The following is a 54,504-nucleotide window of genomic DNA, read 5'->3' as shown; positions in this document are numbered from 1 at the left end:
GGCCAGTGGTCCGATGCTGGTCGACCCGGAGACCGGCCGGCCCCGCAAGTTCGCCTATGCCCCCGGCCTGGTCGTCGTCGACGGCGGCGCGCCTCAAGTGGCGGCCGCGCAGCGGGCCCTGACCGAGCTCGGCATCAATGACATCCCGGTCGTCGGCCTGGCCAAGCGGCTGGAGGAGGTCTGGGTCCCCGACGAGGAGGACCCGGTGATCCTGCCGCGCAGCTCCGAGGGGCTCTACCTGCTGCAGCGGGTCCGTGACGAGGCGCACCGGTTCGCCATCACCCACCACCGCGGCCGCCGGTCGAAGTCCATGGTGGAGAGCTTGCTCGACGACGTACCCGGGCTCGGCGAGGTGCGTCGTCGGACGCTGATGAAGCACTTCGGCTCGCTCAAGAAGCTCAAGGCGGCGACCGTCGAGGAGATCGCCCAGGTGCCCGGCATCGGCCCCGGCACCGCGACAGCGATCAAGACCGCTGTGGAGCAGACGGCGAAGAATGGCAAGGTTAGCGCCATCAACGTCACCACCGGAGAGATCATCGAGGAGTAGGGCATGCACAAGGGGGAGGTCGTCGTCATCACCGGCATGACCGGTGCCGGGCGGAGCACCGCCGCCAAGGAGCTGGAGGACCTCGGCTACTACGTCGTCGACAACCTGCCGCCGAGCCTGCTCCCGCAGGTGGTCGAGCGGGTCGACGCGGCCCGCGGCCCGGAGCAGCCGGTGGCGGTCGTGACCGACGTACGTTCCGGGTCCTTCTTCGCCGAGCTCGAGGAGATCGTGGCGAAGGGAGCCACCGGGCGGCGTACGACCCTGGTCTTCCTCGACGCCGCCGACGACACGCTGGTACGCCGTCAGGAGGCCGCGCGGCGGCCCCACCCGATGCAGCGGGGCAACGAGCGGCTGCTGGACGCGCTCGAGCGGGAGCGGGTGGTGCTGGCCAACCTGCGTGGCGCTGCCGACCTGGTCATCGACACGACCCAGCTCAACGTGCACCAGCTCACCGCGAGGATCGCCGAGGCGTTCGGCACCCCGGAGCGGACCACCCTGAAGGTGTCGGTGGTCAGCTTCGGGTTCAAGTACGGGATCCCGGTCGACGCCGACTTCATGGCCGACATGCGTTTCCTGCCCAACCCGCACTGGGTGCCCGAGCTGAAGGACGGCAACGGACGTGACAACCCCGACGTCGCCGCCTACGTCTACTCACGCCCTGGTGCGGAGGAGTTCCTGAGCGGGTATGTTCCGGTGCTCATCGGAGTGACCAAGGGCTATCTCCACGAAGGAAAGAGGTTCATGCGCGTGGCAATCGGGTGCACGGGTGGCAAGCACCGCAGCGTGGCGATGGCGGAGGAGATCTCCAGGCGGCTGCGAGATGCCGGCCTGGATGCGAAGGCGATCCACCGAGACCTCGGGCGGGAGTGAGAGTGGCCGGGGCCGACCGACCTGGGGCAGATGCCCAGGCCGTCGTCGCCCTGGGGGGAGGGCACGGACTGCATGCGTCGTTGAGCGCGCTGCGGCTGCTCGTCGACGACCTGACCGTCGACCAGCTCACCGCGATCGTCACGGTCGCCGACAACGGCGGCTCCAGCGGCCGGCTCCGAAGGGAGTTCGGCGTGCTCCCGCCGGGCGACCTGCGGATGGCGCTCGCCGCCCTGTGCGGCGCGGACCGCTGGGACGACACCTGGGCGCAGGTGCTGCAGCACCGCTTCGCCGGCGAGGGCGAGATGCGCGGCCACAACCTCGGCAACCTGCTGATCGTGGGCCTGTGGGAGCAGCTCGGCGACCACGTCGAGGCCCTCGACTGGGTCGGGCGCCTGCTGGGCGCCAAGGGCCGGGTCCTGCCGATGGCGCTGGTGCCGATGGACATCGTCGCCGAGGTGAGTGGGCTCGTCCCCGACGACCCGGAGGCCAGGCTGGAAATCAGCGGGCAGGTCGAGGTCGCCACCACCGACGGCCGGATCGAGTCGATCCAGCTGGTCCCCGACAACCCGCCGGCCGCCCCCGACGCCGTCAAGGCGATCTGCGACGCCGAGTGGGTGTTCCTGGGCCCCGGCTCCTGGTTCACCTCGGTCCTTCCGCACCTGATGGTCCGCGCCCTTCGCGAGGCCCTGGTCGCGACCTCCGCGAAGATCGTCGTCGTGCTCAACCTCGGCGAGCAGCCGGGGGAGACGACCGGCTTCGGCCCCGCCGAGCACCTCTCGGTCCTCCTCGAGCACGCCCCCGACCTCCGCATCCACACCGTCCTCGTCGACTCCTCCCTCGACGGTCTCGACGACCTGTCGCGGGTGGCGGAGAAGTGCGGTGCGCAGGTCGAGGTCGCCGACGTCGCCGTCGGCGACGGGACCCCTCGCCACGACCCGGAGCGGCTGGCCGCGGCGTATGCGCGGGTGATCGGGGCGGGTTAGCGCCGGCTCTGACGTGGAACCGATTCGAGGGTCGTTGACAACAATGAAAGACTCTCCGACATGGCGATGACGGGACAGGTGAAGGCCGAGCTGGCCTCCACTCAGATCACCAAGACATGCTGCCGGAAGGCAGAGGTTGCCTCGACGTTGAGGTTCGCTGGGGGGATCCACATCGTGGCAGGCAGGATCGTGGTCGAGGCTGAGCTCGACACGGGTCTGGCCGCCAGGAGATTGAAGCGAGACATCGCCGACGTCTTCGGTCACGAGGCAGAGGTGGCTCTCATCCAGGCGAGCGGGCTTCGTAAGGGCAGCCGCTACATCGTGCGCGTGGTCAAGGACGGTGAGGCGCTGGCGCGCCAGACCGGCCTTCTCGACCAGCGTGGCCGGCCGGTGCGGGGTCTTCCGCCTGCCGTCGTCTCGGGCGGGGCCTGCGACGCCGTGGCGGCCTGGCGCGGTGCCTTCCTGGCCCACGGCTCGCTCACCGAGCCGGGCCGCTCCTCCTCGATGGAGGTGACCTGCCCGGGCTCGGAGTCTGCTCTTGCCCTCGTCGGCGTCGCCCGTCGCATCGGCATCTCGGCGAAGCCGAGGGAGGTACGCGGCGTGGACCGTGTCGTCATCCGCGACGGTGACGCGATCGGCCAACTGCTGACCCGCCTGGGCGCCCACGAGTCATTGATGGCCTGGGAGGAGCGCCGGATGCGCCGCGAGGTCCGCGCCACCGCCAACCGGCTCGCCAACTTCGACGACGCCAACCTGCGCCGTTCGGCCCGTGCGGCCGTCGCCGCCGGTGCCCGCGTCGAGCGCGCCTTGGAGATCCTCGGCGAGGACATCCCCGACCACCTGCGCCAGGCCGGCAAGCTCCGCCTGGAGCACAAGCAGGCCTCGCTCGAGGAGCTCGGACAGCTCCACGACCCGGTGCTGACCAAGGACGCCATCGCCGGCCGCATCCGCCGCCTGCTCGCCATGGCCGACAAGCGTGCCGAGGAGCTCGGCATCCCCGACACCGAGGCGTCACTGACCGCGGAGATGCTCGCCGAGGACGCCTGAGAGCAACATCCACGACCTGAAACCGGCCCGAGCCCCTCGACTGATCGAGGGGCTCGGGCCGTTTGCTACTCGTCCGTCTTTTGGAACGATCCAACCCACTCTCCCGCTGTTCAGAGGCGCTGGGTAGTGTCGGCGTCAGCGGGTGACCCCGCGCACAATCTTTTCGACGCGAACCAGGAGTCCACGTGACAGTTCGAGTAGGCATCAACGGATTCGGCCGGATCGGCCGCAACTTCTTCCGCGCGGTGCGCGCCTCCGACCTCGACATCGAGATCGTGGGGGTGAACGACCTCAGCGACAACGCAACCCTCGCGACACTGCTGAAGTTCGACTCGATCCTCGGCCCCCTCGACGCCGACGTGTCCGCCACCGAGGACGCGATCGTCGTCGACGGCAAGGAGATCAAGGCGTACGCAGAGCGCGACCCGGCCAACATCCCCTGGAAGGACCTCGACGTCGACGTCGTGATCGAGTCGACCGGCTTCTTCACCGACGCGACCAAGGCACGCGCCCACATCGACTCCGGCGGCGCGAAGAAGGTGATCATCTCCGCGCCGGCGAAGAACGAGGACGCCACCATCGTGATGGGCGTCAACGAGTCGATCTACGACCCCGAGGCCCACACGGTGATCTCCAACGCCTCGTGCACCACCAACTGCCTGGCGCCGCTGGCGAAGGCGCTCAACGACGGCGTCGGCATCAACCAGGGCCTGATGACGACCATTCACGCCTACACCGCCGACCAGAACCTTCAGGACAACATCCACAAGGACATGCGTCGCGCCCGCGCGGCCGCCCTCAACGTCGTGCCCACCTCGACCGGCGCCGCCAAGGCGATCGGTCTGGTGCTGCCGGAGCTGAAGGGCAAGCTCGACGGCTACGCCCTGCGGGTGCCAGTGCCGACCGGCTCGATCGTCGACCTCTCCTTCGAGGCCTCGCGCGAGACCTCGGTCGAGGAGATCAACTCGATCATGGAGAAGGCCGCCGACGGGAAGTACCTCGTCTACTCGACCGACCCGATCGTCTCCTCCGACATCGTCACCAACCCGGCGTCCTCGATCTTCGACGCTCCGCTGACCAAGGTGATCGGCAACCAGGTCAAGGTGGCGGCGTGGTACGACAACGAGTGGGGCTACTCCAACCGGCTCGGCGACCTGGTGGCGTACGTTGGCGCGAGCCTGTGACCCAGCGACCTGCCTCACAGGTTAGGGTCTAGCCCGTTATGTCTCTGAATCTCACGCAGCTCATCGAGCAGGGTGTCGCGGGCAAGCGAGTTCTCGTGCGCTCCGACCTCAATGTCCCGTTGGAAGGCACCACGATCACCGACGACGGTCGCATCCGTGCCTCGGTGCCCACGATCAAGACGCTGGCGGATGCCGGCGCCCGGGTCGTGGTGGTCGCCCACCTCGGTCGGCCGAAGGGGGAGCCGGACCCGGCCTACTCGCTGGCCCCTGTGGCGACCCGCCTCGGTGAGCTGCTCGGTGCCGAGGTCGCCTTCGCGACCGACACCGTCGGCGACTCCGCCAGCTCGGTCGTCGGCGGCCTCGCCGACGGCCAGGTCGCGCTGCTGGAGAACGTACGCTTCAACGCCGGTGAGACGAGCAAGGACGACATCGAGCGGGCGACCTTCGCCGCCGAGCTCGCCGCGCTCGTCGACGCCTTCGTCTCCGACGGCTTCGGTGTGGTTCACCGCAAGCAGGCCTCGGTCTACGACGTCGCCAAGCTGCTCCCGAGCGCGCAGGGCGACCTAGTGGCCACCGAGATCGACGTGCTCAAGCGGCTCACTGAGACCCCCGAGCGGCCCTATGTGGTCGTCCTCGGCGGGTCGAAGGTCTCCGACAAGCTCGGCGTGATCGACAACCTGCTCGGCAAGGCGGACAAGCTGCTCATCGGCGGCGGCATGGTCTTCACCTTCCTCAAGGCCCAGGGCTACGAGGTCGGCCAGTCGCTCCTCGAAGAGGACCAGATCCTCACCGTGCTCGGCTACCTCGAGCGCGCCGAGGAGATCGGCGTCGAGATCCTGCTGCCGACCGACGTCGTGGTCGCCGACTCCTTCGGCGACGAGGCATCCGCCCGCGTGGTCGCGGCCAACGCGATCCCGTCCGACTCGCTCGGGCTCGATATCGGTCCGGAGTCGGGCCAGACCTACGCCGCCGCGCTCGAGGGCGCCAAGACGGTCTTCTGGAACGGCCCCATGGGTGTCTTCGAGCAGGCCGCCTTCGCCGAGGGCACCCGCGCGGTCGCCCAGGCGCTCACCACGATCGACGGCCTCTCAGTCGTCGGCGGTGGCGACTCCGCCGCGGCAATCCGCCAGCTCGGGTTCGCCGATGACCAGTTCGGTCACATCTCGACCGGCGGCGGCGCCTCGCTCGAATACCTGGAGGGCAAGACGCTTCCGGGCATCGCCGTGCTGGACGAGGCGACCGTGGTCGGAGGACTGGGCTGATGGCGGCCAAGAAGCCGGCCGCGGGGCGCACCCCGCTCATCGCCGGCAACTGGAAGATGAACCTCAACCACCAAGAAGCGGTGGTCCTGGTCCAGAAGCTCGCCTGGACGCTCTCCGACAAGCGCCACGACTTCGCTGCCGTGGAGGTGGCGGTCTTCCCGCCGTTCACCGACATCCGTTCGGTGCAGACGCTGGTCGACGGCGACAAGATGCGCATCACCTACGGTGCTCAGAACGTCTCCACCCAGGAGTCCGGCGCCTACACCGGCGAGGTCTCGGCCGCGATGCTGGCCAAGCTCGGCTGCTCCTACGTGATCGTGGGTCACTCCGAGCGTCGTGAGCACTATGGCGAGACCGACGAGATCGTCGCGCTCAAGGCCAAGATCGCGCTCAAGCACAACATCGTCCCGATCGTCTGCGTCGGCGAGGGCCTCGAGGTCCGCCAGGCCGGCAATCACCTCGACCACTGCACCGCGCAGGTCGAGGGCTCGCTGGCCGGGCTCACCGACGCCGAGGTCGGCCAGATCGTGATCGCCTACGAGCCGGTCTGGGCGATCGGCACGGGGGAGACCGCCACCGCGCAGGACGCCCAAGAGGTCTGCGCCGGCATCCGTGACCAGCTCGAGAAGAGCTATGGCGCGGAGATCGCCGACGGCGTACGCATCCTCTACGGCGGCTCGGTGAAGCCCAACAACGTGGCCGCGCTGATGCAGGAAGCCGACGTCGACGGGGCGCTGGTCGGCGGGGCGAGCCTCTCGGTCGAGGACTTCGCGGCCATCTCGCGCTACTACGACCTGCCAGTTCTCTAGGCCAGTGCTGTAGGTTTCGGGCTCTCCAGATAGGATTTCAACGTGGAACTTCTCTTCACCATCATCCTGGTCATCGCGAGTGCGCTGATGATCCTGCTCGTGCTGCTTCACAAGGGCCGCGGTGGCGGACTCTCCGACATGTTCGGTGGCGGTGTCTCGAGCTCGCTGGGTGGATCCTCGGTCGTCGAGCGCAACCTCGACCGGCTCACCATCGGCATCGGTGTGATCTGGTTCGCCACTGTGATCGCGCTCGGCCTGCTGATGGCCTACTGAAACATTCCCCTTCAGCGCACGCGCGATAGCGTCTAAACTCATCGACGCTGGACGGAGATTTTGCCGTCCGATTCCCCCAAAGTGGCCTCTCGGGGCTGCGAACTTTAAGTTGAGAGAGGACACCGCAGCACCATGGCAGGTGGAGGGAACGCGATTCGGGGCTCCCGAGTCGGTGCTGGGCCGATGGGTGAGGCGGAGCGCGGCGAAGCCGCGCCACGGAAGGCCGTCACCTACTTCTGCACCAACGCACATCGCTCGGTCATCACCTTCGCCGTCGAGGCGACGCCGCCGGACTCCTGGGACTGCCCCAAGTGTGGTCTCCCGGCCGGTCTCGACGCGGAGAACGCGCCCCCGGCGCCGAAGATCGAGCCTTACAAGACCCACCTCGCCTACGTGAAGGAGCGCCGCTCCGACGCCGAGGCCGAGGACATCCTGGAGGAGGCAATCGCCCTCCTCCGCTCCCGCCGCAAGTCCGGCGAGATCATCTTCTGAAACACCCACCGAGTCGGCGCATCTGCTCCAAGCAGAGGCGCCGACTCGGCGCATTTGTCCCGCCTGAGGACGTTGAATCGACGCAACTGTCCCGGTGTCAGCTCGCGAGCCTTCGGCCGCGCCGCCGGAGCGCCTGATGGTGCAGTCGTCGGATGCGTACGTCCGCGTCTCCGGTTCGTGTGAAGAGGTCGCTCTTCGTGAACGCCTCGACCAGCCACCCCTCGCGGCATGCGTCCAGCCGCCTCTCCCGGTCATGTGCCTGTTGGGCAGGGGAGGAGTGCCACTCGGCCCCGTCGTACTCGACCGCGGCGAGCAGATCCTCGTTGGCCAGGTCGAGGCGTGCGACGAACTCCCCGGTCACTGTCGAGACCTCGACCTGGGGTGTCATCGGGAAACGGGCTTGGTGACAGTGCAGACCGAGCACCGCCTCTGGCGGTGACTCGAACCGGCCGTCGGCGAGCGGGCCGATCCCGCGGAGGGTGGTGACCCACCTGTGACCGCGGAACTGCTCGATTCCCGCGAGGAACTCCTCAGGCTCGTACGCTCCGAGTCGGTGCATCATCGAGACTCCGGCGATCGCCTCGTCGGGCCAACGGACGCGACCGAGGTCCCAGGCCGTACGTATCGGGGTGGTGACCCGCAGACCACCGATCTCGTCGGTCTCACTGTCCTTCACATCGCGTTCTCCGCTCCTGGCGATGTCGTTGCGCAGTCGGCCGTGGCCGGTTGGGCGGAAGAGTGAGAGCGGGCGAAGGCTGAGGTGCTCGCCGGGGGCGAGGATCATCTCGGCCCCGAGGAGCCACCCGGCATGTCGGTCGACAACGATGCAGTCTGCCGGTGCGACAAGCCTCAAGCAGGCCGCCCGTGTGGAGAGTGAGTCGCCGACTTCGGTGGCTAGGTAGACGCCTTTGATGGGCCGGCGCACGAGGCCTGTGTCTAGTAGCGCGCCGAGCCGCCTCCGTGAGATGCCCGCTTCACGGGCCATCTTGAAGGTGAACGGCTCGTTGATCGGCAATGGGAAGGCGCTACCGAGGCTTCCGTTGAACAGCATCTCGTACATGTCCATGCCGCGAGTCTGTGGGTCTTGGTCCGGTGTCGCCACCCGGATCCGGCGCGGCTGTGGGTAACCCTGTGGATTATCTGGGACTGACGCGCCGAGTCGGCGCATCTGCGCGAGACAGATGCGCCGACTCGGCGGTTAGCAGGTTGCGCCGAAGATGGACTCGGCGTACTCCGGGTGGTCGACGAAGGGGTTTCGGTTGCGCTGGTAGGTCGTGTAGACCGTGTTGTTGCGGGTGCGTTCGGCGGCGGTGACCGGGTCGGCGTTGTGCCAGCCGAGCAGTACGCAGACCTTGCCGAGGTAGTTGGTCGAGCCGTTGATGGAGTTGTTGACCTCCAGGTCGGCGAAGCCGTCGTCGCCGTTGTAGCGCACGGCCATGTAGAGGATGCCGCGGGCGAGGTCGCCCTTGACGCTGTCGCGCGGTTCGAAGGAGTCGGAGTCGGTCCAGCAGTCGCTGCACTCCGAGACCGCGGACCCGCCGAGGTCGAAGTCCTTGCTGCCGCGGGTGGAGTTGACCGTGACGTCCTCGGGCCGCAGGTGGTGTACGTCGGTGCCGGGCCCGTTGCTCGTGCCGAAGTCCCCGTGGCTCTGCGGCCAGGTGTGCTCGCGGTTCCAGTTGTTGGCGTCGCCGCCGTTGTTGGTCTTCGGTGTGGAGACTCCTGAGTAGAACTCGATCACGTTCGAGGAGTTGTTCGGGTCCTGGTCGAGGACCTTCAGCGCTTCCCAGACCGCGCTGTAGGACAGCGTGGTGTGGCCGTCGATGATGTTGTGCAGCGCCGACTTCAGCGACGAGCCGGACAGGCCGGCGGCCGAGTCGTAGTAGCCCGCCGGGATGTTCGGATCCGCGGTCGGGGTGGCCGTCGGAGTGGGAGTCGGAGTTGGGGTGGAGCCGGCGAACGCGAAGGCGGTGGCGTTCTTGTGGCCGGGGTGGGAGAAGTACGCCGTCAGGGTGCCGGTCACATCGATCTGACGCCCCTTGAGGCTCGGGTTGGACCGGAGGCCCCAGGCGCTGCGGAACGCGTCGGGGATCTGCACGTAGAGCATCTTGGACGTGCTGGTCTCCGAGGCCGAGTCAGCGATCGCGAGAGCGTAGTCGCTGGGGTAGTTGCTGGTCACGACCGTGCTGGTCGCTGTGGGCTGGCCGACGACGTAGCCGCGTACGGTGGCCGTCGAGCCGTTCTGGGTGGCGATCGCCGTGGTGACGTTGATCGTGGCCGCCTGGGCCGGGGAGGTCGTGATCACGACCGCCATGAAGCTCGCCAGAGCGAGGGCAACGAGGCTGGCCAGGGTGAGGCCGAGCCGCCGAGAGGGGCTGAGGGACATGCTCGGATGGTGGCAGGTCCGCAGGGGTGCGCGGCACCCGTAGTGGGAAAGATTTACCCGGCGTTAGCATGCTGGGTAACTGAGTTTCCGAGACATTCGCGCCGACTCGGCGCGCCTGAGCGGGACAGTCGCGCCGAGTCGGCGTGGTCAGAGCTTGGAGGCGGCGGCGCGATCCAGGAACCAGGTCGTCTCGGTGGTGCCAGTGACGCCGGTGGCCGGGATCTCGGCGACCGTGGCGCCGCCGTGGGCCTTGGCCACCGCTTCGGCCTTACCCTCGCCGCTGACCAGGAACCAGACGGTCGTGGACCGGCGCAGCGCCTCGAAGGTGAAGGTGATGCGCTCAGGCGGCGGCTTGGGGGAGTCGGTGACGCCGACGGCGATCGCGTCCTTCGCCTCGAGTTGCGGGTAGCCGGGGAAGAGGGAGGCGATGTGGCCGTCGGGGCCGACGCCGAGCATCAGGATGTCGAAGCCGCCGGAGCCGTGGCTGCGTACGTCCTCGGAGAACTGTGCCGCGGCGTCGTCGACGCTCAGTCCGGAGTCGGTGGCGGGCATCTCGTGGATGCGGTGGTCCGGGACGCCGACCTCGGTCAGGAAGGCGGCGCGGGCCTGGCCGGCGTTGCGGTCGGGGGAGTCGGCGGCGACGTAGCGCTCGTCGCCGAAGAAGAACTCGACCGCGCCCCAGTCGACACCCGACTCGGGTGCGAGGCGGGCGATCTCGCGATGGATCGCCTCGGCGATCGTCCCACCGGTGAGGCCGATGGTGGGGACGTCGCCGGCCGCCTGCAGGTCGGCAACGCGGCTGAGGAACTCCCCGGCGACCGCCGAGGCCAGGGCCTCAGCGGTGTCGTGGACCTCGATGAGTGACTCGGGATGACCGTCGCTGGTCACGTGCGCTTCTCTCTGTAGTAGGCGATGAGGGATTGGGTGGAGGCGTCCTGCTTCTTGGCGGTGTCCGCGTCACCGGAGACCGCCGGGCTGATCTGGACGGCGAGCTGCTTGCCGAGCTCGACGCCCCATTGGTCGAAGGAGTCGATGCCCCACACCACGCCCTGGGTGAAGGTGATGTGCTCGTAGAGGGCGATCAGCTGCCCCAGGACCCCTGGGGTCAGCGACGGCGCCATGATCGAGGTGGTCGGCCGGTTGCCGGAGAAGACCCGTGCGTTGACGATGTCCTCCGCGGTGCCCTCGGCGCGCACCTGCTCGGCAGTCTTGCCGAAGGCGAGCGCCTGGGTCTGGGCGAAGAAGTTGGCCAGGAACAGCTCGTGCACGTCGATGTTGCCGTCCGCGAGCGGATAGGCCGGGTTGGCGAACGCGATGAAGTCGGCCGGGATCACCCGGGTGCCCTGGTGGATCAGCTGGTAGAACGCGTGCTGCCCGTTGGTGCCGGGCTCGCCCCAGAACACCTCGCCGGTGTCGGTGGTGACCGCGGTGCCGTCCCAGCGCACCGACTTGCCGTTGGACTCCATGGTCAGCTGCTGAAGGTACGCAGGGAACCGATGCAGCAGCTGGGAGTAGGGCAGCACGGCGTGGGTCTGAGCGTCGAGGAAGTTGACGTACCAGACGTTCAGGAGGCCCATCAGGGCCGGCACGTTCTGCGCGAGCGGCGTCTTCGCGAAGTGCTCGTCGATGGCGTGGAAACCGCCGAGGAACTCGGCGAACCCCTCCGGTCCGATGGCGATCGCCAGGGAGGTGCCGATCGCGGAGTCGACGGAATAGCGGCCGCCGACCCAGTCCCAGAAGCCGAAGGCGTTCTCCGGGTCGATCCCGAAGTCGGCGACCCTGTCCAGCGCGGTGGAGACCGCGACAAAGTGCTTCTTCACAGCATCGGCGGAGTCGACCTCGTCACCAAGCGCGTCGAGCAACCAGGTGCGCGCCAGGCGGGCGTTGGTCAGCGTCTCCAGCGTCGAGAACGTCTTCGAGGAGACGACGAACAGGGTGGAGGCGGGGTCGAGGCCCTTCAGCTTCTGGCCGGCGTCGGTGGGATCGATGTTGGAGATGAACCGGCACTCGATCTCGGGGTGATGGAACGGCTCCAGCGCCTCGTAGGCCATCACCGGGCCCAGGTCGGAGCCGCCGATGCCGATGTTGACCACGGTGCGGATCCGCTCACCGGTGACGCCCTTCCACTCACCGGACCGGACCCGGTCGGCGAAGGCGTACATCTTCGCCAGGGTCTCGTGGACGGCGGGCACGACGTCGGTGCCGTCGGCCTCGAGGGAGGCGTCGGCGGGAAGACGCAGGGCGGTGTGGAGCACCGCGCGGTCCTCGGTGACGTTGATGTGCTCGCCGGCGAGCATCGCGTCCCGCCGCGCCTCCAGGCCGACCTGCTCGGCAAGCGCGAGCAAGGTGGCCAGGAGGTCGTCGGTGATGAGGTCCTTGGAGAGGTCGACGAAGAGGTCGGCCGCCTCGAAGGTGAAGCGTGAGGCCCGGCCGGGATCATCGGCGAACCACGAGCGCAGATCGGGCTCGAAGCCGGCCCGCAGCTCGGTGAGTGCCTTCCAAGCGTCCGTCGTCGTCGCGTCGACCGGGCCTTCGCTCACTGCTTGACCGCCTCGATCTGGGCGACGACGGTGTCGACGAGTTCGGTCCAGGAGACCTTGAACTTGTCCACGCCCTCGGTCTCCAGCACGAGGAAGACGTCGTCGAGGTCGACTCCGACAGAGCGGAGCGACTCGAAGACCGTAGCGGCCTCGGCGCCCTTGCCGGTGACGACATCGCCCTTGACCTCGCCGTGGTCGGCGAAGGCCTCCATGGTCTTCTCCGGCATGGTGTTGACCGTGTCGGCGACGACCAGGTCGGTGACGTAGAGGGTGTCGGGGTAGGCCGGGTTCTTGACCCCGGTCGAGGCCCACAACGGCCGCTGGGCGTTGGCGCCCTCACTGGCCAGCGCGGTCCAGCGCTCGCTGGCGTGGACCTCCTCGAAGGCGGCGTAGGCGGCGATGGCGTTGGCCACCGCGGCCTTGCCGAGCAGCGCGCTGGCCTCGGGGGTGCCGATCGCCTCGAGCCGCTTGTCGATCTCGCTGTCTACACGTGAGACGAAGAACGACGCCACGCTGCGGATCGTGGACAGGTCCTTGCCGGCCGCCTTGGCCTGCTCCAGACCGGTCAGGTAGGCGTCCATCACCGCGCGGTAGCGCTCGACCGAGAAGATCAGGGTCACGTTGACCGAGATGCCCTCGGCGATCGCGGCGGTGATCGCAGGGAGACCCTCGAGGGTCGCCGGGATCTTGATCAGCACGTTGGGACGGTCGACCGCGGCCCACAGCGCCTTCGCGGAGGCGATGGTCGCGTCGGTGTCGTTGGCCAGGGTGGGCTCGACCTCGATCGAGACCCGGCCGTCGTCCTTGGTGGACTCGGCGACCGGCGCGAAGATGTCGCAGGCGTTGCGTACGTCCCGGGTGGTCAGGCCGAAGATGACCTCGTCGACGTTCTTGCCCTCGGCCACCAGCGAGCGGAGCTGCTCGTCGTAGCGCTCGCCGTTGGCGATCGCGGCGGCGAAGATGGTCGGGTTGGTGGTCACCCCGACGACGGACTTCTCCTTGACGAGGTCGGCGAGGTTGCCGGTCTCGATCCGCTCGCGGGAGAGGTCGTCGAGCCAGATGGATACGCCGGCCTCGGCCAGCGCCTTGAGACGGTCAGACATATTTCATGCTCCCTTGTTGATGGCGGCGAGGCTCTCCTTGGCGGCCGTGACGACCGCCTCGGGGGTGAAGCCGTACTCCTTGAACAGCAGCGCTCCGGACGCCGAGGCGCCGAAGTGCTCGAGCGAGACGATCCGGCCGGCGTCGCCGACGTACTCCCGCCAGCCCTGCTTCACGCCGGCCTCGACGCTGACGCGCGCCTTGACGCTGGGCGGGATCACCGAGTCGCGGTAGTCCTGATCCTGGCCCTCGAACCACTCCAGGCACGGCAGCGAGACGACGCGGGCACCGATGCCCTCCTTCGCCAGCTCCTCGCGGGCGGCGACTGCGTACTGCACCTCGGAGCCGGTGCCGAGGAGCACGACGTCGACGGTCCCGGTGGGGGAGTCGAGGAGTACGTAGCCACCCTTCGCGACGCCGCTGGTGTCGGCGTAGCCGTCCTTCCCGCGGGGGAAGGTCGGCAGCGCCTGACGGGTCAGGATGAGCGCCGAGGGGCGGTCGTGGTGCTTGAGCACCTCGAGCCATGCGGCGGCGGTCTCGTTGGCGTCGGCGGGGCGGACCACGTCGAGGCCCGGGATGGCCCGGACCGCGGCGAGGTGCTCGACCGGCTGGTGGGTCGGGCCGTCCTCGCCCAGACCGACGGAGTCGTGGGTCCAGACGTGGATCACCGGCAGCTTGGACAGCGCCCCGACGCGTACGGCGCCTCGCATGTAGTCGGAGAACTGGAAGAACGTGCCGCCGAAAGCCTTGGTCGGCGAGTGGGCCACTATGCCGTTGAGGATCGCGCCCATGGCGTGCTCGCGGATGCCGAAGTGGAGCACGCGGCCGGCGTACGGGTCGCCCTTCCACTCGTGGGTGGAGCGGTCCTCGGGGACGAAGCTGGGCGCACCGGAGATGGTGGTGTTGTTGGAGCCGGCGAGGTCGGCCGAGCCACCCCACAGCTCGGGCAGCACCGGCGCCAGCGCGTTGATCACCTTGCCGGAGGCGGCACGGGTGGCGATGCCCTTGGCGTCGGCCTCGAAGAACGGCAGCGCGTCGGCGATGTCGGCGGGAAGCTCCCCGGCCTGCAGCCGCTCGAGCAGCTTGGCGCCCTCGGGGTTGGCCTCGGCCCAGGCGGCCTCCTCGGCGCGCCAGGCCTCCTCGGCCTTCTCGCCGCGCTCGATGAGCTGGCGGGTGTGGGCGAGCACCTCGGGGTCGACGTCGAAGGACTTGGCCGGGTCGAAGCCCAGGATCTCCTTGGTCGCCGCGACCTCCTCGGTGCCGAGCGCCGAACCGTGGGCGGCCTCGGTGTTCTGCGCGTTCGGGGCGGGCCAGGCGATGACGGTGCGCAGCACGATCAGCGACGGCTGGTCGGTGACCTCGCCGGCGGCGTTGATCGCGTCGAACAGCGCCGGGACGTCCTCCTGGTAGCCGGTGCCGTCGTGGGTCCAGTCGACCTCCTGGACGTGCCAGCCGTAGGCCCGGTAGCGAGCGGCGACGTCCTCGGTGAAGGCGACGTTGGTGTCACCCTCGATCGAGATCCGGTTGGCGTCGTAGATCATCGTGAGGTTGCCGAGCTTCTGCGTGCCGGCGATCGAGCTCGCCTCGCTGCTGACGCCCTCCTGCAGGTCGCCGTCGCCGGCCATGACGTACGTCTTGTGGTCGAACGGGCTCGGCTGGTCGACCGGGGTGTCCGGGTCGAGCAGGCCGCGCAGCCGGCGCTGGGCCATCGCGATGCCGACGGCGTTGGCGACACCCTGGCCGAGCGGGCCGGTGGTCACCTCCACGCCGCGGGTGTGGCCGCGCTCGGGGTGACCCGGGGTCAGCGAGCCCCAGGTGCGCAGGCTCTCCAGGTCGCCGAGCTCGAGGCCGAAGCCGCCGAGGTAGAGCTGGATGTAGAGGGTGACGCTGGAGTGGCCGACGGAGAGCACGAACCGGTCACGACCGAGCCAGTCGGTGTCGGCCGGGTTGTGCTTCATCACCTTCTGGAAGAGCAGATAAGCAGCCGGGGCCAGGCTCATCGCGGTGCCAGGGTGGCCGTTGCCGACCTTCTGCACGGAGTCCATGGCGAGTACGCGGACGGTGTCCACGGCCTTGCTGTCCAGATCGGTCCACTCGAGTACAGGTTTGGTGCTCACGAGGTGCCTTTTCAAATTCGTAGAGTCCACTTGGAAAGTTCTTGGGCTGGCCGTGGGGGCTGCCGAATCCGAGCCTACTCACGCCCCGGGTTAGACTGCGAGCCGCATGCTGTGAACTGCCTGTATGAGCCGCATGTGAAGCCTCAACCCGATCGAGAAGGATCTTCTCAGTGACGCACGTCGAACAGCCGGTCCCCGACCTCGACCAGCGTAGCGACCGCGCGTCAATGCGCGATGTCATCTCGGCGTACGTCTCTTTGACGAAGCCCCGCGTGATCGAGCTGCTGCTGCTCACCACCGTGCCGGTGATGTTCTTCGCCGCCCAGGGTGTCCCGGGCGTCGGCCTGGTCGCGGCCACGGTCGTCGGCGGGATCTTCTCGGCCGGCTCGGCCTCGGTCTTCAACTGCGTCTACGACCGCGACATCGACGAGCAGATGAGGCGTACGCGGCGCCGGGCTCTGCCCCGTCACGTGGTCACCCCGCGGGCGGCCCTGATCTTCGGGTCGGTGCTCGCCGTGCTGTCGGTGCTGGTGCTCGGGTTCTTCGTGAACTGGCTCTCCGCGGGCCTATCGCTGGCCGCCAACGCGTTCTACGTCTTCGTCTACACGATGCTGCTCAAGCGGCGCACCACGCAGAACATCGTCTGGGGCGGCATCGCGGGCTGCTTCCCGACCCTGATCGGCTGGACCGCGGTCACCAACTCGGTGAACTGGGAGCCGCTGATCCTGTTCATGGTCGTCTTCTTCTGGACCCCGCCGCACACCTGGGCCCTGGCGCTGCGCTACCGCGAGGACTACGCCCAGGTCGACGTGCCGATGCTGCCGGTGGTCAAGTCCGCCCGTCACGTGGGCGGTCAGATCGTGGCGTACTCCTGGGTCATGGTCGCCACCTCCCTGCTGCTGTGGCCCCTCGCCTCCACCGGCTGGCTCTACCCGGTCGCCGCCCTCGGCCTCGGCGCCGTCTTCCTCGTCCAGGCCCACCAGCTGCACGCTCGCGCCAAGGGCACCGAGGACCTCACCAAGATCCGCCCGATGCAGCTCTTCCACTCGAGCAACCTCTACCTGAGCCTGCTCTTCGTCGCCCTCGCGGTCGACCCGCTCATCGGCTGACCGCCTCAGCCGAGGCGTCAACTACGTCGGCCGAGAGGTCAGGTACGTCGTCCGAGGCGTCACTTCCGTCCGCCTAAGCGTCAGGTGCGTCGGCCGAGCCGGCAGCACACTGCCCACTCGACCGACGTACCTGACGTTTCGGCCTGCAGGAGTGACTTCTCGACCGACGCGCCTGACGCCTCGGCCAGCGGGAGCGACGCCTCGGACGAGCGGGGTGACGCGTCGGCGAGGGTGTGAGTCAGGCGGTGTGGGCGCGGGTGGAGACCAGGACGCGGGCGAGGCCGGCGGAGATGAGGGCGGCGCCGAGCATGTGGAAGCCGACGAGGAGGACGGGGAGGTCGGTGAGGTACTGGACCCAGCCGATCAGGCCCTGGGCGAGCTCGATGACCAGCAGGACGATGGTGACCCGGAGGACGTACGCGTTCTTGCGGCCGAGCCACAGCGTGACCAGGGTCGCGGCGATGAGCGCGTAGACGGCGTAGGCGTGGATGTGGGACATCAGGGCTGGGTCGAGGCCGGTGCGGCGGGACTCGAGGTCGCCGGAGTGGGGGCCGGAGCCGGTCACGACCGTGCCGAGCCAGAGCGTGAGCCAGCCGACGACGAAGGTGATCACCGAGGCGATGCGTACGTTGCGCGGCGCGGCCTCACGCACCGGCGAACGGATCTCGTCGAGGAGCCAGACGCACAGTCCGACCATCGCCATCGACAGCAGCAGGTGGAGGGCGACGACGTACGGGTTGAGGTCGGTGAGCACCGTGATTCCGCCGATGACGCCCTGGAACGGGACGCCGAGGGCGATGACGACCGCCAGGTTGCGTACGACTCCTCGGCGCCTCCACACCGCGATGACGACCGTGATCGCGATGGCGGCCAGGACGTAGGTCAGCAGCCGGTTGCCGAACTCGATGACGCCGTTGATCCCGAGGGCCTCGTGGGCCACGTAGGACTCCTCGGTGCACTTGGGCCAGGTCGGGCAGCCGAGGCCGGAACCCGTCAACCGGACCACTGCACCGGTCACCACGATCCCGATGTTGGCGATCAGGTTGGCGATGGCCAGACCGAACGCGTGGGCGCGGAGCCAGCCGAGGACCTTGTCCTTGGCCGAGGTAGCCGGGCCGGTGGCGGGTTCGGTGGACGTCATTCCCACTTGAAGGTCCTAGCTGTGAGGGTGGAGCCGAGAACGGCCCAGATCAGGAGTACGCCGAGGTCTCGCCAGGCCGGGACGCCGTCGAGGAACGCGGTGCGCACTGCCTCTCCCAAAGCGCCAGAGGGGAGCCAGCGGGCGACGTCGCCGTAGGCGCCGTAGGCCGTCAGCGGCAGCACCACGGCACCGCCGGCCAGGAGAAGCAGGTAGATGAGGTTGGCCGCGGCCAGGGTCGCCTCGGCGCGCAGCACGCCGGCGACGAAGAGCCCGAGCGAGGCGAAGGCCAGCGTGCCCATCGCGATGGCGAGGAAGAAGGCGAGGACGGTGCCGAACCCCGCGGCGGGGGTCCAGCCGAGGATCTGGCCGACGCCGCCGATGACGAAGAGCTGCACGAGCTGTACGCAGCCGAGCGCGAGCACCTTGCCGGCGAGCAGGCCGATCCGGGGGAGCGGTGAGGCGCCGAGGCGCTTGATGACGCCGTAGCGCCGCTCGAACCCGGTCGCGATCGCGAGGCTCGTGAATGATGTCGACATGATCGCCAGGGCGAGGACGCCCGGGGTGAGGAGGTCGACCAGGGGTTGTTCGGTGCCGAGGTCGAGGTCGATCGCGTTGCCCGCGGTGACGCCGCCGATCAGCACCATCACCGGGATGACGACGGCGAGGAGGAGCTGCTCGCCGTTGCGGAGCATCAGCTTGGCCTCCATCAGCGCCTGGGCGACCACCTGCCGGGTGATCGGTGCGCCGCCGGGCCGAGGGGTGAAGGTCCCCGTTGCAACCTCAGACATGCTCGACCCCTTCGCTGAGACGGAGCCCTCCGGTGAGGTCGAGGAAGACGTCCTCGAGGCTCCTGCGACCCAGGGTCAGCGACTCGGGGAGGACGTCGTTCTCCTCGCACCAGCGGCTCACCTTGGAGAGCGTGGTCGGGTCGGCCTTGCCGGTGACCCGCATCGAGCGCTCGTCGAGCAGGGTCACCTCGGTGTCCTCACCGAGCGCCTTGCGTAGGGACTCGCGGGCGCCGGGAGGGAACGGCTTGGTCACGACCAGCCTCACGGTGGCGGTCGCGCTCATCCCATTTCCTGGGCCGCGGGTGAGCTCGAGCGGACTGCCCGAGGCGATCATCCGGCCGCGGTCGATGATGTGCACCTGGTCGGCCAGCTCCTCGGCCTCCTCCAGGTAGTGCGTGGTCAGCACGACGGTGACGCCGTCGGCGCGCAGCTCGCGCAGCAGGTCCCAGGTCGTACGCCGCCCCTGCGGGTCCATCCCCGCCGTCGGCTCGTCCACGAACACCAGCTCCGGACGGCCCACGAGCGCCATCGCCAGGCCGAGCCGCTGCTGCTGCCCGCCCGAGAGCCGCCGGTAGGGGGTGCGACCGCACTCGCTCAGCCCCAGGCGCTCGGCGAGGTAGTCGACGTCGAGCGGATGCGCGTGCAACCGCGCGATGTGCTTGAGCATCTCCATGGCGCGTACGCCGCTCCAGGCGCCCTGGCCCTGCAGCATCACCCCGATCCGGGGGAGCAGCTGCTTGCGGTCGGCGATGGGATCGAGCCCGAGGACGCGTACCGTCCCCTGCTGGGGCTTGCGGTAGCCCTCGCAGGTCTCCAGCGTGGTCGTCTTGCCGGCACCGTTGGGCCCGAGCACGGCCGTGATCGAACCCTCCGCGACGCTCAGCGAGAGTCCGTCGACGGCCGTCTTGTCGCCATAGGTCATGCGCAGGTCGCGTACCTCGACAGCAGGCCTGGCGACGGAAGAGTCCACGGCGGCAGTCTAAGAAGGCGCACGCCACCGGCCCAATCGCGTAGGGGCGATCCTATGGATTCTTAGGTGCCTGTAAGGACGTTGGCCGCCCAACTCCCACCGAAGGACGGCCAACGCGGGGATGAGACGCGATGCCCCCAGGCCTATGACGCGGTGTCTCAGACACAATTTCTGCTCAGGAGATCAACAGGCAAGGCGGTCAGGAATCGAGAAGCCCCCAAGGCCCCCGGATTCCTAAGGTCAAGACATGTTCACTCTTCAGACCATCACCCTCGACGCAGCAGACCCCACGGACGCCCAGGCGTTCTACGAGAAGGCCTTCGGCCTGACCGACCAGATCTCCGTACGCCAGGGCCCAGGCACCGGCACCGGCCGGCCGTTCACGACCTCCCTGGTCGTCGGCCAGCCCTCGACCGTTGACAGCCTCGTCGACTCCGCACTCACGGCCGGCGCCACCTCCCTCAAGCCGGTCGAGAAGTCGTTCTGGGGCTACGGCGGCATCGTCCAAGCCCCCGACGGCTCGATCTGGAAGATCGCCACCTCGGCGAAGAAGGACAACGGCCCCGCCACCCGCGAGATCGACGACATCGTCCTGCTCCTCGGCGTCGCCGACGTCAAGGCGAGCAAGCGGTTCTACGCCGAGCGCGGGCTAGGCGTGAAGCGGAGCTTCGGCGGCAAGTACGCCGAGTTCGAGGCCGCTCCCGGTGCCGTTCAGCTCGCGATCTACCCCCTGCGCGCCCTGGAGAAGGAGACCGGTGTCGCGGTCGACCCGGCCGCTGCGTACGGAATCGTCCTGGGTGGCGGCAGCGAGGCCTTCACCGACCCGGACGGGTTCACCTGGCAGGCTGGGGACCATGGCACGCACGATCGCGACGAACACGACCGTTGATCTCGAGGGACTCCTGGAGTTCGTACGTCCCCGCCACCAGATGATCCTGGTGACCAGCCGAGCTGACGGGTCACCCCAGCTCTCGCCGGTCACCGGCGGCGTCGACGACGACGGGCGGATCGTGATCGCGACCTACCCCGAGCGGGCTAAGACCCGCAACGCCCGCAGCCGTCCGCAGGTGAGCGTCATGGTCCTCTCCGAGGAGTGGAACGGCGCCTGGGTCCAGGTCGACGGCGACGCGGAGGTCCTCGACGCGGCGAGCGGCGGGGCAGCGCTGGACGCGTTCGTCACCTACTTCCGCAACATCTCCGGCGAGCACTCCGACTGGGACGAGTACCGCCAGGCGATGGTCGACCAGGGCAAGTCCCTCCTCCGGATCACCCCCAAGCGCTGGGGCCCGGTCGCCACCGGCGGCTTCCCCTCCCGTTTGGCCTGAGACCGAGCGGCCGCTCGTATCTGCTGGCGGGTTCAGCGGCGCTGCCAGATCCCGAGGCGGTGGCTCCACGGCAGTCGCGGGTTCAGCCGGCGCGGCTCGGAGAGGTGGACCAGGTCGAAGTCGGGGCCGAGGACGCGGGTCATGTCCTCGGGGACGTACGTCCATGGCGGGCCCGGCTCCTCGCTCGGCCGGTCGATCGGGAAGACCCCCGACGCGACCCGCCCGCCGGGGCGTACGACCGCGCGGCCCAGGTCACCGACGCGGCCGCGCCAGGCGGGCGGCAGCGCGCAGAAGAAGGTGTGGTCCCACATCAGGTCGACCGGTCCGCCGGTCGCGGCCAGGACGACGTCGACGTCGAATGCGTCGCCGACCACGTAGGTGAGGTCCGGGTATTGCTCTCCTGCGTAGGCGGCCGCCGTGGGCGAGACGTCCACAACGGTCGTACGCCATCCGGCAGCCGCCAACCCCGCCGCATCGTGTCCCCGACCGGCGCCGGGGGCGAAGGCGGTGCCGGGCTCGCCGAACAGCGCCGCGTCCTCCTCGATGTAGGCCAGGGGAGCGCCTAGGTCCCAGGCGGTCGTGCCCCGGACGTACGCGGTTTCCCAGTCCGTGGGGTCATTGACGGTCATGGGCCACATTCTCTCGGACCGGCGCAGGGGAAGCAGGGCGCCCGAGCGAATCTGCGATTCCAGAGCGGTTCCGTGTGCCGTCGTCGACCGGTACGCTTTCGAACATGAGATCGACTGGCGGCGCGTCCCGGCGCGACGTACCGCTGCCGTTCGACATCGCTCCTGATGCGTTGCCCGCGCCCACCAAGCGATCATCGGCGCCTGCGCCCGAAGAGGGGGCGCAGGTCTACCGTCTTGTCGGCGCCCACCTCACCTCTCGCGGCCTCCCGCCGGGCTCCGACCTGATGATCAACCCCCGCCGACCCAAGCGCGGCGAGGTGGCGGTCGTACGCTTCGGCGGCCGCACCAGAGTCGGTGTCTTCGACCTCGAACGCGGTCGTGCGGTCCTGCGTTCAGACCGCGGCACCCGCTGGCTGCCGCCCGATGCCGTCTACATCGGCGTCGCCGCCCTCGCCTCCCCGACCCTTGACGGGATGCCGACAGGCTGACCAATGATTCGCTGCTGTGCGGGATGCGGTGGTGACGTACGACACGTTGTCGCTGCCCAATGAGCAAGTAAGGGTTGCCTTCGTTGAATCGCCTGGGGGAATAACGTCACAATGGTGTTGTGAAATTCGACGAGAGCACTCTGCAGCCCGCAGAGAACAGCGAGGAGAGCACCCGCCAGCGGGTCGCTCGCTCGCTGCTCGTCGACGGTCCGCAGACGGCTGCGACGCTGGCCAAGCGGCTCGATCTCACGCCGGCCGCGGTCAGGCGCCACCTGGACGCCCTGGCCGAGGAGGAGGCGGTGGAGCAGCGCGAGCCGCGCACCGCGTCCACGCGTGGGCGGGGCCGGCCGGCCAAGCTCTTCGCGCTCACCGACCAGGGTAGGGACGGCTTCGAGAAGAAGTACGACGACCTGGCGGTCGAGGCGCTGCGGTTCCTCTCCGAGGTGGCCGGCGAGGAGGCCGTGCGGGAATTCGCGGAGCGCCGCGCGGCGTTCATCAAGCAGGGACTGGACCGGATCGCCGCCAGCGAGACGGACCTCAGCCCCGCGCAGGTGCTCGCAAATGTGTTCACGGCCAACGGCTACGCGGCCTCCGTCAGGGAGCTGCCGCTGATCAACGGTCATGACGCAGGTGAGCAGCTGTGCCAGCAGCACTGCCCGGTCGCCCACGTCGCCCAGGAGTTCCCCGAGCTCTGCGAGGCGGAGACAGAGGCGATCGCAAAGCTGCTCGGCACCCACGTACAACGCTTGGCCACCATCGCCCACGGCGACGGAGTCTGCACGACGCACATCCCTCCTGGATCCTCCGGTCCCGGCGAAGTTTCGAAGAAGAAGGAGCAGGTCACGACATGACCTCCATCGAGGAGCTCAACCCCGAGCTGAAGGGCATCGGCAAGTACGAGTTCGGCTGGTCCGACTCGGACGTCGCCGGTGCCGCGGCACAGCGCGGTCTCAACGACGCCATCGTCCGCGACATCTCCGGCAAGAAGTCTGAGCCGCAGTGGATGCTCGACCTGCGCCTGAAGGGCCTCAAGCTCTTCGGCCGCAAGCCGATGCCCACCTGGGGCTCCGACCTCTCGGACATCGACTTCGACAACATCAAGTACTTCGTGCGTTCGTCGGAGAAGCAGGCCACCTCGTGGGAGGACCTGCCCGAGGACATCAAGAACACCTACGACCGGCTCGGCATCCCGGAGGCGGAGAAGCAGCGCCTGGTCGCCGGTGTCGCCGCGCAGTACGAGTCGGAGGTCGTCTACCACTCGATCCGCGAGGACCTCGAGGCCCAGGGCGTGCTCTTCCTCGACACCGACACCGCGCTCAAGGAGCACCCGGAGATCTTCCAGGAGTACTTCGGCACGGTGATCCCGGTCGGCGACAACAAGTTCGCCGCGCTGAACACCGCTGTGTGGTCGGGTGGCTCCTTCATCTACGTGCCCAAGGGTGTCCACGTCGACATCCCGCTGCAGGCCTACTTCCGGATCAACACCGAGAACATGGGCCAGTTCGAGCGCACCCTGATCATCGCCGACGAGGGCTCCTACGTTCACTACGTCGAGGGCTGCACCGCGCCGATCTACCAGTCCGACTCGCTGCACTCCGCGGTCGTCGAGATCATCGTGAAGAAGAACGCTCGCGTTCGTTACACGACCATCCAGAACTGGTCGAACAACGTCTACAACCTGGTCACCAAGCGCGCCGTCTGCGAAGAGGGCGCGACCATGGAGTGGGTCGACGGCAACATCGGCTCCAAGGTGACCATGAAGTACCCGGCGGTCTACCTGATGGGTGAGCACGCCAAGGGCGAGACGCTCTCCATCGCCTTCGCCGGCGAGGGCCAGCACCAGGACGCGGGCGCCAAGATGGTGCACGCCGCCCCGAACACCTCCTCGTCCATCCTGTCGAAGAGCGTGGCGCGTGGCGGTGGCCGTACGTCCTACCGTGGCCTGATCCAGATCAACGAGGGCGCCCACGGCTCCAAGTCCAACGTGCTGTGCGACGCGCTCCTGGTCGACCAGATCTCCCGCTCGGACACCTACCCCTACGTCGACATCCGTGAGGACGACGTCTCGATGGGTCACGAGGCCTCGGTCTCGAAGGTCTCCGACGACCAGCTGTTCTACCTGATGTCCCGCGGCATGGCCGAGGACGAGGCGATGGCGATGATCGTGCGCGGCTTCGTCGAGCCGATCGCCAAGGAGCTCCCGATGGAGTACGCCCTCGAGCTCAACCGCCTGATCGAACTGCAGATGGAAGGAGCGGTCGGCTGATGACCGCAGCTGTGCAGGAGGCTCTGGAGCTCGACAAGGTCGAGTCCCACCTCCACCCCGAAGGCTCTTTCGACGTCGAGGCGCACGAGGTGCCGAAGGGTCGCGAGGAGATCTGGCGGTTCACCCCGCTCAAGCGCCTCAAGGGCATCCACAACGACGCCCCCTTCGCCGATGGTGCGACCAAGGTGGAGGTCGAGGCGGCCTCCGGCGTGACCGTCGAGACCGTGGCGGCCGACGATGCCGTACGCGGCAGCTCGGGTCTGGTCCCGACAGACCGCGTCTCGGCGCGGGCCTGGGCGGCCAGCACCGGCGCGACCGTCGTGCGCATCCCGACCGACACCGTCGTCGAGGGCGCGACCGTGATCCGCCACCACGGCACCGGCTCGGAGACCGCCGGCGCCGGTCACGCGGTGATCGTGGCGGAGAAGTTCGCCAAGGCGACCGTCGTGCTCGTCTTCGAGGGCTCCGCCGTCGTCGCCGACAACATCGAGATCGTCGTCGAGGACGGCGCCGACCTCACCGTCGTCTCCGTCCAGGACTGGGCCGACGACGCCGTGCACCTCTCCACCCAGCACGCCAAGGTCGGCCGCGACGCCAACCTCAAGCACGTCTCGGTGAGCTTCGGCGGCGACGTGGTGCGCCACGACTTCTCGGCGGAGTACTCCGGCCCCGGCGGCTCCGTGGAGTCGCTCGGCCTCTACTTCGCCGACGCCGGTCAGCACATCGAGCACCGTCTCTTCGTCGACCACACCGCCCCGAAGACCAAGTCCCACGTGGTCTACAAGGGCGCGCTGCAGGGCGAGAAGGCCCACGCGGTCTGGATCGGCAACGTGCTGATCCGCAAGGAGGCCGAGGGCATCGAGACGTATGAGGAGAACCGCAACCTCATCCTCACCGACGGTGCCTGGGCCGACTCCGTGCCCAACCTGGAGATCGAGACCGGCGAGATCGAGGGCGCGGGTCACGCGTCGGCGATCGGCCGTTTCGACGACGAGCAGCTCTTCTACCTGCAGAGCCGCGGCATCTCCGAGACCGAGGCCAAGCGCCTGGTCGTGCACGGCTTCTTCAACGACCTGATCCGTCAGATCGGTGTCCCCGAGCTCGAGGAGAAGCTGACCAGCACGGTCGAGGCCGAGCTCGCCAAGAACATCAACACCCTTATCGAGAAGGACGCAACCGTATGAGCACGCTTGAGATCAAGGACCTCACGGTCTCGGTGGAGACCGAGGACGGCCCGAAGGAGATCCTCAAGGGCGTCACGCTGACCATCAACTCCGGCGAGACCCACGCGATCATGGGCCCCAACGGCTCGGGCAAGTCGACGCTTGCCTACTCGATCGCCGGCCACCCGAAGTACACCATCACCGGCGGCACCGTCACCCTCGACGGTGAGAACGTCCTGGAGATGTCGGTCGACGAGCGGGCCAAGGCTGGTCTGTTCCTCGCGATGCAGTACCCGGTCGAGGTCCCCGGCGTGAGCGTGGCCAACTTCCTGCGCACCGCGAAGACGGCGCTGGACGGCGAGGCCCCCAAGCTGCGTACGTGGGTCAAGGACGTCAACGGTGCGATGAACAAGATGCACCTGGACCCGACCTTCTCGCAGCGCTCGGTCAACGAGGGCTTCTCCGGTGGCGAGAAGAAGCGCCACGAGATCGCCCAGCTCGACATCCTCGACCCGGCCTTCGCACTGCTCGACGAGATCGACTCCGGCCTCGACATCGACGCGCTCAAGGTCGTCTCCGAGGGGATCAACGACTTCCGCGCCCGCGATGGCAAGTCGGTCCTGCTGATCACCCACTACACCCGCATCCTGCGCTACATCAAGCCTGACCACGTGCACGTCTTCGTGGCCGGCCGGATCGCGGAGTCGGGTGGCCCGGACCTGGCCGAGGAGCTGGAGGCCAACGGCTACGAGAAGTACGTCGCGGCAGGGGTCTGACATGAAGGGTCTGCTGCCCGACCTGGATCTGGTCCGCAAGGACTTCCCGATCCTGGAGCGCACCTTCGACGGCGGCGAGACCCCGCTGGTCTACCTCGACAGCGCCAACACCTCGCAGAAGCCGCAGATCGTGATCGACACCATGGTCGACCACCTGGAGCGGCACAACGCCAACATCGCCCGGGCGATGCACCACCTGGGTGCCGAGGCCACCGAGGCGTTCGAGGGGGCGCGCGACACCGTCGCGCGCTTCCTCGGCGCGCCCGAGCGCGACGAGGTGATCTTCACCAAGAACGCCTCCGAGGCGCTCAACCTGGTCGCCAACACCGTGCCGCTGGCCGCCGGCGACGTGGTCGTGACCACCGAGATGGAGCACCACTCCAACATCGTTCCGTGGCAGCTCGCCACGCAGCGCGCGGGTGCGACGTTGAAGTGGTTCGGACTCACCGACTCCGGTGAGCTCGACCTGTCGAACATCGACGAGCTGATCACGCCGGCGACCAAGATCGTCGCGCTGACCTGGGTCTCCAACATGCTCGGCACGATCAACCCCATCGCCGAGATCGCCCGCAAGGCCCACGAGGTCGGTGCGCTCGTCGTCGTCGACGCCGCACAGGCCGCCCCGGTGCTGCCGATCGACCTGGCCGGCATGGCCGAGGAGGAGCGTCCCGACTTCCTCGCCTTCACCGGCCACAAGGTCGTCGGCCCGACCGGCATCGGCGTCCTGTGGGGCCGGCGTGCGGCGCTCGAGGCGCTGCCGCCGTTCCTCGGTGGCGGCGAGATGATCGCGACGGTGTCGATGGAGAAGTCGACCTACGCGCCGATCCCGCACAAGTTCGAGGCCGGCACCCCGCCGATCGCCGAGGCCGTGGGTCTCGGTGCGGCGCTGGAATACCTCATGCACCTCGGCATGGAGAACGTCCACGCCCACGAGCAGGCGATCACGGCCTACGCGCTGGAGCGCCTCGCGACCGTCCCGGGCGTGACCGTGCTCGGCCCGGCCGACGCGGCCAAGCGCGGCGGCGCGATCGCCTTCGAGCTCGACGGGGTGCACCCGCACGACGTGGCCCAGGTCCTCGACTCCAAGGGCGTCGCCATCCGCGCCGGGCACCACTGCGCCAAGCCTGCCCACCAGCGGTTCGGCGTACAGGCCTCCAACCGGATGTCGTCCTACCTCTACACCACGCCCGCCGAGATCGACGCGCTGGTCGAGGGGTTGGAATACGTACGCACGTTCTTCAAGTTGGACAAGTGATGACTGCCGCGAACCTCGAGAGCATGTACCAGGAGATCATCCTGGACCATTACAAGAACCCGCACGGAAAGGGTCTTCGCGACCCGTTCGAGGCGGAGGTTCACCACGTCAACCCGACCTGTGGTGACGAGATCACCCTCCGGCTCCACGTGGACGGTGGCAAGATCGAGGACATCTCCTACGACGCCCTCGGCTGCTCCATCTCGCAGGCGTCGGCCTCCGTGCTCAACGACCTGGTCGTCGGGAAGACGGTCGATGAGGCGATGGTCATCCACGAGGAGTTCCTGCGGCTGATGCAGGGCAAGGGCCAGGTGGAGCCCGACGAGGACATTCTGGAGGACGGCATCGCCTTCGCGGGCGTCGCCAAGTTCCCCGCCCGGATCAAGTGCGCGCTGCTGTCGTGGATGGCCTGGAAAGACGCCGCCGCGAAGACTGTCGCTGAGGAGAACTGATGACTGAGACCGACCACAGCACACACGACCACACGGATCACGACCACTCCGGTCACGACCACTCCGGTCATGACCACTCGGGCCACGGCCATGGCCACGGTCATGAGGCCCCGGAGTGGCAGGGGATGCGCACGTCCGCGGTTGAGGGCGCGAGCCTGAAGATCGAGGACGTCGAAGAGGCGATGAAGGACGTCGTCGACCCCGAGCTCGGCATCAACGTCGTCGACCTGGGTCTGATCTACGGCCTGCACATCGAGGACCACTCCAACGTGGTCATCGACATGACGCTGACCTCGGCCGCCTGCCCGCTGACCGACGTCATCCAGGACCAGACCTCGCAGGCCTTGGAGGGCATGGTCAACGACGTCCACATCAACTGGGTCTGGATGCCGCCGTGGGGCCCGGACAAGATCACCCCCGACGGCCGCGAGATGCTGCGCGCTCTCGGGTTCAACGTCTGAGGGTTCGCCCGACGTGGGAGTCCTGAGGTCACTGGGTGACCTCAGGACTCCCAGGTCATTTCAGGCGACGCTTCTAGCCCTCGCGATCGCTTCCTGGCTGCGCTTGTAGGGCTTCCGCCCCGGAGTTCTGGGGGTGTCCCGCGGTTTGCCGCTCTCCAGGAGCACACCGCCCCAGACTCCCCACTCCCGCCGGGCGGTCCCGAGCTCGAGGCAGGTCTGCCGCATCGGGCAGTCGGCGCAGACCTGCTGCGCCTCGGCGAGCTGGGTGAGGTCCTCGGGATGAAAGAGCTCCGGGTCCTCGCCCACGCAGGCCCACTCGTCGGTCCGGGGAGTCGGGTGCTTCAGCGTCAGCTCGTAGGTCTTCGAGCTGTTGCCCTCTCCGAAGAGTGTGATGATCTCCATCTCGTTCACCTCCTGGTGATGCTGCTGGACATGACAAAGGGCCGCTTCCGATTCGATCGGAGCGGCCCTGGTGGATGCGGTGAGCACCTACGTTCGTTGCGGCTCCGAGCGCGCAAACTCCACGTCCTGGGCCGGTCGGCCCAGGTGCTTGCAGATCGTGGTCTCGCGCATGACATCAATGGTATTCACCCCGCCCCAGCCGGGACCACTGGTTTGTCGCGGGAAACGTGCCGGTGACGGCGGCTTAACCAGCGGCGTACGCGGCCTCGTTAGCGTCCGGGGAGCCACGTCCCCGACGCTTAGGAGACCCGATGAAGGTCTTGAAGTCCCCGGCCGTCCTGATCCTCGTCGGCGCTATCGCCGGCATCGTCTTCGGCCTGGTGGCGGGGGAGTGGGCGGCGAACCTCAAGTTCGTCGGTGACATCTTCATCCGGCTGATCCAGATGGCGATCGTCCCGCTGGTCGCCTCGTCGGTGATCGTCGCGACGGGCGCGATGACCGGGGCGGGCGCCGGCAGGCTGGCCGGGGCGACCTTCGGCTGGATGCTGGGGTTCGCGGTGGTCGCCGCGTTCGTCGGCTGGGGGCTGGCGGAGCTGATCCAGCCGGGCTCGGGGATGCGTTATGACGGCGAGCTCGACCCGACCCTGACCGACTCGGCCGCGGCGACCGCGGTCGGGTGGCAGCAGACGGTGACGAGCTTCGTCTCCACCAACGTGGTCGAGGCGATGGCGACCGGTGCGATGGTGCCGATCATCGTCTTTGCCCTGATCTTCGGCCTCGCGCTCAACCGCTACACCGCGATGAACGGCCCGACCGTCGTGCTCCCCTTCTTCGAGCAGATCCAGGCGATCGTCCTGCTGATGATCAGGTACGTCATGTTCCTGGCGCCCATCGGCGTCTTCTGCCTCCTCGCCGACCTCGCCGGCCGGGTCGGCTTCGCGGTGGTCACCACGGCGCTCGCCTACCTGGGCGCGACCCTGGCCGGCGTGGTGATCATCTCCGCCCTCTACGTCGTCGTGGTCGTCGCCGTCACCCGGCTCAACCCGCTGCGCCTGCCCGCGAAGCTCGCCGAGCAGACCGTCGTGGCGATCACCACGACATCCTCGGCGGTCACCTTCCCGACGGTGCTGAAGAACGCCGTCGAGAAGTTCGGGATCTCGAAGCGGGTCGCGGACTTCACGCTCTGCCTGGGGATGACGATGGGCTCGTGCGGCGCGGTGCTCAACTACACGATCGTGGTGCTCTTCCTCGCCCAGGCCTCCGGCGTCTCGCTCTCCCCGGGCGACATCGCGCTCGGGATGGCGCTCGCGGTGCTGCTCAACATCGGCACGATCACGGTGCCCGGCGGGTTCCCGGTCGTCGCCATCTTCCTGGCCACCTCCCTGGACCTGCCCATCGAGGCCGCCGGGCTGCTCATCGCCGTGGACTGGTTCACCGGCATCCTGCGTACGTTCCTCAACGTGAACGGAGACACCATGGTCGCTCTGCTGGTCGCGCACGGCGTGGATGAGATCGACCGCGACGTGTACGCCGGGACGAAGCCGGTGGTGGAGCCTGTCGCGGAGGCGGCGGCCTGACACGATGGAGGCATGGACGTAGCCGCCCGTACCGCAGCCAACCGCCGCCTGCTCGCCGACTTCTTCGACGGCCTCGACGAGTCCCAGCTGGAGATGCAGAGCCTCTGCTCGGCCTGGACGGTGAGGGAGGTGCTCGGTCACAGCGCGATGCCGTTCTCGGTCGGTATCGGGCGGCTGCTGTGGCGCACGCTGCTGGCTCGAGGCTCCATCGACCGGGCCGCCATCGCGATCGCCGAGGAGCAGGCGCGTCGGCCGGTCGCGGAGCTGACCGGGCTGCTGAGGACGTACGCCACCAAGCGGGTGCCGGCGCCCGGCGTCGGTCCGATGGGGCAGTTCACCGACCACTGCATCCACCTGCGCGACTGCGCCCGTCCGCTCGGTCTCGACACCGACGTCCCGCTCGAGGACTGGCGCGCGGTGCTCGACTGGCTGCCGACCAAGCAGGCCTCGCTCGGGGTGGTCCCGGCCGGACGGCTCGACGGGCTCGCGCTGCGCGCCACCGACCAGGACTGGTCCTGGACCTCGGCCGACGGCCCGGGCGCGGAGGTCGCCGGACCGAGCGAGGCACTCGCGATGGCGCTCTCCGGCCGGTCGGTCGCGCTGGCCGATCTCGACGGGCCAGGGCTCGCGACGTTGCGGGAGCGAGTCGGCCCGACCCGGTAGACCCAGCCCGGTAGGCTCCGCGGACGTGGAGGCTCCCGGTCGGATCTGGTTCGGATACATCGCCGCGGTGGGCATCGCGGTGATCGGGCTGTTCACCCTCGACCCGCTGGCGTTCGGCCTTGCCGGCGCCGTGCTGATCGCGACGGTGCTGGGGGAGTGGTACCGCGGTCGCCAGGCCGCACTCGCCGCCGCTGCCCTCGGGGCCGTCGACCTTGCGGACCTGGTCTCCCGGTGGGCCCGCGGCTGGGCCTACGCGCGGGGCTTTCCGCGCCCCGCGGCGGCGCCTGGAGGCGTACGCGTCGAGGTGGGGGAGGCCGGACGCCAGGTCGAGTGGGTGGCGACCGACGACGCGGACACGCTCGCCAGGCTCATCGACACCGCCCGGGCAACGCCCGAGGCGTGGTTGTCGGTGGTGACCGAGTCGCCTGCGGGCGTACGTCCGTGGTTCGTCGAGGCTGGGCTGGTCGCCAACGATGGCGAGGAGACGCTGATGTCGATAGTCCTCGCCGACCACGCGTCGCGGGCTGTCCCGGAGGGCTATCGCGCCAAGGCGGAGCGTGACGGCGGCGTCATCACGGTGACGGTCAGCGCGGGCGAGGCTGTCGCGGCCAGCGGGCGGATCGCCGTCATCGGCGTCGACGCCGTCGCCGACCGGGTCCAGACCGACCCCGACCACCGACGCCGGGGTCTCGGCGGCGCGGTGATGAGCCTGCTCGTCGCGGCCGCCCGGGAGGCCGGTGCGGCCCATGGCCTTCTGGTCGCCAGCGAGCTGGGCGAGCCTCTCTACGCCGGCCTCGGCTGGCGGGTCGAGGCCCGTCTGGTGACCGCGCGATCAGCCACGCCGCGTACCTCCGTCGAGTCCCGGCACGGGTAGCGCCAACTGTGATTGAGTGTCGCCTATGAACGACTCCGCGACCCCTGAGCCTGATGCCCTTGTGTCCGACTCCCAGCAGGAGGCTGACATCGCCGCGTTCTGGGATGACGTGAAGCACCACGCCCACCTCAGCGCCGCGCCCGGCTACTTCGGAGCATCGCCGCTCGAGGCGCTGCAGCCGCCGGCCTGGGCCTTCGGAGGTACGCCGGAGGAGGCAGACGGGCTGCTCGAGCTCGTCCTCGAGGGGGTGAAGACCGCGACGGCCACTGCTCAGTGGGACTTCGAGAACGGAGACGAGCCGCTCCCGACCGTGGGCGGCATGAGCATCATCCTCGACGGGTCCGGTCATCCGCGGGCACTGATCGCCACCACCCAGGTCGACATCGCCCCGTTCCGGGAGGTTCCTGAGGAGTTCGCCCGACTGGAGGGCGAGGGCGACCTGTCGCTCGAATACTGGCGCGAGGTGCACGAACGCTTCTTCACCGAGTTCGCCGGTCCCGACCACGAGTTCAGCGAGGACATGCCAGTCGTGATGGAGCAGTTCGAGCTCGTCTGGCCGAAGCCTGAGTGATCCGAGAAGTCGGATGATGGGCACATGACGCCGACCGAGCTGACCGAGCGGGTTCGGGGAATCTGCCTCGGGTTCCCGGAGAGCGCCGAGCGGGTCACTCATGGTTCGCCTGGGTTCTTCGTGAAGAAGCAGTTCGTCATGCTGTGGCCGCAGGGGCATCACGGGCGCGACGAGCCGCATCTGTGGGCGGCGGCTGCGGCGGGGGTGCAGGCGGAGGTCGTCGGTGACGATCCCGAGCGGTTCTTCGTGCCTCCCTACGTTGGTGGGCGCGGCTGGGTCGGGATGCGGCTCGACGGTGACGTGGACTGGGGCGAGGTCGCCGAGATCTGCGAGGACGCCTACCGGCACATCGCGCCGCCTCGACTGCTGCGTGGCCTGGACCGGTAGCGTACGGACATGCCCAACGTCGCCGTCCCGGTCGCTCGGATCCAGCGTTGGGTCGACAACTTCGCCGCCCGCCACGGTGAGACCCGACTCGCGGTCGACTCCGGTGCGCTGACCGGTGCCGCGGTCGACAGTTCGTCGTTCATCGCGGCGCTGCCGTTCGAGAAGACGTACGCCGGGCCGGCCGAGGTCGAGGCGTTCATCGCCGCCTCGGCGGCCCCGCAGGACTGGGGCCTCCTGCTGGTGCGCAAGGGCGGCTTCGCGATCGCCAGGATGAGCGGCGGCGAGATCGCCGAGCACAAGATCGGGCGGCGGCACGTCCAGGGGAAGACGAAGGCGGGCGGCTGGAGCCAGCAGCGCTTCGCCCGGCGCCGGGCCAACCAGGCCAGCGCTGCGTACGAGGCGGCGGCCGAGCACGCCGCCCGGATCCTCGACGGGCTGCGGGGTCCGCTCGTCACCGGCGGCGACCACGGCGGTGTCGACGACGTACTCGGGGACCGGCGGCTTCAAGCGCTCACGGTGACCGGACCGTGGCTGGCGGTTCAGGACCCGAACCGCGCGGTGCTCGATCAGGCGATCGAGGACGCCCAGAAGGTACGTATCGAGGTCCTCAACGCCGACAGCTGACGCGTCAGGGGAGCTGCCAGACTCCCGGCGAACCCTTGACCATCGAGCCGTCGGTCAGGAGCGTCTGGCGGGCGCGTCGCGCCGCGTAGCGCCAGCGGAGCTCGCCTTCCGGGGTCGTCTCGAAGTCGCCGGGGAGGAGGCTGTCGGCCAGCTGGCTCTCGAGCTCGTCGAGGACTGCGTCGGCGGACATCGAGCCGCCCGCGTTATCGAGGATCTCGAGGATGAGCGGCGCGAAGGCAGCCGGCGGGGTCCACTTGCGGGGAGCGGACTTGGTGACGACCTTCGGCGCGGCGGCCGTCGAGCTCGTCGTGGTCTTGCGCACCCGGGTTGTCGGCTTCTTCACTGGAGCCGGAGCGGGCGGGGCCGGGGGCCGCCCATGGATGCACTGTGACTTCGGCAGGTCACACAGCTCGCAGTAGTCAGTCTCGGACATCGGCTCAACCATATCGGCCCCAGGATCAAAGTCAGCATCCCGTCGTCGCATCCCGGCGGTGAGTGCCGTTGCGACCTGCGAAGATGCGCTACTTTGGCAAGCATGTGGCAGCCCGACCCAGGGTGGCTCGTCCTACCCGGCGGCACCGGACCCTCCACGCTGGGGGTCTGGCGCACTGCTGTGGGCGATGAGCAGGAGCCGGTCGTGGTCAAGCGGCTCGGTCAGCCGGGGGCGTACGATCCGGCCGAGCTGAGCCGCCGGCGCCACTTCGCCTACTGGCGGCGGGCGGCAGACGTCGCCACCTCGGGACTCGTCGACGACACCCCGGGCATGATCGGCGCGCGTACGAGCGTCGCCGAGGACGACGAGGGCATCACCCTGACCACCGAGTGGGTCGAGGACGCCGCCAACTCCGGACTCTTCGCGGCGCTCTCGATGGGCCGCTTCGCCGGCGCGGACCTGGGGGAGGCGCGCTGGCTGGCTCGCGACCAGTTCCGTGACCGTATCGCGCGGGTGGAGTACAACGGCGGGTGGCCGACCATGATGCGTACGACCGCCGCGGACATCGCCCACACCCTCTGGGAGCGGCGCGGTCGCTTCACCAACCTCCTCGACGAGCTTCCCCAGGTCGTCCAGCACGGCGACCCGGCGCCGCAGAACCTCCTCGGCCGCACCGACGACGGCGAGCGGCTGATCGCTATCGACTGGTCGAGCCTCGGACACGGCCCCGTCGGTGGTGACCTCGGGCTCTATCTGCTGCACGCCCGCGAGTCGTTCGAGCCGCTGCTGGAGGCGTACGTCCTGGGGCTGCCCGCCGGCATCGCGACGCGCGACGAGGTGACCCTCGGGGCGCAGATCAGCGCCGTCTACACCGCGCTGAGCCGTGCCGAGTGGGCACTGAGCCGGATCAAGCCGGGGGAGGGACCGCTGCTCGCGAAGTTCCGCCACCCCGCGGTCGCGCCCCACCTGCGGACTCTGCAGAAGCAGGCTCCGCTGGTGGAGGCTCTGCTCGAGATGTGAGCTCGCGCAGTCGCAGGCGTCACATCTGCAACACCGCTCAGGCAATGCCTGCACTTCTCAGGTGTTGCATTGCCCGAGAAGTGCAGGGCCCCAGAAATTAGTAGGGCCGGTTAACCGGGTATCCCTGCACCGGCCTACGGGTTGTCCAGATCCCGAGCCTTGAACGTGTCGCAGCCGGCGATCGAGTCGGGGGTGGTCATGCCCTTCCTGAACCAGGCGATCCGCTGCTCGGAGGAGCCGTGGGTGAACGAGGAGGTGTCCACGCGGCCGGTCGTCCGGGACTGGATGTGGTCGTCGCCGACGGTCTTGGCGGCATCGATGCCCTCGGTGATGTCCTGGTCGGTGATGTCGTCGACGAAACCGTCGTCCTCGGCGGCGGCGGTCCACATACCGGCGTAGCAGTCGGCCTGGAGTTCAAGGCGTACCGCGTCGGAGTCGGGGCCCTGCTGGGTGCGCACCTGGCCCATGGTGCCGAGCAGGTTCTGGATGTGGTGGCCGTACTCGTGGGCGAGCACGTAGGCGCGTACGAAGGTGGTGTCCTGCCCGCCGAGCTGCTCGAAGATGGAGTCGAAGAACGTCGGGTCGAGGTAGATCGTCTGGTCGGCCGGGCAGTAGAACGGGCCCACGGAGCTCGACGCCGAGCCGCAGCCGCCGGTCTGGACCTGGTCGGAGAAGATCACGACAGCCTGCTCGGGCTGGAACCGGCCGGCGAGGTCGCGCTGGGAGTCCCAGTAGCCGGTCATCGAGTTCTCCAACGCTACGAAAGCGCAGTTCTCGTCGTTGTTGGCGTCCTCGCCGGTCTGGCACGACCCGAAGTCGCCGGTCTCGCCGCCGTCGGCCGCCTGCATGCCGCCGAAGGTGCCTGTGCCCACCGAGGTCGAGCCTCCGCTGTCGCCGAGGACCTGCGGGCCGACGCCGGTGCACTGGGTGATGAGGAAGAAGAGCAGCAGCACGATGACCGTGCCGATGCCGCCGCTCGCCTTGCCGCCGGGGATCGGGATCCGGCCGCCACCTCCACCACCGAACCCGCCACCGCCACCGCCGCCGGAGGTCCGGCTGGTGTCGAGTCTGGCCTTCGGGTTGAACCGCATCTTGTCCCCCTGGAGGTGGTGATGTGTGAGGCCGAGTGCCTCGCCCATACACTAGTGACGGAGATGATCACTGCCCATGACCTAGAAGTCCGCGTCGGCGCCAGACTTTTGATGGATAACGTCACATTCCGAGTCGGACCCGGCGACAAGGTCGGGCTCGTAGGCCGCAACGGCGCTGGGAAGACGACCCTGACGAAGGTGCTCGCCGGCGACCACTTGCCTGCCTCCGGAACGGTGTCCAACACCGGTGAGATCGGCTATCTGCCCCAGGACCCGCGGGTCGGCGATCCCGAGGTGATCGCCAAGGACCGCATCCTCTCCGCAAGAGGGATCGACGATGCCGTACGTCGCATGCGGATCGCCGAGGAGGAGATGGGCTCCGAGGATCCGAAGGTGCGCGAGAAGGCGATGAAGCGCTACCAGCGCGCCCACGACGAGCTCGACGCGGGCGGTGGCTATGCGGCCGAGACCGAGGCCCTGCAGATCGCCCAGTCGCTCGGCATCCCCGACCGGATCATGACCCAGCCGCTGAAGACGCTCTCCGGTGGTCAACGACGCCGGGTGGAGTTGGCGCGCATTCTCTTCTCGTCGGCCGAGGTGCTGATCCTCGACGAGCCGACCAACCACCTCGATGCCGACTCGATCATCTGGCTGCGCGACTGGATGAAGTCCTACAAGGGCGGCTTCATCGTGATCTCCCACGACAACGACCTGCTTGCCCAGACGGTCAACAAGGTCTTCCACCTCGACGGCAACCGCGAGGTGATCGACATCTACAACATGCCGTGGAAGCAGTACCTGACCCAGCGCGAGACCGACGAGGCCCGCCGCAAGCGCGAGCTGATGAACGCGCAGAACAAGGCCAAGACGCTCACCGACCAGGCCAACAAGATGCGCGCCAAGGCCACGAAGGCAACCGCTGCGCAGAGCATGCTCAAGCGCGCCGAGAAGATCATGGCGGGCGTCGAGGGGGAGCGGCAGCAGGAGAAGGTCGCCGCGATCAAGTTCCCCTCACCTGCGCCGTCCGGCAAGACGCCGCTCACCGCCAACGACCTCTCGAAGTCCTACGGCGCGCTCGAGGTCTTCACCGCCGTCGACCTCGCCATCGACCGCGGGACCCGCGTGGTCATCCTCGGGCTCAACGGCGCCGGCAAGACGACGATGCTGCGCATCCTGGCCGGCGTCGACCAGCCCGACACAGGGCAGGTCGTGCCGGGTCACGGGCTCAAGGTCGGCTACTACGCCCAGGAGCACGAGACCCTCGACACCAAGCGGTCGGTGCTGCAGAACATGCAGTCCGCGGCGCCGCAGCTCACCGACACCGAGGCGCGCACCGTGCTGGGTGCGTTCCTCTTCAGTGGCGACGACGTGCACAAGCCGGCCGGGGTGCTCTCCGGTGGCGAGAAGACCCGGCTGGCCCTGGCCTCCCTGGTGGTGTCCGCGGCCAACGTGCTGCTGCTCGACGAGCCCACCAACAACCTCGACCCGGCTTCCCGCGAGGAGGTGCTCAACGCGATCCGCCGCTACGAGGGCGCGATCGTGCTGGTCACCCACGACGAGGGCGCCGTGCACGCGCTGGAGCCCGACAAGGTGCTCATCCTCCCCGACGGCGTCGAGGACCTGTGGAACGAGGAGTACGCCGACCTGGTCTCGCTCGCGTAGAGATCAGTTCAGCGTGCGGACGAACGTCACCGGCATCGAGGTCGGGTAGCGGTAGGAGAGCGAGTCGGTGTTGCGCTCGACCTGGTCGGCCGGCACCGCGAGGGAGACCTCGGGGAGGCGCTCCAAGACGGTGCGTACGGCCGCCTGCACGATGATCGTGCCCGGCCGCTGGGCGGGGCAGGAGTGGGGGCCGGCGCTCCACGACATGTGGGCACGGTTGCCGATCTCCAGCCACGGGTCGCCACCGGTCATCAGCGGGTCGGCGTTGGCCGCCGCGATGCACGGCACCACGGCGTCGCCCTTACGGATCAGCTGACCGCCGAGCTCGACGTCGCGCAGCGCGAACCGCGGGGTGATGTTGTAGCACGGTGGGTCGCGCCACATGACCTCCTCGATCGCCTGGTCGACGTCGAGGCGGCCGCCGCGCAGACGGCCGGCGAAACGCTCGTCGGAGAGCATCAGCAGCAGGGTCTGGGTGATTGTCGCGATGGTCAGCTCGTTGCCGGCGATGATCATCACGATCATCGCCTCCATGACCTCGTTGTCGTCCCACAGCCCAGGGTCGTCGATCAGGTGCGAGGTGAGGTCGTCCTGGGGGTCCCGGCGGCGCTTGGCGATGTGGTCGACGATCTCCACCGCGAGCTCGATGACCCCCTCCTGGGCGAGCTGGCCGCCACCGAGGACCTTGTGGGCGGCCTTGCGCATCGAGTCGCCGACCTCGTGGCCCATGCCGAACATCGCGGCGACCGAGAGCAGCGGGATCAGGACGGCGTACTCCTGGACCAGATCGGCCTCACCGCGCTCGAGCATGTCGTCGACGAGGTCGTTGCAGATGCCGCGTACCTGCGCGGCGTAGCCGTGCTCGTCGACCCGCGAGAGGGCCCGGTCGACCGGCGAGCGCAGCCGCCGGCGGAGCTCGCCGTCGTTGTGGAAGGAGTTCTGCCGGGTGGTCACGAAGGGGTAGATCGGCATGTCCGGCAGGATCTTGCCCTCCTGTACCGCGCTCCAGTTGTCGCCGTTGCGGGAGAAGACCTCCTCGTTGCGGATGACCTCGCTGAACTCGGCGTAGCCCATCGCGAACCAGAGGCGTACGCCGGGGGAGAGCTCGCCGGGGGCGACCGGACCCCACTCGGCCCGGAGCCGTTGGTGCACCTCTCTCGCCTGCGGGCCGACGGTGTCGGGAGCTTGGACGAGGTCGGTGAGGTCGGCGAGACGTACGGTGCGGGTGGGAGTCATCGCGATGGTGCCTGTTCGGTCGTGGGTCGGGTCAGTGCGTCTTGAGGGCGTGGCGCACGAGCGCGGCGAGCGCTCGGACGCAGGCGTTGCGGTTCTTGGCGTTGCACACCACGATCGGGGTCTCGTCATCGAGGTCGAGCGCCGTGCGGATCTGGTCGGGCTCGTAGTTCGGCGCGCCGGGGAACTGGTTGATCGCGACCACGAACGGCAGGGACGTACGCGTCTCGAGCTGGTCCAGCACCTCGAAGGAGTCGGCCAGCCGGCGGGTGTCGACCAGGACCAGGGCGCCGGCGGCGCCCTCGGCGAGGCCGGACCACAGGTCCCAGAAGCGGCGCTGGCCGGGGGTGCCGAACAGGTAGAGCGCGATCTCGTCGGTCAGGGTGATCCGGCCGAAGTCCATCGCCACCGTGGTCGTCGTCTTCTCCGGGGTCGCCGCGACCTCGTCGATCCCCTCGCTGGCCTGGGTGATCGTCTCCTCGGTGCGCAGCGGCTCGATCTCGCTGACCGAGCCGATCAGCGTGGTCTTGCCGACTCCGAAGGAGCCGACCACCAGGATCTTGACCGACTCGACGACCGTCGGCGCCAGATAGTGCTGATCGCCTCGGGCTCCGCTTCGGCCGTGGTTGCCGTCAGAGGTGGTTGAGAGCATGCAGGACCTTCTGGAGGGTTTCGCGGGAGGGGCCGGCGGCGGTGTCGCTGTCGGGGCGTACGCCGATCAGGCCGGCGTCGATCATGTCCGAGGCGATCACCGCCAGGACGCTGACCGGCTGGCCGAGATGGACGGCCATCTCTGCCATGGAGATCACGCCGAGGCACTGGGAGAGGACCTCGCGCTCCTGACGGCCCACCGATGCGGGCGTGGCCGCCGGGCTGGTGTGGCCGATCAGGAGCGTCGCCGGCGTCAGCCGGTGGGTCGGGCGGGCACGCCCGCCCGTCCGGACGTAGGACCGGATCGGGTGGTCGACATAGTCGTCAGAAGCGTCGGGCATCGGCTCGGATCGGCTCAGATCGAGCGTCTCGGGGTGCTCATAGCGCGCTCCCCGAGCATCAGGACGGTCGCCTGCATCTGCTGGGCGACCAGCGCCGGGTCGATGCTCATCTCGGTGACCACCGCGAGGCGGGAGCCGTCGCCGGCGCCACGGATGAACAGGAAGCCGCCGTTGAACTCGACCATCACCTGACGGGGGTGGGCGTCGGCGCCGAACTGGCGGCTGATCCCGTGGCCGAGCGAGGTCAGGCCGGCGCACGCCGCGGCCAGCTTGTCGGCCTCCTCGCGCGGGGTCTGGCTCGTGCGGACCCGGACGAGCCCGTCGGCGGAGAGGACCACGACATGACGTACGCCGCGTACTCCCGCGACCAGCTCCAGCATCCAGCTGTTCTCATCGGTCATGGTTCCTCCAGTGGTTCTCGGGTGCGGAATCGGTCTCCGCGGCGGTGCTGCCGTCCTTAGGCTCGACGGCCTGGTGTGGGATGGTCGTGCCGGCCGCGGGTGTGGCCGGGGTGCTGAGGAAGCTGCTCATCCAGGCGCCCGCCTGCTCGGCGGTCGGCTCGGGGCGCGCTGGGATGGGCTGGCTCGCCGCGAGCTGTTGTCCGGTCGCGAAGCGCTGGCCGCGCTTCGAGCGGCGCTGTGGCAGGCCGTCGGAGGTGAACAGCGACGGTTCACGCTGCTCGTGGTCCGGCACGGGATCGGGCGCCTTCGCGTTGCTGTAGACGGGCCAGGCCGGCGTCGGCGGCGTGGTCGTCGGGGCTGGTGCCTTCGGCGCCTTCGTCAGGAGCGCGGCCGGGGCGGGGGTCGAGGTCGGCGTACGCGGCGCGACCGGCACGAGCGCGGCCGCGGTCGGGCTGAGCGGGGTGATCATCGCCTCGGGAACCAGCACGGCGACCCGCAGGCCACCGTGGACGGACTCGGTCAGGTCGACGCGGAACCCGTGGCGGCGTACATAGGTGCCGACCACCGCCAGGCCGGTCTGCGGGATCTCGCCGAGGTCGTGCAGGCGAACCTGCCGGGTGCCCGAGGCGATCTCCCGCATCCAGGCCAGGTTGGTCTCGTCCATGCCGACGCCCGCGTCGTCGATCTCGAGGGCCGCCCCGCGGCGTACGGAACGGATGGTGACCAGCACCTCCGTCGCCGGCGGCGAGGACTGGGTCGCGTTGGCGAGGAGCTCGGCGACGAGGTGGATCAGCGGCTCGACGTAAGCGCCCTGGACGGCGATCGGCGGGTCGCCCTCCACCCGGACCCGGCGGTATGCGGTGATCCGACCGGCCGCGCCGCGTACGACATCGGCGATCGCGAGCGGGTCGCGCCAGTGCTGCCCGGGCTGCTCCCCGCACAGCGTGGCGATGCTCTGCGCCAGGCGCGCCTGCTGCGCCGCCGCGTGGTCGACCCGCATCCCCGCCTCGAGCACGTCCGGCTCGGCCGGGAACTTGGCCACCATCCGCGTCGACTCCTCCTGGATCCGGTGCGCCGACGCCTGCACCTTGCGAGACAGCGACAACACCGCCACCCGCATCCCGGCATCCCCACCCCTCCCAGCCGGTCCAGCCGAATCCGTACTTGTGGGGACCGAGTCCGCACTTTCGGTGATCGAGTCCGCACTTGTGGGTGACGAAACTGTCGTCTCGGCGTCCGGATCTGCCGACTCGATCGCAACAACCGCGGACTCGTCGTCCACTTCTGCAGACTCGGCCGCCGCTCCTACGGATTCGGCAGGGGTGTCGTAGGCCATCGCGGTGAGCCACAGGGTGAGGGCGACGACAGGTACGCCGGCGACGATCCAGCGCCAGAACCACTGGTCACCGGAGGCGGTGACGAAGATGACGGGGGAGAGCGCGACGAAGAGGAGGATCGCGGTACTGCAGAACCATGGACCGGCTCGGTGGAGTCGGGCCAGGAGTGGTCGGGTCATGTCAGGGCACCTGGTGTGGGGGTGAACAGTCAGGGCATGAACCCGCGGGTTCAGGGCAGTCTGGACGAATCCTGATCCAGCCCCCGGAGACCGGCGCACACACGCGCTCCACTTCATACCACCAACAGAGCGCTTGGTCACCTACCCGAGGTGATTTTGACCATATTTCGACGAAGCATCCCAAAGCGGCCGAATGGGGCCGGGCGACTAAAGTGACGGGGTGTCACAAATGGGTCCAGGCTTCGGTGCGAGCGGCGGGGCGATGGGCGGCGGCGGAATCATGCGCAACCTGCGCGCCGACCGGACGGTTCTCGAGCGCGGATTGCCGAAGGGCACGCTGAAGCGAGTCATTTCCTACGCCGGGCCTCACCGGGCCCTGATCAGCGCGTTCCTGGTTTTCACGGTCTTCGACGCCGCGCTCGTAGTGGTGACCCCGCTGCTGACCCAGCGCCTCATCGACGACGGTGTGCTCGAGAAGAACGTCTCGCTGGTGGTCTGGCTGGCCGCGGCGATGGCGCTGGTGGCCGTGGTCGACATGGGCTTCGGGATCGTCTCGGGCTGGCTCTCGACCCGCATCGGCGAAGGACTCATCTTCGACCTGCGCACCCAGGTCTTCGGCCACGTCCAACGCCAGTCGCTGGCTTTCTTCACCCGGGCGCAGACGGGCGCGCTGGTCAGCCGCCTCAACACCGACGTGCTCGGTGCGCAGCGGGCCTTCACCTCGACCCTGTCCAACAGCGTCTCCAATCTGATCTCGCTGGCCGTGGTCGGCGCGGCGATGCTGGTGCTGTCGTGGCAGGTGACGCTGATGTGCGTCGCGCTGTTCCCGATCCTGTTCCTGACCTCGCGATGGGTCGGACGCCGCCTGGCCGGCCTGGCCCGCGAGCAGATGGACGGCAACGCGGCGCTGGCGACGACGATGACCGAACGGTTCAACGTCGGCGGCGCCCTGTTGCTCAAGCTCTTCGGCCGCCGCGAGGAGGAGGACGCCGCCTTCGCCCAGCGAGCCGATGTCGTACGCCGGCTGGGGATCCGGATCGCGCTGCTGACCCGCCTGTTCGGGGCGACCATGCAGGTGGTCCCGGCGCTGGCGACCGCGCTGGTCTACGGCGTCGGCGGCTGGATGGTGATCCAGGGCGACGTCACGCTCGGCACCCTGACCGCGCTCGGTCTGTTGCTGGTGAGGCTGCTGGGGCCGCTGCAGGCGCTCTCCAACGTACGCATCGACGTGATGACCGCGCTGGTCAGCTTCGACCGCGTCTTCGAGGTCCTCGACCTGCCCTCGCTGATCAAGGAGAAGCCGGACGCAGCCGAGGTGCCGGCCGACGCCGCCTCGGTGCGGTTCAGCCATGTCGCCTTCACCTACCCGCGCGCCGACGAGGTCTCGCTCGCCTCCCTCGAGACGATCGCGCGCCCGGAGAGCCGGGAGGTGCGCGAGGTGCTGACCGACATCGACTTCGTGGCCGAACCGGGGGAGATGGTCGCCCTGGTCGGACCCTCCGGTGCTGGGAAGTCGACGATCACCCACCTGATCGCACGGCTCTACGACGTACGCTCCGGCTCGGTCGAGGTCGGCGGCCTCGACGTGCGCGATGTGACCCTGGAGTCGCTCGAGGCCGCGGTCGGCTACGTGACCCAGGATGCCCACATGTTCCACGACACGGTGCGCGGCAACCTGCTCTACGCCCGCCCCGGCGCCTCCGACGACGACATCTGGGCCGCTCTGGAGGCCGCCCAGGTCGCCAACGTCATCAAGGGCCTCCCGGACGGTCTCGACACCGTCGTCGGCGACCGCGGCTACCGGCTCTCCGGTGGCGAGCGCCAGCGCCTCGCGATCGCCCGCCTGCTGCTGAAGGCTCCCCACATCGTGGTGCTCGACGAGGCCACCGCCCACCTCGACTCCGAGTCGGAGGCCGCGGTACAGACCGCTCTGGACGCCGCGCTGGAGGGACGTACGTCCATCGTGATCGCCCACCGGCTCTCCACCATCCGCGCCGCCGACCGCATCCTCGTCGTCGAGGACGGACGGGTCGTCGAGTCCGGTACCCACCAGTCGCTGCTCGCCGCGGGCGGGCTCTACGCGGAGCTCTACGAGACGCAGTTCCGCCGCTAGCCCGCCGAGTCGGCGCGTCTGTCCCAGATCAGCCGTCGAGCCTCGCCTGCAGCTCGTCCGCGGCGACGGTGTTCTCCTCCCGGCGAAGAGCGTCGACGAGCTGGTAGCCGGAGCTGCGCCAGAATCCGCTGCCCTCCTCAGCGCTTTCGAAGACCGCCTGCAGGTCCGCGCTCGGGACCGGATCTCCGAGCTGCGCTCGATAGACGACGGCGTCGAAGGCGTACGCATCCTGCCCGCTCTCGCGGTAGAGCCGCTCGGCTTCGTGGAGCAGTCCGATGGCGACCTCGGTCCGCCCGGCGTGGTGGGCGGCGCGGGCGCCGTCCCAGGCCAGTCCACCTTCCTGGAAGGTGAGGTAGGCAGGGTGCGCGCCGTCCTCGGTCAGGCGGGGCAGGAGTGCTCGGGCCTGTTCGCGCAGCGCGGTGGACCGATCCTCGTCACCGGTCCATGAGGCACTGGTGGCGGCACGCCGCAGGTTCAGGAACTGTTGGTTGCGATCACCGATCCGGTCGAAGATGCTCGCTGCCAGCTCATGGGCATCGGCGGCCTCGGTGTCGCGGTCGAGCCGGTCGAGCAGCTTGCCACGCCAATCGTGCAGCACCGCGCGGTCGGAGTTGGACGTCTCGTCGGTTTCCTCGGGGTCGCTGGACGCCAGCAGCACCAGGCGGGTGGAGATGTGCTCGAGGGCGGTCTCAGACTGGCCGAGCCGGTCGTAGGCGACGGCGAGCAGATGGTGGACGGAATGCCGCTCGGGGCCATCGTCGGGGACCAGTGGGTCGGCCTCCTCGCCAGCGTGGGCCGCCTCCTCGTTGCGTCCGGCGTCGAGCAGGGCCTGCAAGAGGTCGAGCATCAGGTTGCCGTTGCGCATACCGAGCGCCCCGGCCTGAGCAGCCGCCTCGGTCAGGTCGTCGGCTGCTCCCTCTTCGGCGTCAGGCTGGTTGAAAAGCCGGAACCGGCCACGGCTCCACAGGGCCTGGATCTCGGCGGTGCCACCGGCCACCTGAGCAGCGGCGACCGCCTGGTCGTAGCGCGCGGCGACCTGGGTGATCCCCTCTCGATGCGCTTCGGGATCGCCGTTGCTCTCCGCCGCTTCCAGAACGACCGCCAGAGCCGCATCGGCGCGGACCTGCGCGGCCCAGGCCCGCTCGTCGGCGTCGTCATTTTCCTCGGCGTACGGACCAACGACCTGCTCGACCTCCCCTGGCCGGTCGGCTTGGATCAGGAGTACGCCAAGGCGGCCCGCCCACGCGGGGCGACGATCGGCGGTGTCCTCGGTCATGAGTCGACGCAGCGGTTCCTCGCCGACCAGGATGCCCTCCTCGACCTGCCCGAGCTGGCCGAGGACGTATCCGATCCGGCCACGGCACCGCAGCGCGCGCAGATCATCGACCCCGTCGAGCAGCTCGAGCGCCTGCCGCCACTGCTCGACGGCACCCTCCAGACCGTCACGCTGAGCCATCAGGCCATTGGCCTCCAGCAGGCGGCCCGCCTGTTGAAGGGTGCGGTCATCCTCGGCGACCTCGGCCTCGAAACGGTTGATCGCCAGCGCGGCGCCTTCGCGGTCCTTGGCCATCCAGCGTGCGTCGAAATGGTCGAGCAGGCCATCAGGTGTCAAGTCGACGGCGGGGGCCTCGGTTTGGACCGGGTCGACGGGACGAGGTGTGGCCTTGTGCCGGATCTCGGCGGCCCGCCGGGCGGTCGCTGAGAGCGGCAGCTCCTCGACCCACGCTTCAGCGCTGAGTGAGCCCTCGATCAGCCCGGAGACGTGGCCGTTGCCGTTGCGGGCGTCGAACTTGGCCGCGAGAGCCCGAGCCCGCTCGGCGAGCTCGGCGGCGAGCTCAGCAGCAGGACGGATGACGCCATGGTCGCGGACTGCGGTGTCATCCGGAAGCAGGCCGAGGGCGCGGCTGGCATGCGCTGAGAAGTGCATCTCCGCCGACGGTGTGTCCGCGGCGTCCAGCCAGCCGAGGTGTCGCTCGATGATCGCCAGCGCGTGCACTGAGTTGCCCGTGCGGGCGAGGAACTGGATGTGGCTGCTGATGGACCCGAGCGCGCCACGGTCGTTGCGCAGCGCCTGGTAGGCACGCCGATGAGCCGAGGCAGCCTCGTCGAGGCGGCCACCGGCTACGTAGGCCGGTAGCAGGTGGGTCAGCAGGCTCTGGGGCTGCTCGGAGCAAGACGCCTGGCCCTTGAGCACTGGGTCACCGATCCGGATCGCATCCTGATGACGCCCCGCCCAGGTCAGATAGTCGACCTCGGCGGAGGGCACACAGGCGGCACAGTCGGACAGGTCGTCGCGCTGTGTCAGGCCCCATAGTCGGTACTCCTCGGCGGCCTCTTCCGCCTTGCCGAGGTGCTGGAGAATATCGAGCCGCAGTTGGTGGACGGCGAACAGGCTGTGGCCGCCGGCGCGGAAGCGGCGCTCCATGTCCGCGAGCACCGCCATCGCCTGGTTCATCGGTACCTCCGGGAACGAGGTGAGGGTGGCCGGCTGCCACTTCATCGCCCATAGGAACGAGTGGGTCTGGTCGGCGTATCGCGCTGGGTCGGCGTCGTAGGCGGAGGTGCACCACGCGAACGGGACGAACGACTTCAGCGTCTCGCCACTGCGCCGATACGCGTATGTCAACTGGATCCGTGCCTCGAACGGTAGCGTCGACTCCGGCGCCTCGGCGTCGGCCCGTTGGACGACGGCCTCGAGTGCGGCGGTGCGCGCGGCGCCGTACGGGAGGTTCTGGGCTTGGTGGAAGAAGTCGTGCAGGTCGGTCACGGCGTGTCCTTGGCGGAGGCGGGGACGGCCTGCTCGAGCAGACCGAGGAACGAGCGGTTGACGAGGGCGGAGTCGGCGGGGCGGATCGGGTGGTGGCCGAGCATGAGCGCGTGCCCGTAGAGACCCTCGATCGCCAGTCCCACGACGCCGTTGTCGGCGAACGAGGCGAGGCGGCGCACGAGTGGGCTTCGGTGGTTGAGGACGAGCTGTGGCTTGGACTCGTCGTGGGTGTCCAGGGCGCCGAGCACCCCGGCCCACAGTCCGTCGACCTTGTCACGTGTGGCGCGCAACTCCGCAGCGAACGCCGCTGAGCGGTCGACGAGGTAGAGAACCGGCAAGGTGGGCGGGTCGAAGGCGCGCACGACCACTTCGCAGCCCACCGTGGCCAGGGCCTCCTCCGCGGCTGCGACGAACGGCCGAAGTGCCAGCTCGATAGCCGGGTCGAGCGCCTCGAATGCGGTGGCCAGCTCGGTCGGATCGAACCGGGCCACGTTGACGTCCGGGTGCACCGCCGCGAGCCGCTCGAGGAGGTCGGCGTCGTAGGTGTAGCCGGCATCGACGAGGAGTACGCCCTGTGCAGCCGCCACGCCCGCGATCTGCCGGAACTCGTCGATCGAGGCGACGTAGCGGATCTCCTCGGCTCGCTCGCGGACCTCGTGGAGCGTCATCCGACCCTGGTTGGTCTCGAAGGGCACGAACCGCTCGACCAGCTCCATCATCGCGTCGTCGTGCAACGCGAGCGCCTTCACTCCGAGCTGGTGGATCCGGAGGAACTCGTTCAACCGCTTGGGGTTGGTGGCGCCGAGCCGGACCAACCAACCACGCAGTTGGTCGGCAAGGGCTTCTTTGGTCTCCTCGAGATGCGGGCCATCGTAGAGAGCCTCCCTGCTCGCGGTGGGCCGCAGCTCGGAGGTGTCGACGAGGCAGCGTACGAAGAAGGCCCACTCGGGCAGCAAACCTTCCAGCCCATCGGAGAGGAGCATCCGCTTGAGGTAGACGCGGTGGGTAGCGCGCTCGGCGGGGTTCGCCGGGAACGGCAGCACGAAGGCGACCCCGTCGAGGCCGGCGTCCGGCACCTTCAGGTTGATGACGTCGAACGGGGTGAAGCCGAGTTCTTCCTGCGCGTAGCCGACCAGTCGGGCATTGCGTTCGCCGGCCGTCCCGACTCGGTCCCAGGGAGCCAGGCCGTCACTGACCAGCTCGTCGTCGACGGTGATTTGCACGGGCAGCATCGATCCGAAGTAGAGCGCCAGGTCGCGTACGGACTGGGGAACCACCCATTGCTCAGCGTTCCGTCTCGCGGTCAGCGAGACCGTTGTTCCGATGGCCTCACGATCAGGCGCCTCTGTGACGGTGTAGCGGCCGTCGGCGGTGCCCACCCACAATGTGGTCGCAGCGCTCGCTGCTTTCGTGGTCACCGCGATCTCGTCGGCCACCATGAACGCCGACAGCATTCCGATCCCGAACTGTCCCAGGAACTCCTCGCGCGCGAAGCCGATCTCGTCGCGTTTCGAGCTGCGTCCGATGGTGGCGAGCAGTTCGGAGACCTGGTCGGCCGTCAGTCCGATGCCCGAGTCGCTGACTTCCAGACCGCCGGGGATCGTCCGGATGTGGATCTCAGCAGGGGCCTCGGGGTCCACCAAACGCCGCGCTGTGATCGCATCCGCGGCGTTCTGGAGAAGTTCGCGCAGGTAGACGCGCGGGCTGGAGTAGAGGTGATGGGAAAGGAGGTCAACGAGCCCGTGGAGGTCGACCTGAAAGTTCCGTGCGGCTGACACAGCGTGCAGGGTAGCTGAGAGACCGACATGCCGCCGGGGGTTTATCGACGGGCCCGTTCCTTCTCGTACGCCGCCTGGTAGGCCGCCTTCACGGCCTGCTTCTGGGCGAGCTTGGCGGCCTTCTTGCGGCTTCGTTCATCGGCCGGCTCATCGCCGTCGGCGGTGTCATCGTCTTGTGCAGGCGCGTCCTGGCGCTGGGTGCGCCGCTCGTCGTACATCAGGTAGAAGAAGCCGGCGATGGCAAGAACGCCGAAGAACCACCACTGCAGTCCGTAGAAGAAGTGGGGGCCGTTGTCGAGCTCGGGGAGGTCGGCCTGGCGCAGCTGGGTGGTGGGCTCGGGGGACTCGGTGTCGAGGTGGAGCCAGCCGGTCAGGAGCGGCTCGTCGACCACCTTCGCGACCTGGGTCGAGGAGAGCGCGCGGGTGGCGTGGTAGCCGTCGACCTGGGCGACGTCGGTGGAGTCGCCGGTGCCGTCGGCGCGTACCCAGCCGGTAATCGTGACCTCGCCCGACGGCGGGGCCGGGAGGTCCTCGAACTCGTCCTGCGACTCCGTCTGGAGCCAACCGCGGTCGACGAGCACCGCGTTGCCGTCGGCGAGCACCAGCGGGACGACGATGTCGATGCCCTTCGCGTCGTCGGGGGTGCGGTAACGCCAGATGATCGTGTCGTCGACCGCGTACGTCCCGGTCGCGGTCACCCGCCGCCACTCGTCCTTCTCGGCGACCTTCTCGCCTGGGGCGAGTACGTCGGAGACGGGCGCGGGCTCGGCGTGCTCGTTGACACGGACGATCTGGTTGCTGGCCTTGCGGTCCTCGAGACGGTCGAACTGCCACTGGCCCAGCCACCAGGTCCCGTAGGCCAGGATCAGGACGAACACCGTGAAACCGGCCCAGCGACGGCTGAGCAGGAAACGGAACGAACTCACCGTATGAGACTAACTGGCATGCGGTCGTTGCTCACGTTCTGGGTCGCGGCTGCCTAGACTGGTGTGATGAGGACCTCCCCGACAGATCTGACCCAGCCGAGGCTTGTTGACCGGTTCGACCGGGTCGCGACGGATCTGCGGGTCTCTCTGACCGACCGCTGCAACCTGCGGTGCACCTACTGCATGCCGGCGGAAGGTCTCGACTGGCTGCCCGGCGACGAGGTGCTCACCGACGACGAGGTGGTGCGGCTGATCGGCGTCGCCACCGGGCAGCTCGGGGTCCGCGAGGTGCGGTTCACTGGTGGGGAGCCGCTGGTGCGGCGCGGGCTGGTCTCGATCATCGCGCGCACCCGCGAGGTCGCTCCCGAGGCGGAGCTCTCGATCACGACCAACGCGCTGGGGCTGGCCAAGATGGCCGGGTCCCTCGCCGAGGCCGGGCTCGACCGGGTCAACGTTTCGCTGGACTCGATCCGGGCCGAGACCTTCGCCGAGATCACCCGCCGCGACCGGCTGGCCGACGTGGTCGCCGGGCTGGAGGCTGCCGCCGACGCCGGTCTGGGCCCGGTCAAGATCAACGCGGTCCTGCTGCGGGGAGTCAACGACGACCAGGCCGCCGAGCTGCTCGGCTGGTCGGTCGAGCGTGGCTACGAGCTGCGGTTCATCGAGCAGATGCCTCTCGACGCCCAGCACGGCTGGTCGCGCGACAAGATGGTGACCGCCGACGAGACCCTCGCGGCGCTGTCGGCGGCCTTCGAGCTGACTCCCGCCGAAGAGCCCCGCGGCAGCGCCCCCGCCGAGCTCTTCCACGTCGACGGCGGCCCGGCGAAGGTCGGCATCATCGCCTCCGTCACCCGCCCCTTCTGCGGCGACTGCGACCGGGTCCGCCTCACCGCCGACGGGCAGGTGCGCGACTGTCTGTTCGCGCTCTCCGAGTCGGACCTGCGTACGCCACTTCGTGCCGGCGCCTCCGACGGCGATCTCGCCGCCCGGTGGGTCACCGCGATGGCCGGCAAGCGCGCCGGCCACGGCATCGACGACCTCGGCTTCCTGCAGCCCGACCGCCCCATGTCCGCCATCGGCGGCTGACCACCAGCCGCCTCGGCGTCAGGAGCCGACGCGGTCGAGGGCGTCGAGTACGAGGTCCCAGTAGCCCTCGACGTCGAGGGTGATCGCGACCTGGGCGTTGGGTGGCTCGTCGAGGCGGCCGTGGAGGTCGACGACGGTGGCGCCGCGGGTCCAGCGGCCTTCGGTCTCGGCGGCCACGAAGGACTTGTGCCAGGTGATCAGGCCGGGGTCGATGAGAGCGGCGATGGTGCAGGGGTCGTGGACCGGGGGAGCGGCGAAGTCGAAGACGTCGGAGTAGGTGCCGCCGAAGAAGCCCATCAGGTCGGCGCACGCGCGGCCGACCGGATGATCCATCGCCCGCATCCGCGCGACGACCTCGGGAGTCGCCAGCGCCTGGTGGGACAGATTGAGCCCGACCATCCGGATCGGGAGGCCGCTGGAGAGGACGAGGTCGAGCGCCTCGGGGTCGGCGTACGCGTTGAACTCGGCGGCCGGCGTCGTGTTGCCGCGCTCGGTCGAGCCGCCCATGAAGACGATCTCGGCGATCTTCGGACCGACCTCGGGATGGTCGCGCAGCAGCACCGCGACGTTGGTGATCGGCCCGGTGGCGACGACGGTGACGGGGTCGGGGGCGGCCAGGAGGGACGTACGCAGGAACTCGACCGCCCCGAGCGGGACCGGCGCAGCGAGCGGTTCGGGAAGGTCTGGCCCGTCGATCCCGGTCGCACCGTGGATGAAGTCGCCGATGTGGGCCTCGCCGGCCAGCGGCGCGGCGGCTCCGGTGGCGACCGGGACATCGGGCCGACGCGCCAACGCCAGGATCCGTTGGGCGTTGTAGGTCGCCTTCTCCACCCGGCAGTTGCCGAAGGTGGTGGTGATGCCGAGCAGGTCGATGTGGGGGCTGCCCAGGGCCAGCAGGATCGCGATGGCGTCGTCGTGGCCGGGGTCGCAGTCGAGGAGCACAGGGATCGGGTTCATCGCACGACCTCTCCGAGGGAACAGCTAGTGAGGGACGACGTCCTTGAGGAATCCGCGCGCTCCCAGGAAGTCGCTGAGCGACTCCTTGTGCGTCTCGCACGCGAGCCAGATCTTACGCCGATCGGCCGTGTGGATCTTGGGATTGTTCCACTGCAGCTCCCACGAACCGGCGTCCTGGCAGCCCTTGGCCGAGCACAGGTCGGAGTCGAGCGCGCCCATCAGTCCTCGTCCTTCTCGCGCAGCTGCTGCTCGCGTCCGCTGGAGAGCTGGCGCGGACCGTAGGGCGAGTCCATCAGGTTCATCTCGTCGCTCTTGGTGTTGGTCGCGTTGGCCATGACGACCGCGATGTAGGGCAGGATCAGCGCCCCCGCGATCAGGATCGGCCACAGCCAGCCGATACCGGCCAGACCGGCGATCACGGCACCGATGAAGCACAGCGAACGGATCGACATCGAGATCGCGTAGCGCTTCTGACGCATTGCGATGTCCTCGGCGCGGCTACGGCCGGCGGTGGTGATCCTGATGGGTTGCGCCTTGGACATACCGCCAGTCTAGGTCGTGGCCGATGGCACCCGGTCAATGGTGTGGTCCCAACAGGGGCGCTCCGAAAGACCTTGGAGGGTTCTCACAAGCAAATCCAAGGCATTGGTCGTACGCCGAAGTAATCGCTACCGTCGCGCCTGTGACTGACAGTGAGAACCCCACAACCAAGACACCGCGCTCGGTGCTGGTGACCGGCGGCAGCCGCGGCATCGGCCAGGCGATCGCCGAGGCTTTCGTGGCCAACGGCGACAAGGTGGCCGTGACCTCCCGCAAGGGCGGGGCTCCGGAAGGGGCCCTGGACCTGGTGTGTGACATCACCGACCCGGCCGCCGTCGAGGAGGCGTACGCCGCCGCCGAGGCCGCCCACGGACCCGTCGAGGTCCTCGTCGCCAATGCCGGGATCACGAAGGACACCCTCGTCCTCCGGATGTCGGAGGAGGACTTCACCTCCGTGATCGACACCAACCTGACCGCGTCCTTCCGGCTCGCCAAGCGTGCCTCGAAGGGCATGCTGCGGCTGCGCCGCGGGCGGATCATCTTCATCTCCTCGGTCGTCGGGCTGATGGGCAACCCGGGCCAGGTCAACTACGCGGCGTCGAAGGCCGGGCTGGTCGGGATGGCCCGCTCGCTCGCGCGTGAGCTCGGCTCGCGGGGGATCACCGCCAACGTGGTCGCGCCTGGTTTCGTGGAGACCGAGATGACCGCGGTGCTCACCGATGAGCAGCAGAAGGCGATCACGGAGCGGGTGCCGCTGGGGCGCTACGCGTCACCGGACGAGGTGGCCTCGGCCGTGACGTGGTTGGCTGATGCGGGTTATGTGACCGGGGCCGTGATCCCGGTCGACGGCGGACTTGGAATGGGGCACTGATCATGGGTTTGTTGGACGGCAAGACTGTTCTCGTCGCTGGGGTCACGATGGACTCCTCGATCGGCTTCGCGGTGGCCAAGGTCGCCCAGGAGCAGGGCGCCCGCGTCCTGATCTCCAACTTCGGACGCGCACTGTCGATCACCAAGCGGATCGCCAAGCGGCTCCCCGAGGAGCCGCCGGTCCTCGACCTCGACGTGACCAACCAGGAGCACCTCGACGGCCTCGCCGACGCGCTCCGGGCCGAGGGTGTCGAGCGGCTCGACGGGGTCGTGCACTCGATCGCGTACGGCAACCCCGAGACGCTCCTCGGCGGCAAGTTCCTCGACGGGCCCTGGGAGGACGTCTCCCAGGCGGTCCAGGTCAGCGCCTACTCGCTGAAGTCGCTCGCGATGGCGACCCGGCCGCTCCTGTCTCCGGGCTCGTCGATCGTGGGGCTGACCTTCGACGCGACGATCGCCTGGCCTGCGTACGACTGGATGGGTGTCGCCAAGGCCGCGCTCGAGTCGACCTCGCGCTACCTCGCCCGCGACCTCGGTCCCGACGGGATCCGCTGCAACCTCGTCTCCGCGGGGCCGCTCAAGACCCTCGCCGCCAAGGCGATCCCGGGCTTCGAGGAGCTCGACGTGGGCTGGGGCAGCCGCGCGCCGCTGGGCTGGGACAACACCGACCAGGCCCCGACCGCGAAGGCCGTCTGCGCGCTGATCTCGGACTTCTTCCCGGCGACCACCGGCGAGATCATCCATGTCGACGGGGGCTATCACTCGCTGGGTGCGTGAGGCCATAGGGTTGCCGCATGCGGACCCTTGTCATCATGCGGCACGCCAAGGCCGAGACGTCGGCACCCACCGACTACGAGCGGCAGCTGACCGAGCGCGGCCATGCCGACGCGGTCGCAGCGGGGGCGTGGCTGGCCGAGCAGGGCGTGGTCCCGGACTACGTGCTGGTCTCGGCGGCCGACCGCGCCACCCAGACCTGGGAGGACGTCGCGCTCGGGGCGTCGTGGGACCTGACGCTGGCCGAGTACGACCAGGGTCTGTACGCCGCCGGCACCTCCACCGCCCTCGACCTGATCCGCGGGATCGATGACGGCATCTCGACGGTCGTGGTGATCGGTCACAACCCGACCGTGTTCTCGCTCGTACAGCTTCTGGACGACGGCGAGGGCGACGACGAGGCCGGCAACGAGCTCGCCCTCGGCTTCCCGACCTCCGCCGTCGCGGTGCTCGCTTATGACGGCGACTGGTCCGAGCTCGACGAGGCCGAAGCCTCCGTCACCGCATTCCACGTCGCCCGCGCCTGACTTCACGCCGAGTCGGCGCAAACTGACGAGAAACCCGTCGCTTACTCGCCACGGCCTTGCCGGTGTCGGTGAGCTCGAGTAGTCCGTGGGGTGTGGTGGTCAGCAGAGCACTGGCCAGCAGGGCGTTCGCGGCGGTCTCGACCTCTGCGCGGGCCCACTGGGTCATTGCGGCGATCCGGGCGATGTGGGCGCTCCGCTCGACCGGCTCGCCCGCGGCAAGGGCCTGATTCAGCACGATCCACTGCTTCTCATCCACAGTGGCAGCGTCTCGTGCTCGGCGAGCACGAAG

General features: G+C 68.9%; 58 protein-coding genes (1 of these 58 only partly in view). 33 read left to right on the top strand and 25 right to left on the bottom strand.

Translation table 11 applies throughout. The annotated features are described in order from the left end of the window. From uvrC to AB0F44_RS19765, 9 genes are all read left to right on the top strand, one after another. On the top strand, positions 1-547 hold the 3' end of the coding sequence (gene uvrC, locus AB0F44_RS19805) for an excinuclease ABC subunit UvrC (RefSeq protein WP_357358267.1). 1,430 nt of this gene lie to the left of the window's left edge; the window shows 547 of its 1,977 coding nt (coding positions 1,431-1,977); its start codon lies beyond the left edge, outside the window; its stop codon occupies positions 545-547. A 3-nt stretch (positions 548-550) separates the two neighbouring features. Continuing rightward, a complete protein-coding gene (gene rapZ, locus AB0F44_RS19800) occupies positions 551-1,417 on the top strand; it encodes an RNase adapter RapZ (protein WP_091041005.1) in 867 nt (288 codons plus the stop codon). Further along, positions 1,414-2,400, top strand: a complete 987-nt coding sequence (yvcK, locus tag AB0F44_RS19795; RefSeq protein WP_357358265.1) for a uridine diphosphate-N-acetylglucosamine-binding protein YvcK — start codon at positions 1,414-1,416, stop codon at positions 2,398-2,400. The genes rapZ and yvcK overlap by 4 nt, the downstream gene beginning before the upstream one ends. A 60-nt stretch (positions 2,401-2,460) precedes the next feature. Then, positions 2,461-3,447, top strand: a complete 987-nt coding sequence (whiA, locus tag AB0F44_RS19790) for a DNA-binding protein WhiA (protein ID WP_045547796.1) — start codon at positions 2,461-2,463, stop codon at positions 3,445-3,447. 185 nt (positions 3,448-3,632) lie between these two features. Next, positions 3,633-4,631 (top strand): type I glyceraldehyde-3-phosphate dehydrogenase, encoded by a 999-nt coding sequence (gap, locus tag AB0F44_RS19785; RefSeq protein WP_350658995.1) that lies wholly within the window; start codon positions 3,633-3,635, stop codon positions 4,629-4,631. 38 nt (positions 4,632-4,669) lie between these two features. Then, positions 4,670-5,893: a phosphoglycerate kinase gene (locus AB0F44_RS19780; RefSeq protein ID WP_357358263.1), complete on the top strand. Its 1,224-nt coding sequence runs from the start codon at positions 4,670-4,672 to the stop codon at positions 5,891-5,893. After that, positions 5,893-6,702, top strand: coding sequence for a triose-phosphate isomerase (gene tpiA, locus AB0F44_RS19775; protein WP_357358261.1), 810 nt, complete (start codon positions 5,893-5,895; stop codon positions 6,700-6,702). The genes AB0F44_RS19780 and tpiA overlap by 1 nt, the downstream gene beginning before the upstream one ends. A 42-nt stretch (positions 6,703-6,744) precedes the next feature. Beyond that, entirely contained in the window at positions 6,745-6,975 is a 231-nt protein-coding gene (secG, locus tag AB0F44_RS19770) for a preprotein translocase subunit SecG (protein ID WP_141805076.1), read from the top strand. 132 nt (positions 6,976-7,107) lie between these two features. Further along, the gene (locus AB0F44_RS19765) at positions 7,108-7,467 is read left to right on the top strand and encodes an RNA polymerase-binding protein RbpA (protein ID WP_350658992.1); all 360 of its coding nucleotides are present in this window, start codon (positions 7,108-7,110) and stop codon (positions 7,465-7,467) included. A 97-nt stretch (positions 7,468-7,564) separates the two neighbouring features. On the opposite strand, the gene AB0F44_RS19760 is transcribed toward AB0F44_RS19765, so the two are convergent. The 6 genes from AB0F44_RS19760 to tkt all read right to left on the bottom strand — a co-directional run bounded on the left by AB0F44_RS19760 (position 7,565) and on the right by tkt (position 15,608). After that, complete coding sequence (locus tag AB0F44_RS19760) at positions 7,565-8,533, bottom strand: type IV toxin-antitoxin system AbiEi family antitoxin domain-containing protein (protein WP_357358259.1); 969 nt, start codon at positions 8,531-8,533, stop codon at positions 7,565-7,567. A gap of 132 nt (positions 8,534-8,665) precedes the next feature. Further along, complete coding sequence (locus AB0F44_RS19755; RefSeq protein WP_357358257.1) at positions 8,666-9,850, bottom strand: endonuclease; 1,185 nt, start codon at positions 9,848-9,850, stop codon at positions 8,666-8,668. 147 nt (positions 9,851-9,997) lie between these two features. Next, positions 9,998-10,738, bottom strand: a complete 741-nt coding sequence (gene pgl / locus AB0F44_RS19750) for a 6-phosphogluconolactonase (protein ID WP_357358255.1) — start codon at positions 10,736-10,738, stop codon at positions 9,998-10,000. Continuing rightward, positions 10,735-12,390, bottom strand: a complete 1,656-nt coding sequence (gene pgi / locus AB0F44_RS19745) for a glucose-6-phosphate isomerase (RefSeq protein ID WP_357358253.1) — start codon at positions 12,388-12,390, stop codon at positions 10,735-10,737. Before pgi ends, pgl begins: the two co-directional genes overlap by 4 nt. Then, positions 12,387-13,493 carry a transaldolase gene (tal, locus tag AB0F44_RS19740; protein ID WP_357358252.1) on the bottom strand — a complete coding sequence of 369 codons (1,107 nt, stop codon included), beginning with the start codon at positions 13,491-13,493 and terminating at the stop codon, positions 12,387-12,389. The genes pgi and tal overlap by 4 nt, the downstream gene beginning before the upstream one ends. A 3-nt stretch (positions 13,494-13,496) precedes the next feature. Continuing rightward, positions 13,497-15,608 carry a transketolase gene (tkt, locus tag AB0F44_RS19735; RefSeq protein ID WP_357358250.1) on the bottom strand — a complete coding sequence of 704 codons (2,112 nt, stop codon included), beginning with the start codon at positions 15,606-15,608 and terminating at the stop codon, positions 13,497-13,499. A gap of 170 nt (positions 15,609-15,778) precedes the next feature. Between tkt and AB0F44_RS19730 the strand changes: the two genes are divergently transcribed. Continuing rightward, positions 15,779-16,717 (top strand): heme o synthase, encoded by a 939-nt coding sequence (locus AB0F44_RS19730; protein WP_357358248.1) that lies wholly within the window; start codon positions 15,779-15,781, stop codon positions 16,715-16,717. Between the two features lie 238 nt (positions 16,718-16,955). Here the strand turns inward: AB0F44_RS19730 and AB0F44_RS19725 are convergent, their stop codons facing one another. The 3 genes from AB0F44_RS19725 to AB0F44_RS19715 are packed head-to-tail and all read right to left on the bottom strand — an operon-like array spanning position 16,956 to position 19,568. Then, positions 16,956-17,858, bottom strand: coding sequence for a COX15/CtaA family protein (locus AB0F44_RS19725; protein ID WP_357358246.1), 903 nt, complete (start codon positions 17,856-17,858; stop codon positions 16,956-16,958). Then, positions 17,855-18,646 (bottom strand): ABC transporter permease, encoded by a 792-nt coding sequence (locus AB0F44_RS19720; RefSeq protein ID WP_357358244.1) that lies wholly within the window; start codon positions 18,644-18,646, stop codon positions 17,855-17,857. Before AB0F44_RS19720 ends, AB0F44_RS19725 begins: the two co-directional genes overlap by 4 nt. Then, positions 18,639-19,568, bottom strand: coding sequence for an ABC transporter ATP-binding protein (locus AB0F44_RS19715; protein WP_357358351.1), 930 nt, complete (start codon positions 19,566-19,568; stop codon positions 18,639-18,641). The genes AB0F44_RS19720 and AB0F44_RS19715 overlap by 8 nt, the downstream gene beginning before the upstream one ends. Positions 19,569-19,863: 295 nt before the next feature. Here AB0F44_RS19715 and AB0F44_RS19710 point away from each other — a divergent pair, with 295 nt between their 5' ends. Both AB0F44_RS19710 and AB0F44_RS19705 read left to right on the top strand, forming a co-directional pair. After that, positions 19,864-20,505, top strand: a complete 642-nt coding sequence (locus AB0F44_RS19710; RefSeq protein WP_357358242.1) for a glyoxalase — start codon at positions 19,864-19,866, stop codon at positions 20,503-20,505. Next, complete coding sequence (locus tag AB0F44_RS19705) at positions 20,471-20,941, top strand: PPOX class F420-dependent oxidoreductase (protein WP_357358240.1); 471 nt, start codon at positions 20,471-20,473, stop codon at positions 20,939-20,941. Before AB0F44_RS19710 ends, AB0F44_RS19705 begins: the two co-directional genes overlap by 35 nt. 32 nt (positions 20,942-20,973) lie before the next feature. On the opposite strand, the gene AB0F44_RS19700 is transcribed toward AB0F44_RS19705, so the two are convergent. Continuing rightward, complete coding sequence (locus tag AB0F44_RS19700; protein ID WP_357358238.1) at positions 20,974-21,570, bottom strand: methyltransferase domain-containing protein; 597 nt, start codon at positions 21,568-21,570, stop codon at positions 20,974-20,976. 104 nt (positions 21,571-21,674) lie between these two features. On the opposite strand from AB0F44_RS19700, the gene AB0F44_RS19695 reads away from it, so the two are divergent. The 8 genes from AB0F44_RS19695 (at position 21,675) to AB0F44_RS19660 (ending at position 28,431) form a co-directional block, all read left to right on the top strand. Continuing rightward, on the top strand, positions 21,675-22,058 hold the full coding sequence (locus AB0F44_RS19695) for a hypothetical protein (RefSeq protein WP_357358236.1): 384 nt from the start codon (positions 21,675-21,677) through the stop codon (positions 22,056-22,058). Positions 22,059-22,177: 119 nt separating this feature from the next. Further along, positions 22,178-22,909, top strand: coding sequence for a metalloregulator ArsR/SmtB family transcription factor (locus AB0F44_RS19690; protein ID WP_357358234.1), 732 nt, complete (start codon positions 22,178-22,180; stop codon positions 22,907-22,909). After that, a complete protein-coding gene (gene sufB, locus AB0F44_RS19685) occupies positions 22,906-24,324 on the top strand; it encodes a Fe-S cluster assembly protein SufB (RefSeq protein ID WP_091041037.1) in 1,419 nt (472 codons plus the stop codon). The genes AB0F44_RS19690 and sufB overlap by 4 nt, the downstream gene beginning before the upstream one ends. Then, the gene (gene sufD / locus AB0F44_RS19680; RefSeq protein WP_357358232.1) at positions 24,324-25,508 is read left to right on the top strand and encodes a Fe-S cluster assembly protein SufD; all 1,185 of its coding nucleotides are present in this window, start codon (positions 24,324-24,326) and stop codon (positions 25,506-25,508) included. Before sufB ends, sufD begins: the two co-directional genes overlap by 1 nt. Continuing rightward, positions 25,505-26,263 (top strand): Fe-S cluster assembly ATPase SufC, encoded by a 759-nt coding sequence (sufC, locus tag AB0F44_RS19675; protein WP_357358230.1) that lies wholly within the window; start codon positions 25,505-25,507, stop codon positions 26,261-26,263. The genes sufD and sufC overlap by 4 nt, the downstream gene beginning before the upstream one ends. Before the next feature lies 1 nt (position 26,264). After that, on the top strand, positions 26,265-27,518 hold the full coding sequence (locus tag AB0F44_RS19670) for a cysteine desulfurase (RefSeq protein WP_350658974.1): 1,254 nt from the start codon (positions 26,265-26,267) through the stop codon (positions 27,516-27,518). Further along, complete coding sequence (gene sufU, locus AB0F44_RS19665; protein WP_160022635.1) at positions 27,518-27,970, top strand: Fe-S cluster assembly sulfur transfer protein SufU; 453 nt, start codon at positions 27,518-27,520, stop codon at positions 27,968-27,970. Before AB0F44_RS19670 ends, sufU begins: the two co-directional genes overlap by 1 nt. 125 nt (positions 27,971-28,095) lie before the next feature. Beyond that, positions 28,096-28,431, top strand: a complete 336-nt coding sequence (locus tag AB0F44_RS19660; RefSeq protein ID WP_357358349.1) for a metal-sulfur cluster assembly factor — start codon at positions 28,096-28,098, stop codon at positions 28,429-28,431. Positions 28,432-28,491: 60 nt separating this feature from the next. On the opposite strand, the gene AB0F44_RS19655 is transcribed toward AB0F44_RS19660, so the two are convergent. Continuing rightward, the gene (locus tag AB0F44_RS19655) at positions 28,492-28,833 is read right to left on the bottom strand and encodes a WhiB family transcriptional regulator (protein WP_357358227.1); all 342 of its coding nucleotides are present in this window, start codon (positions 28,831-28,833) and stop codon (positions 28,492-28,494) included. Positions 28,834-29,144: 311 nt separating this feature from the next. Here AB0F44_RS19655 and AB0F44_RS19650 point away from each other — a divergent pair, with 311 nt between their 5' ends. The 6 genes from AB0F44_RS19650 to AB0F44_RS19625 are packed head-to-tail and all read left to right on the top strand — an operon-like array spanning position 29,145 to position 33,529. Continuing rightward, the gene (locus AB0F44_RS19650; protein ID WP_357358226.1) at positions 29,145-30,410 is read left to right on the top strand and encodes a dicarboxylate/amino acid:cation symporter; all 1,266 of its coding nucleotides are present in this window, start codon (positions 29,145-29,147) and stop codon (positions 30,408-30,410) included. A 12-nt stretch (positions 30,411-30,422) separates the two neighbouring features. After that, positions 30,423-31,073, top strand: coding sequence for a maleylpyruvate isomerase family mycothiol-dependent enzyme (locus AB0F44_RS19645; RefSeq protein ID WP_357358224.1), 651 nt, complete (start codon positions 30,423-30,425; stop codon positions 31,071-31,073). A 25-nt stretch (positions 31,074-31,098) separates the two neighbouring features. Beyond that, complete coding sequence (locus AB0F44_RS19640) at positions 31,099-31,947, top strand: GNAT family N-acetyltransferase (RefSeq protein WP_357358222.1); 849 nt, start codon at positions 31,099-31,101, stop codon at positions 31,945-31,947. Between the two features lie 25 nt (positions 31,948-31,972). After that, positions 31,973-32,518 carry an ASCH domain-containing protein gene (locus AB0F44_RS19635; RefSeq protein ID WP_357358220.1) on the top strand — a complete coding sequence of 182 codons (546 nt, stop codon included), beginning with the start codon at positions 31,973-31,975 and terminating at the stop codon, positions 32,516-32,518. Between the two features lie 24 nt (positions 32,519-32,542). Continuing rightward, a complete protein-coding gene (locus AB0F44_RS19630) occupies positions 32,543-32,905 on the top strand; it encodes an MmcQ/YjbR family DNA-binding protein (RefSeq protein ID WP_357358218.1) in 363 nt (120 codons plus the stop codon). Between the two features lie 9 nt (positions 32,906-32,914). Further along, positions 32,915-33,529, top strand: coding sequence for an acVLRF1 family peptidyl-tRNA hydrolase (locus AB0F44_RS19625; protein ID WP_357358216.1), 615 nt, complete (start codon positions 32,915-32,917; stop codon positions 33,527-33,529). A gap of 4 nt (positions 33,530-33,533) precedes the next feature. Here AB0F44_RS19625 and AB0F44_RS19620 read toward each other — a convergent pair whose 3' ends face one another. Next, on the bottom strand, positions 33,534-33,962 hold the full coding sequence (locus AB0F44_RS19620) for a hypothetical protein (protein WP_357358214.1): 429 nt from the start codon (positions 33,960-33,962) through the stop codon (positions 33,534-33,536). A gap of 102 nt (positions 33,963-34,064) precedes the next feature. Between AB0F44_RS19620 and AB0F44_RS19615 the strand changes: the two genes are divergently transcribed. Continuing rightward, positions 34,065-34,982: a phosphotransferase gene (locus AB0F44_RS19615; RefSeq protein ID WP_357358212.1), complete on the top strand. Its 918-nt coding sequence runs from the start codon at positions 34,065-34,067 to the stop codon at positions 34,980-34,982. 134 nt (positions 34,983-35,116) lie between these two features. Here AB0F44_RS19615 and AB0F44_RS19610 read toward each other — a convergent pair whose 3' ends face one another. Beyond that, positions 35,117-36,073 carry a neutral zinc metallopeptidase gene (locus AB0F44_RS19610; protein WP_357358210.1) on the bottom strand — a complete coding sequence of 319 codons (957 nt, stop codon included), beginning with the start codon at positions 36,071-36,073 and terminating at the stop codon, positions 35,117-35,119. Positions 36,074-36,136: 63 nt separating this feature from the next. Here AB0F44_RS19610 and AB0F44_RS19605 point away from each other — a divergent pair, with 63 nt between their 5' ends. After that, positions 36,137-37,735, top strand: coding sequence for an ABC-F family ATP-binding cassette domain-containing protein (locus AB0F44_RS19605; RefSeq protein ID WP_350658962.1), 1,599 nt, complete (start codon positions 36,137-36,139; stop codon positions 37,733-37,735). Positions 37,736-37,738: 3 nt separating this feature from the next. On the opposite strand, the gene AB0F44_RS19600 is transcribed toward AB0F44_RS19605, so the two are convergent. From AB0F44_RS19600 to AB0F44_RS19580, 5 genes are read right to left on the bottom strand one after another with little or no spacing between them, the layout of a single operon-like run. After that, complete coding sequence (locus tag AB0F44_RS19600) at positions 37,739-38,971, bottom strand: hypothetical protein (protein WP_357358208.1); 1,233 nt, start codon at positions 38,969-38,971, stop codon at positions 37,739-37,741. A gap of 31 nt (positions 38,972-39,002) precedes the next feature. Then, positions 39,003-39,620, bottom strand: a complete 618-nt coding sequence (locus AB0F44_RS19595; protein ID WP_357358207.1) for an ATP/GTP-binding protein — start codon at positions 39,618-39,620, stop codon at positions 39,003-39,005. Next, a complete protein-coding gene (locus tag AB0F44_RS19590; RefSeq protein ID WP_357358205.1) occupies positions 39,601-39,960 on the bottom strand; it encodes a DUF742 domain-containing protein in 360 nt (119 codons plus the stop codon). Before AB0F44_RS19590 ends, AB0F44_RS19595 begins: the two co-directional genes overlap by 20 nt. Before the next feature lie 14 nt (positions 39,961-39,974). Then, complete coding sequence (locus tag AB0F44_RS19585; RefSeq protein WP_357358203.1) at positions 39,975-40,361, bottom strand: roadblock/LC7 domain-containing protein; 387 nt, start codon at positions 40,359-40,361, stop codon at positions 39,975-39,977. Then, entirely contained in the window at positions 40,351-41,877 is a 1,527-nt protein-coding gene (locus AB0F44_RS19580) for an ATP-binding protein (protein WP_357358201.1), read from the bottom strand. The genes AB0F44_RS19585 and AB0F44_RS19580 overlap by 11 nt, the downstream gene beginning before the upstream one ends. 229 nt (positions 41,878-42,106) lie before the next feature. Between AB0F44_RS19580 and AB0F44_RS19575 the strand changes: the two genes are divergently transcribed. Further along, a complete protein-coding gene (locus AB0F44_RS19575; protein WP_357358347.1) occupies positions 42,107-43,990 on the top strand; it encodes an ABC transporter ATP-binding protein in 1,884 nt (627 codons plus the stop codon). Between the two features lie 28 nt (positions 43,991-44,018). On the opposite strand, the gene AB0F44_RS19570 is transcribed toward AB0F44_RS19575, so the two are convergent. Genes AB0F44_RS19570 through AB0F44_RS19560 form a run of 3 tightly spaced genes read right to left on the bottom strand, consistent with a single transcriptional unit; the run spans position 44,019 to position 49,461 of the window. After that, positions 44,019-46,757, bottom strand: coding sequence for a hypothetical protein (locus tag AB0F44_RS19570; RefSeq protein ID WP_357358199.1), 2,739 nt, complete (start codon positions 46,755-46,757; stop codon positions 44,019-44,021). Then, entirely contained in the window at positions 46,754-48,535 is a 1,782-nt protein-coding gene (locus AB0F44_RS19565; RefSeq protein WP_357358197.1) for an HSP90 family protein, read from the bottom strand. Before AB0F44_RS19565 ends, AB0F44_RS19570 begins: the two co-directional genes overlap by 4 nt. A 41-nt stretch (positions 48,536-48,576) precedes the next feature. After that, positions 48,577-49,461 carry an SURF1 family cytochrome oxidase biogenesis protein gene (locus tag AB0F44_RS19560; protein ID WP_357358195.1) on the bottom strand — a complete coding sequence of 295 codons (885 nt, stop codon included), beginning with the start codon at positions 49,459-49,461 and terminating at the stop codon, positions 48,577-48,579. Between the two features lie 66 nt (positions 49,462-49,527). Here AB0F44_RS19560 and moaA point away from each other — a divergent pair, with 66 nt between their 5' ends. After that, positions 49,528-50,547: a GTP 3',8-cyclase MoaA gene (gene moaA / locus AB0F44_RS19555; protein ID WP_357358193.1), complete on the top strand. Its 1,020-nt coding sequence runs from the start codon at positions 49,528-49,530 to the stop codon at positions 50,545-50,547. A gap of 18 nt (positions 50,548-50,565) precedes the next feature. On the opposite strand, the gene AB0F44_RS19550 is transcribed toward moaA, so the two are convergent. The 3 genes from AB0F44_RS19550 to AB0F44_RS19540 are packed head-to-tail and all read right to left on the bottom strand — an operon-like array spanning position 50,566 to position 52,046. After that, positions 50,566-51,504 carry a nucleoside hydrolase gene (locus AB0F44_RS19550; protein ID WP_357358191.1) on the bottom strand — a complete coding sequence of 313 codons (939 nt, stop codon included), beginning with the start codon at positions 51,502-51,504 and terminating at the stop codon, positions 50,566-50,568. A gap of 24 nt (positions 51,505-51,528) precedes the next feature. After that, positions 51,529-51,723, bottom strand: a complete 195-nt coding sequence (locus AB0F44_RS19545; RefSeq protein WP_141805036.1) for an acetone carboxylase — start codon at positions 51,721-51,723, stop codon at positions 51,529-51,531. After that, on the bottom strand, positions 51,723-52,046 hold the full coding sequence (locus AB0F44_RS19540) for a DUF3099 domain-containing protein (protein ID WP_357358189.1): 324 nt from the start codon (positions 52,044-52,046) through the stop codon (positions 51,723-51,725). Before AB0F44_RS19540 ends, AB0F44_RS19545 begins: the two co-directional genes overlap by 1 nt. Positions 52,047-52,186: 140 nt before the next feature. Between AB0F44_RS19540 and fabG the strand changes: the two genes are divergently transcribed. The 3 genes from fabG to AB0F44_RS19525 are packed head-to-tail and all read left to right on the top strand — an operon-like array spanning position 52,187 to position 54,215. After that, positions 52,187-52,915 carry a 3-oxoacyl-ACP reductase FabG gene (gene fabG, locus AB0F44_RS19535; protein WP_357358187.1) on the top strand — a complete coding sequence of 243 codons (729 nt, stop codon included), beginning with the start codon at positions 52,187-52,189 and terminating at the stop codon, positions 52,913-52,915. 2 nt (positions 52,916-52,917) lie between these two features. Beyond that, a complete protein-coding gene (fabI, locus tag AB0F44_RS19530) occupies positions 52,918-53,691 on the top strand; it encodes an enoyl-ACP reductase FabI (RefSeq protein WP_357358185.1) in 774 nt (257 codons plus the stop codon). Positions 53,692-53,708: 17 nt separating this feature from the next. Beyond that, entirely contained in the window at positions 53,709-54,215 is a 507-nt protein-coding gene (locus tag AB0F44_RS19525; protein WP_357358183.1) for a histidine phosphatase family protein, read from the top strand. Here AB0F44_RS19525 and AB0F44_RS19520 read toward each other — a convergent pair. Continuing rightward, positions 54,187-54,471, bottom strand: coding sequence for a hypothetical protein (locus AB0F44_RS19520; RefSeq protein ID WP_357358181.1), 285 nt, complete (start codon positions 54,469-54,471; stop codon positions 54,187-54,189). The genes AB0F44_RS19525 and AB0F44_RS19520 overlap by 29 nt on opposite strands. Positions 54,472-54,504: the final 33 nt, after the last annotated feature.

This window comes from Nocardioides sp. NPDC023903 (assembly GCF_040639295.1).
Lineage (GTDB): Bacteria > Actinomycetota > Actinomycetes > Propionibacteriales > Nocardioidaceae > Nocardioides.
Note: the sequence above shows the minus strand (reverse complement) of the source record. Positions and strands in the feature narration are given on the sequence as shown.

Excerpts from the sequence above, each read along its gene's own strand:
- sufD (WP_357358232.1), top strand. The coding sequence starts at position 24,324 with ATGACCGCAGCTGTGCAGGAGGCTCTGGAGCTCGACAAGGTCGAGTCC.
- AB0F44_RS19620 (WP_357358214.1), bottom strand. The coding sequence starts at position 33,962 with ATGTCCGAGACTGACTACTGCGAGCTGTGTGACCTGCCGAAGTCACAG.
- AB0F44_RS19765 (WP_350658992.1), top strand. The coding sequence starts at position 7,108 with ATGGCAGGTGGAGGGAACGCGATTCGGGGCTCCCGAGTCGGTGCTGGG.
- AB0F44_RS19595 (WP_357358207.1), bottom strand. The coding sequence starts at position 39,620 with ATGCTCTCAACCACCTCTGACGGCAACCACGGCCGAAGCGGAGCCCGA.
- tal (WP_357358252.1), bottom strand. The coding sequence starts at position 13,493 with ATGTCTGACCGTCTCAAGGCGCTGGCCGAGGCCGGCGTATCCATCTGG.
- AB0F44_RS19760 (WP_357358259.1), bottom strand. The coding sequence starts at position 8,533 with ATGGACATGTACGAGATGCTGTTCAACGGAAGCCTCGGTAGCGCCTTC.
- AB0F44_RS19625 (WP_357358216.1), top strand. The coding sequence starts at position 32,915 with ATGCCCAACGTCGCCGTCCCGGTCGCTCGGATCCAGCGTTGGGTCGAC.
- whiA (WP_045547796.1), top strand. The coding sequence starts at position 2,461 with ATGGCGATGACGGGACAGGTGAAGGCCGAGCTGGCCTCCACTCAGATC.
- AB0F44_RS19650 (WP_357358226.1), top strand. The coding sequence starts at position 29,145 with ATGAAGGTCTTGAAGTCCCCGGCCGTCCTGATCCTCGTCGGCGCTATC.
- AB0F44_RS19575 (WP_357358347.1), top strand. The coding sequence starts at position 42,107 with ATGGGTCCAGGCTTCGGTGCGAGCGGCGGGGCGATGGGCGGCGGCGGA.
- sufC (WP_357358230.1), top strand. The coding sequence starts at position 25,505 with ATGAGCACGCTTGAGATCAAGGACCTCACGGTCTCGGTGGAGACCGAG.
- AB0F44_RS19710 (WP_357358242.1), top strand. The coding sequence starts at position 19,864 with ATGTTCACTCTTCAGACCATCACCCTCGACGCAGCAGACCCCACGGAC.
- AB0F44_RS19615 (WP_357358212.1), top strand. The coding sequence starts at position 34,065 with ATGTGGCAGCCCGACCCAGGGTGGCTCGTCCTACCCGGCGGCACCGGA.
- AB0F44_RS19780 (WP_357358263.1), top strand. The coding sequence starts at position 4,670 with ATGTCTCTGAATCTCACGCAGCTCATCGAGCAGGGTGTCGCGGGCAAG.
- AB0F44_RS19660 (WP_357358349.1), top strand. The coding sequence starts at position 28,096 with ATGCGCACGTCCGCGGTTGAGGGCGCGAGCCTGAAGATCGAGGACGTC.
- AB0F44_RS19655 (WP_357358227.1), bottom strand. The coding sequence starts at position 28,833 with ATGGAGATCATCACACTCTTCGGAGAGGGCAACAGCTCGAAGACCTAC.
- moaA (WP_357358193.1), top strand. The coding sequence starts at position 49,528 with ATGAGGACCTCCCCGACAGATCTGACCCAGCCGAGGCTTGTTGACCGG.
- AB0F44_RS19580 (WP_357358201.1), bottom strand. The coding sequence starts at position 41,877 with ATGACCCGACCACTCCTGGCCCGACTCCACCGAGCCGGTCCATGGTTC.
- AB0F44_RS19725 (WP_357358246.1), bottom strand. The coding sequence starts at position 17,858 with ATGACGTCCACCGAACCCGCCACCGGCCCGGCTACCTCGGCCAAGGAC.
- AB0F44_RS19635 (WP_357358220.1), top strand. The coding sequence starts at position 31,973 with ATGAACGACTCCGCGACCCCTGAGCCTGATGCCCTTGTGTCCGACTCC.
- AB0F44_RS19720 (WP_357358244.1), bottom strand. The coding sequence starts at position 18,646 with ATGTCTGAGGTTGCAACGGGGACCTTCACCCCTCGGCCCGGCGGCGCA.
- AB0F44_RS19590 (WP_357358205.1), bottom strand. The coding sequence starts at position 39,960 with ATGCCCGACGCTTCTGACGACTATGTCGACCACCCGATCCGGTCCTAC.
- AB0F44_RS19715 (WP_357358351.1), bottom strand. The coding sequence starts at position 19,568 with ATGACCTATGGCGACAAGACGGCCGTCGACGGACTCTCGCTGAGCGTC.
- AB0F44_RS19755 (WP_357358257.1), bottom strand. The coding sequence starts at position 9,850 with ATGTCCCTCAGCCCCTCTCGGCGGCTCGGCCTCACCCTGGCCAGCCTC.
- tpiA (WP_357358261.1), top strand. The coding sequence starts at position 5,893 with ATGGCGGCCAAGAAGCCGGCCGCGGGGCGCACCCCGCTCATCGCCGGC.
- AB0F44_RS19630 (WP_357358218.1), top strand. The coding sequence starts at position 32,543 with ATGACGCCGACCGAGCTGACCGAGCGGGTTCGGGGAATCTGCCTCGGG.
- sufB (WP_091041037.1), top strand. The coding sequence starts at position 22,906 with ATGACCTCCATCGAGGAGCTCAACCCCGAGCTGAAGGGCATCGGCAAG.
- AB0F44_RS19550 (WP_357358191.1), bottom strand. The coding sequence starts at position 51,504 with ATGAACCCGATCCCTGTGCTCCTCGACTGCGACCCCGGCCACGACGAC.
- rapZ (WP_091041005.1), top strand. The coding sequence starts at position 551 with ATGCACAAGGGGGAGGTCGTCGTCATCACCGGCATGACCGGTGCCGGG.
- AB0F44_RS19540 (WP_357358189.1), bottom strand. The coding sequence starts at position 52,046 with ATGTCCAAGGCGCAACCCATCAGGATCACCACCGCCGGCCGTAGCCGC.
- AB0F44_RS19700 (WP_357358238.1), bottom strand. The coding sequence starts at position 21,570 with ATGACCGTCAATGACCCCACGGACTGGGAAACCGCGTACGTCCGGGGC.
- AB0F44_RS19545 (WP_141805036.1), bottom strand. The coding sequence starts at position 51,723 with ATGGGCGCGCTCGACTCCGACCTGTGCTCGGCCAAGGGCTGCCAGGAC.
- sufU (WP_160022635.1), top strand. The coding sequence starts at position 27,518 with ATGACTGCCGCGAACCTCGAGAGCATGTACCAGGAGATCATCCTGGAC.
- AB0F44_RS19645 (WP_357358224.1), top strand. The coding sequence starts at position 30,423 with ATGGACGTAGCCGCCCGTACCGCAGCCAACCGCCGCCTGCTCGCCGAC.
- AB0F44_RS19525 (WP_357358183.1), top strand. The coding sequence starts at position 53,709 with ATGCGGACCCTTGTCATCATGCGGCACGCCAAGGCCGAGACGTCGGCA.
- AB0F44_RS19600 (WP_357358208.1), bottom strand. The coding sequence starts at position 38,971 with ATGACTCCCACCCGCACCGTACGTCTCGCCGACCTCACCGACCTCGTC.
- fabI (WP_357358185.1), top strand. The coding sequence starts at position 52,918 with ATGGGTTTGTTGGACGGCAAGACTGTTCTCGTCGCTGGGGTCACGATG.
- AB0F44_RS19610 (WP_357358210.1), bottom strand. The coding sequence starts at position 36,073 with ATGCGGTTCAACCCGAAGGCCAGACTCGACACCAGCCGGACCTCCGGC.
- AB0F44_RS19695 (WP_357358236.1), top strand. The coding sequence starts at position 21,675 with ATGAGATCGACTGGCGGCGCGTCCCGGCGCGACGTACCGCTGCCGTTC.
- AB0F44_RS19705 (WP_357358240.1), top strand. The coding sequence starts at position 20,471 with ATGGCACGCACGATCGCGACGAACACGACCGTTGATCTCGAGGGACTC.
- AB0F44_RS19585 (WP_357358203.1), bottom strand. The coding sequence starts at position 40,361 with ATGACCGATGAGAACAGCTGGATGCTGGAGCTGGTCGCGGGAGTACGC.
- AB0F44_RS19670 (WP_350658974.1), top strand. The coding sequence starts at position 26,265 with ATGAAGGGTCTGCTGCCCGACCTGGATCTGGTCCGCAAGGACTTCCCG.
- AB0F44_RS19605 (WP_350658962.1), top strand. The coding sequence starts at position 36,137 with ATGATCACTGCCCATGACCTAGAAGTCCGCGTCGGCGCCAGACTTTTG.